General features: G+C 44.7%; 51 protein-coding genes, 1 tRNA gene, 1 other RNA gene and 2 riboswitches (1 of these 55 running past the window's edge). Of the genes, 31 read left to right on the plus strand and 22 right to left on the minus strand.

The genetic code is table 11. From position 1 onward, the window contains the following. Window positions 1–55: 55 nt before the first annotated feature. The 7 genes from ACFSUO_RS10770 to ACFSUO_RS10800 form a co-directional block, all read right to left on the minus strand. Entirely contained in the window at window positions 56–949 is an 894-nt protein-coding gene (locus tag ACFSUO_RS10770; protein ID WP_382393923.1) for a histidine kinase dimerization/phospho-acceptor domain-containing protein, read from the minus strand. A gap of 51 nt (window positions 950–1000) precedes the next feature. Then, window positions 1001–1591 (minus strand): DUF6305 family protein, encoded by a 591-nt coding sequence (locus ACFSUO_RS10775; RefSeq protein ID WP_382393925.1) that lies wholly within the window; start codon window positions 1589–1591, stop codon window positions 1001–1003. A gap of 83 nt (window positions 1592–1674) precedes the next feature. Next, complete coding sequence (gene nikC, locus ACFSUO_RS10780) at window positions 1675–2610, minus strand: nickel transporter permease (protein WP_382393927.1); 936 nt, start codon at window positions 2608–2610, stop codon at window positions 1675–1677. 27 nt (window positions 2611–2637) lie between these two features. Next, entirely contained in the window at window positions 2638–3642 is a 1005-nt protein-coding gene (locus ACFSUO_RS10785) for an ABC transporter permease (RefSeq protein ID WP_382393929.1), read from the minus strand. A gap of 107 nt (window positions 3643–3749) precedes the next feature. Beyond that, window positions 3750–5396 carry an ABC transporter substrate-binding protein gene (locus tag ACFSUO_RS10790; protein WP_382393931.1) on the minus strand — a complete coding sequence of 549 codons (1647 nt, stop codon included), beginning with the start codon at window positions 5394–5396 and terminating at the stop codon, window positions 3750–3752. Window positions 5397–5486: 90 nt separating this feature from the next. Then, entirely contained in the window at window positions 5487–6467 is a 981-nt protein-coding gene (locus ACFSUO_RS10795; protein WP_382393933.1) for an ABC transporter ATP-binding protein, read from the minus strand. Continuing rightward, a complete protein-coding gene (locus tag ACFSUO_RS10800) occupies window positions 6464–7465 on the minus strand; it encodes an ABC transporter ATP-binding protein (RefSeq protein ID WP_382393935.1) in 1002 nt (333 codons plus the stop codon). Before ACFSUO_RS10800 ends, ACFSUO_RS10795 begins: the two co-directional genes overlap by 4 nt. 210 nt (window positions 7466–7675) lie before the next feature. Between ACFSUO_RS10800 and ACFSUO_RS10805 the strand changes: the two genes are divergently transcribed. Continuing rightward, window positions 7676–7749, plus strand: a tRNA-Arg gene (locus ACFSUO_RS10805). A gap of 65 nt (window positions 7750–7814) precedes the next feature. On the opposite strand, the gene ACFSUO_RS10810 is transcribed toward ACFSUO_RS10805, so the two are convergent. Then, window positions 7815–8720, minus strand: a complete 906-nt coding sequence (locus tag ACFSUO_RS10810) for a prenyltransferase (protein WP_382393937.1) — start codon at window positions 8718–8720, stop codon at window positions 7815–7817. Window positions 8721–8737: 17 nt separating this feature from the next. Further along, window positions 8738–9235, minus strand: a complete 498-nt coding sequence (locus ACFSUO_RS10815) for a hypothetical protein (protein WP_382393939.1) — start codon at window positions 9233–9235, stop codon at window positions 8738–8740. A 163-nt stretch (window positions 9236–9398) separates the two neighbouring features. On the opposite strand from ACFSUO_RS10815, the gene rpoN reads away from it, so the two are divergent. The 10 genes from rpoN (at window position 9399) to ACFSUO_RS10865 (ending at window position 19863) form a co-directional block, all read left to right on the plus strand. Then, window positions 9399–10670: an RNA polymerase factor sigma-54 gene (gene rpoN, locus ACFSUO_RS10820; protein ID WP_382393941.1), complete on the plus strand. Its 1272-nt coding sequence runs from the start codon at window positions 9399–9401 to the stop codon at window positions 10668–10670. A gap of 13 nt (window positions 10671–10683) precedes the next feature. After that, complete coding sequence (locus tag ACFSUO_RS10825) at window positions 10684–10932, plus strand: glutaredoxin family protein (RefSeq protein WP_382393943.1); 249 nt, start codon at window positions 10684–10686, stop codon at window positions 10930–10932. Between the two features lie 130 nt (window positions 10933–11062). Further along, window positions 11063–12097: a sugar-binding transcriptional regulator gene (locus ACFSUO_RS10830; RefSeq protein WP_382393945.1), complete on the plus strand. Its 1035-nt coding sequence runs from the start codon at window positions 11063–11065 to the stop codon at window positions 12095–12097. Window positions 12098–12134: 37 nt separating this feature from the next. Continuing rightward, on the plus strand, window positions 12135–13142 hold the full coding sequence (gap, locus tag ACFSUO_RS10835; protein WP_382393947.1) for a type I glyceraldehyde-3-phosphate dehydrogenase: 1008 nt from the start codon (window positions 12135–12137) through the stop codon (window positions 13140–13142). 173 nt (window positions 13143–13315) lie between these two features. Beyond that, window positions 13316–14497, plus strand: a complete 1182-nt coding sequence (locus tag ACFSUO_RS10840) for a phosphoglycerate kinase (RefSeq protein ID WP_382393949.1) — start codon at window positions 13316–13318, stop codon at window positions 14495–14497. Between the two features lie 19 nt (window positions 14498–14516). Continuing rightward, a complete protein-coding gene (gene tpiA / locus ACFSUO_RS10845; RefSeq protein WP_382393951.1) occupies window positions 14517–15275 on the plus strand; it encodes a triose-phosphate isomerase in 759 nt (252 codons plus the stop codon). Then, a complete protein-coding gene (gpmI, locus tag ACFSUO_RS10850; protein WP_382393953.1) occupies window positions 15272–16810 on the plus strand; it encodes a 2,3-bisphosphoglycerate-independent phosphoglycerate mutase in 1539 nt (512 codons plus the stop codon). The genes tpiA and gpmI overlap by 4 nt, the downstream gene beginning before the upstream one ends. 12 nt (window positions 16811–16822) lie before the next feature. Beyond that, complete coding sequence (gene eno, locus ACFSUO_RS10855; protein ID WP_382393955.1) at window positions 16823–18112, plus strand: phosphopyruvate hydratase; 1290 nt, start codon at window positions 16823–16825, stop codon at window positions 18110–18112. A 167-nt stretch (window positions 18113–18279) separates the two neighbouring features. Further along, a complete protein-coding gene (locus ACFSUO_RS10860; RefSeq protein WP_382393957.1) occupies window positions 18280–19248 on the plus strand; it encodes a nucleoside hydrolase in 969 nt (322 codons plus the stop codon). Window positions 19249–19275: 27 nt separating this feature from the next. Continuing rightward, window positions 19276–19863: a nitroreductase family protein gene (locus ACFSUO_RS10865; RefSeq protein ID WP_382393959.1), complete on the plus strand. Its 588-nt coding sequence runs from the start codon at window positions 19276–19278 to the stop codon at window positions 19861–19863. 125 nt (window positions 19864–19988) lie between these two features. Here ACFSUO_RS10865 and ptsP read toward each other — a convergent pair whose 3' ends face one another. Then, window positions 19989–21695, minus strand: a complete 1707-nt coding sequence (gene ptsP, locus ACFSUO_RS10870; protein ID WP_382393961.1) for a phosphoenolpyruvate--protein phosphotransferase — start codon at window positions 21693–21695, stop codon at window positions 19989–19991. An 86-nt stretch (window positions 21696–21781) separates the two neighbouring features. Then, window positions 21782–22696, minus strand: coding sequence for an alpha/beta hydrolase (locus ACFSUO_RS10875; RefSeq protein ID WP_382393963.1), 915 nt, complete (start codon window positions 22694–22696; stop codon window positions 21782–21784). A gap of 268 nt (window positions 22697–22964) precedes the next feature. On the opposite strand from ACFSUO_RS10875, the gene secG reads away from it, so the two are divergent. From secG to ACFSUO_RS10905, 6 genes are all read left to right on the plus strand, one after another. Next, window positions 22965–23198: a preprotein translocase subunit SecG gene (gene secG, locus ACFSUO_RS10880; RefSeq protein WP_382393965.1), complete on the plus strand. Its 234-nt coding sequence runs from the start codon at window positions 22965–22967 to the stop codon at window positions 23196–23198. A gap of 111 nt (window positions 23199–23309) precedes the next feature. Continuing rightward, window positions 23310–24056 carry an alpha/beta hydrolase gene (locus tag ACFSUO_RS10885; protein WP_382393967.1) on the plus strand — a complete coding sequence of 249 codons (747 nt, stop codon included), beginning with the start codon at window positions 23310–23312 and terminating at the stop codon, window positions 24054–24056. A 63-nt stretch (window positions 24057–24119) separates the two neighbouring features. Next, the gene (gene rnr / locus ACFSUO_RS10890) at window positions 24120–26309 is read left to right on the plus strand and encodes a ribonuclease R (protein ID WP_382393969.1); all 2190 of its coding nucleotides are present in this window, start codon (window positions 24120–24122) and stop codon (window positions 26307–26309) included. Window positions 26310–26467: 158 nt separating this feature from the next. Then, window positions 26468–26935: an SsrA-binding protein SmpB gene (smpB, locus tag ACFSUO_RS10895; protein ID WP_382393971.1), complete on the plus strand. Its 468-nt coding sequence runs from the start codon at window positions 26468–26470 to the stop codon at window positions 26933–26935. A gap of 125 nt (window positions 26936–27060) precedes the next feature. Then, window positions 27061–27403: a transfer-messenger RNA gene (gene ssrA, locus ACFSUO_RS10900) on the plus strand. A gap of 915 nt (window positions 27404–28318) precedes the next feature. Beyond that, entirely contained in the window at window positions 28319–28948 is a 630-nt protein-coding gene (locus ACFSUO_RS10905; RefSeq protein ID WP_382394055.1) for an NUDIX hydrolase, read from the plus strand. Between the two features lie 53 nt (window positions 28949–29001). Here ACFSUO_RS10905 and ACFSUO_RS10910 read toward each other — a convergent pair whose 3' ends face one another. From ACFSUO_RS10910 to guaC, 3 genes are all read right to left on the minus strand, one after another. Further along, window positions 29002–29817, minus strand: coding sequence for a ZIP family metal transporter (locus tag ACFSUO_RS10910; RefSeq protein ID WP_382393973.1), 816 nt, complete (start codon window positions 29815–29817; stop codon window positions 29002–29004). Window positions 29818–30216: 399 nt separating this feature from the next. Further along, window positions 30217–30903 (minus strand): thiaminase II, encoded by a 687-nt coding sequence (gene tenA, locus ACFSUO_RS10915; RefSeq protein WP_382393975.1) that lies wholly within the window; start codon window positions 30901–30903, stop codon window positions 30217–30219. Between the two features lie 83 nt (window positions 30904–30986). Next, window positions 30987–31087: riboswitch (TPP riboswitch) on the minus strand. A 104-nt stretch (window positions 31088–31191) separates the two neighbouring features. After that, on the minus strand, window positions 31192–32175 hold the full coding sequence (gene guaC / locus ACFSUO_RS10920; protein WP_382393977.1) for a GMP reductase: 984 nt from the start codon (window positions 32173–32175) through the stop codon (window positions 31192–31194). A 163-nt stretch (window positions 32176–32338) separates the two neighbouring features. Here guaC and ACFSUO_RS10925 point away from each other — a divergent pair, with 163 nt between their 5' ends. Beyond that, the gene (locus ACFSUO_RS10925) at window positions 32339–34657 is read left to right on the plus strand and encodes an Eco57I restriction-modification methylase domain-containing protein (RefSeq protein WP_382393979.1); all 2319 of its coding nucleotides are present in this window, start codon (window positions 32339–32341) and stop codon (window positions 34655–34657) included. Window positions 34658–34736: 79 nt separating this feature from the next. Here ACFSUO_RS10925 and trhA read toward each other — a convergent pair whose 3' ends face one another. Further along, on the minus strand, window positions 34737–35384 hold the full coding sequence (gene trhA, locus ACFSUO_RS10930) for a PAQR family membrane homeostasis protein TrhA (RefSeq protein ID WP_382393981.1): 648 nt from the start codon (window positions 35382–35384) through the stop codon (window positions 34737–34739). A 127-nt stretch (window positions 35385–35511) separates the two neighbouring features. On the opposite strand from trhA, the gene ACFSUO_RS10935 reads away from it, so the two are divergent. Beyond that, a complete protein-coding gene (locus ACFSUO_RS10935; RefSeq protein ID WP_382393983.1) occupies window positions 35512–36510 on the plus strand; it encodes an LLM class flavin-dependent oxidoreductase in 999 nt (332 codons plus the stop codon). A 51-nt stretch (window positions 36511–36561) separates the two neighbouring features. Here the strand turns inward: ACFSUO_RS10935 and ACFSUO_RS10940 are convergent, their stop codons facing one another. Beyond that, a complete protein-coding gene (locus ACFSUO_RS10940; protein ID WP_382393985.1) occupies window positions 36562–37584 on the minus strand; it encodes an aromatic acid exporter family protein in 1023 nt (340 codons plus the stop codon). A 969-nt stretch (window positions 37585–38553) separates the two neighbouring features. Between ACFSUO_RS10940 and ACFSUO_RS10945 the strand changes: the two genes are divergently transcribed. Beyond that, entirely contained in the window at window positions 38554–39735 is a 1182-nt protein-coding gene (locus tag ACFSUO_RS10945; RefSeq protein ID WP_382394057.1) for a C40 family peptidase, read from the plus strand. A 305-nt stretch (window positions 39736–40040) separates the two neighbouring features. Continuing rightward, complete coding sequence (locus ACFSUO_RS10950) at window positions 40041–41531, plus strand: BCCT family transporter (RefSeq protein ID WP_382393987.1); 1491 nt, start codon at window positions 40041–40043, stop codon at window positions 41529–41531. 67 nt (window positions 41532–41598) lie between these two features. Here ACFSUO_RS10950 and ACFSUO_RS10955 read toward each other — a convergent pair whose 3' ends face one another. Continuing rightward, window positions 41599–42168 carry a YitT family protein gene (locus ACFSUO_RS10955; protein ID WP_382393989.1) on the minus strand — a complete coding sequence of 190 codons (570 nt, stop codon included), beginning with the start codon at window positions 42166–42168 and terminating at the stop codon, window positions 41599–41601. A 201-nt stretch (window positions 42169–42369) separates the two neighbouring features. Here ACFSUO_RS10955 and ACFSUO_RS10960 point away from each other — a divergent pair, with 201 nt between their 5' ends. From ACFSUO_RS10960 to ACFSUO_RS10985, 6 genes are all read left to right on the plus strand, one after another. Further along, a complete protein-coding gene (locus ACFSUO_RS10960) occupies window positions 42370–43314 on the plus strand; it encodes an AAA family ATPase (RefSeq protein WP_382394059.1) in 945 nt (314 codons plus the stop codon). Then, on the plus strand, window positions 43311–44528 hold the full coding sequence (locus ACFSUO_RS10965; protein ID WP_382393991.1) for a DUF58 domain-containing protein: 1218 nt from the start codon (window positions 43311–43313) through the stop codon (window positions 44526–44528). The genes ACFSUO_RS10960 and ACFSUO_RS10965 overlap by 4 nt, the downstream gene beginning before the upstream one ends. Beyond that, entirely contained in the window at window positions 44518–45708 is a 1191-nt protein-coding gene (locus ACFSUO_RS10970) for a hypothetical protein (RefSeq protein ID WP_382393993.1), read from the plus strand. Before ACFSUO_RS10965 ends, ACFSUO_RS10970 begins: the two co-directional genes overlap by 11 nt. A gap of 33 nt (window positions 45709–45741) precedes the next feature. Further along, a riboswitch (guanidine-I (ykkC/yxkD leader) is annotated at window positions 45742–45835 on the plus strand. A 508-nt stretch (window positions 45836–46343) separates the two neighbouring features. Continuing rightward, a complete protein-coding gene (locus ACFSUO_RS10975; protein WP_382393995.1) occupies window positions 46344–46682 on the plus strand; it encodes a DMT family transporter in 339 nt (112 codons plus the stop codon). Further along, window positions 46679–46993 (plus strand): DMT family transporter, encoded by a 315-nt coding sequence (locus tag ACFSUO_RS10980; RefSeq protein WP_382393997.1) that lies wholly within the window; start codon window positions 46679–46681, stop codon window positions 46991–46993. Before ACFSUO_RS10975 ends, ACFSUO_RS10980 begins: the two co-directional genes overlap by 4 nt. Before the next feature lie 72 nt (window positions 46994–47065). Continuing rightward, complete coding sequence (locus ACFSUO_RS10985; protein WP_382393999.1) at window positions 47066–47869, plus strand: VLRF1 family aeRF1-type release factor; 804 nt, start codon at window positions 47066–47068, stop codon at window positions 47867–47869. A gap of 70 nt (window positions 47870–47939) precedes the next feature. Here ACFSUO_RS10985 and ACFSUO_RS10990 read toward each other — a convergent pair whose 3' ends face one another. Genes ACFSUO_RS10990 through ACFSUO_RS11005 form a run of 4 tightly spaced genes read right to left on the minus strand, consistent with a single transcriptional unit; the run spans window position 47940 to window position 50893 of the window. Beyond that, on the minus strand, window positions 47940–48347 hold the full coding sequence (locus ACFSUO_RS10990) for a Fur family transcriptional regulator (protein ID WP_382394001.1): 408 nt from the start codon (window positions 48345–48347) through the stop codon (window positions 47940–47942). Continuing rightward, complete coding sequence (locus tag ACFSUO_RS10995; RefSeq protein ID WP_382394003.1) at window positions 48334–49188, minus strand: metal ABC transporter permease; 855 nt, start codon at window positions 49186–49188, stop codon at window positions 48334–48336. The genes ACFSUO_RS10990 and ACFSUO_RS10995 overlap by 14 nt, the downstream gene beginning before the upstream one ends. A gap of 16 nt (window positions 49189–49204) precedes the next feature. After that, window positions 49205–49960, minus strand: a complete 756-nt coding sequence (locus ACFSUO_RS11000) for a metal ABC transporter ATP-binding protein (protein ID WP_382394005.1) — start codon at window positions 49958–49960, stop codon at window positions 49205–49207. 12 nt (window positions 49961–49972) lie between these two features. Further along, window positions 49973–50893 carry a metal ABC transporter solute-binding protein, Zn/Mn family gene (locus tag ACFSUO_RS11005; protein ID WP_382394007.1) on the minus strand — a complete coding sequence of 307 codons (921 nt, stop codon included), beginning with the start codon at window positions 50891–50893 and terminating at the stop codon, window positions 49973–49975. A gap of 194 nt (window positions 50894–51087) precedes the next feature. Between ACFSUO_RS11005 and ACFSUO_RS11010 the strand changes: the two genes are divergently transcribed. Then, window positions 51088–51285: a hypothetical protein gene (locus ACFSUO_RS11010; protein ID WP_382394009.1), complete on the plus strand. Its 198-nt coding sequence runs from the start codon at window positions 51088–51090 to the stop codon at window positions 51283–51285. Between the two features lie 129 nt (window positions 51286–51414). Here ACFSUO_RS11010 and ACFSUO_RS11015 read toward each other — a convergent pair whose 3' ends face one another. Then, a complete protein-coding gene (locus tag ACFSUO_RS11015) occupies window positions 51415–52269 on the minus strand; it encodes a YitT family protein (protein ID WP_382394061.1) in 855 nt (284 codons plus the stop codon). Window positions 52270–52537: 268 nt separating this feature from the next. Here ACFSUO_RS11015 and ACFSUO_RS11020 point away from each other — a divergent pair, with 268 nt between their 5' ends. The 3 genes from ACFSUO_RS11020 to ACFSUO_RS11030 form a co-directional block, all read left to right on the plus strand. Further along, window positions 52538–54937, plus strand: coding sequence for a 3-hydroxyacyl-CoA dehydrogenase/enoyl-CoA hydratase family protein (locus ACFSUO_RS11020; protein WP_382394011.1), 2400 nt, complete (start codon window positions 52538–52540; stop codon window positions 54935–54937). 21 nt (window positions 54938–54958) lie between these two features. After that, window positions 54959–56134, plus strand: a complete 1176-nt coding sequence (locus tag ACFSUO_RS11025) for an acetyl-CoA C-acetyltransferase (RefSeq protein WP_382394013.1) — start codon at window positions 54959–54961, stop codon at window positions 56132–56134. A 208-nt stretch (window positions 56135–56342) separates the two neighbouring features. Then, window positions 56343–57671, plus strand: partial view of an acyl-CoA dehydrogenase family protein gene (locus tag ACFSUO_RS11030; RefSeq protein WP_382394015.1) — the 5' portion only. 456 nt of this gene lie beyond the right edge of the window; the window shows 1329 of its 1785 coding nt (coding positions 1–1329); its start codon is at window positions 56343–56345; the stop codon falls past the right edge of the window.

Consider the following 57671-nt stretch of genomic DNA (forward strand, 5'->3'; position numbering starts at 1 on the left):
TAATTATACGTGGTTTCACGATGGCTTTCTATTTATTTAGCTGTTGCATTTCATTTTACAATGAACCTTTCGTATTTTCATAAAGTATTTCGGATATCATGTCTTTCATTTTATCGATAGAATTATTCATTTGTGTGCAATAGTCCTGCATGATTCCATTTTCTTTTTTTACCCGAAGATCAATCAACGAAATAAGCCCTTCGATTGTTACAAGTGGTGTTTTTAAATCGTGGACCAGCATGCCGATTTCTTGGTAGACCTTTGATTCCATCAGTGCGCTCTGCGTTTCTTTTAGTTCTTCTTCCTGTATGTAATATTTTTTCATGGTTTCTGCCTGTTTGTTTACCAGATAAATTAAAAGTGTAAAGATAACAGCGATGGTAAGGAAGACGCTAAAGAAGATGGCGGCAATGGTGTTTAATAGACTGCTACCTGTAAGGAATTGATCCGCCCTTTTAATGCTGGCAGCAAAATCGTTCTTTCCAAGTCCGAATGGTGTAAGTGCTGGGATCAGGTGCAGCCAGAGAATGGCAATGAGCACAAGAACCGAAATAATGGAGAAAATAACATAATAATGTTTCTGTTTTGGGATATACAGCTGAAGCAAGGTGACAATTCCAGCTGTCAGCAGATGTCCGGTGTATGAAAAATGCTCATAATGGATTAGGTTGAATGCTGCAGCCGCCAGCACTATACAACCGATAAATGATACTGAAAAAATCATGGAATCCGGAAATCTGGCGATTGCATGGCTGATAAGCATGGCACCAAAATATTGGAAGAAAAAGATAATGATGTACCTAGCAATAAATACAAACGTCGTTATCAGCAACAGCCCGCTGTCACCCTTAACAATGCTGTCATGCAGATGGTCAATAATAAAACCAGACCAGTTCTCATACAGGGAGGGGAGGGCAGTTCCATACCCTACCAGTACCAGACCTATCATACCGGTTATTAATCTTTTTCTGGCATGAGCCATGTGAGCACCAGTCCTTTGTCAGCGAAATATGGCGTTAAAAGGTGTATGAATGTCATCCAGCCGAGTAATAAGGGTGACGGGGACCGAATGATTGCGCAGGGTCTGGATATAAAATTCTGCGTTCCTTATTGATCGCAGTCCAATAAAATAGTCGGTTGACGGCGCAATTTGTTCAAACAGTTCCCTTGTCTGCACATGATGACGGAGAGGGGCGGATACATTTATAAGGATTACTGGCAAATCGGCTGCATCTGCTTCCTGAATCAGTGATGATACCCGGCTAAGTTCTTCTTGAAAAGACCGCCCTGTATGTGACAGGCCATTGGCACTCGAACCGAGCATGATAACAACACTGTTATAATCGTACAGATCGGTGCCAAGTGCTCTTGGTCTGTAATCTGCCTCAAGGTTAAGCTTTTCGGCAACGCTTAATAGAATGATGTTCTCAGCTGCTTGTCCGGCTGAAGTAATCAGGATTTTTTCCTCAGCGATAGGAGCAGGAAGATTTGGGTACGTGTTAAAGTGTTCGGATTGGGCTGTGCTGTACGATACAAAGGAAAATACCAGAGCAAGACAGAAACAGATGAGTGTGGGTACATGTTTTTGCATTATGTATCCTTCCCCCTAAAGTTGAAAAAAGGCAAAGCAATTGCTTTACCTTTATCATACACTACAATTTTGCAATATGGCAATTATTCTTTTAATTTTGGATCTAATGCATCACGCAGCCCGTCGCCAAAAAGGTTGAATCCGATCACAACGAAAAATATTGCCAGTCCCGGAAATGTGATAACCCATGGCGCGTTCTGCAAAGCGGCACGTCCATCACTCAGCATTGCTCCCCATTCCGGCTTGGGAGGCTGTGCACCAAGACCCAGAAAACTGAGACCGGCAGCATCCAGAATAGCTGTTCCGATGCTGAGCGTTGCCTGTACGATAATTGGGGCCGTACAGTTAGGTAGCACATGCTGAATAAGCGTTCTACCATGCTTAGCACCTATTGCCCTAGCCGCTTCAATATATTCCGTCTCTTTAACAGACAGTACAGCAGAGCGGACAATTCTTGCAAATTGTGGTATGCCTATAATGCCGATTGCTATCATGGCATTTTTTAAACTTGGCCCCAGTACGGCTACGAGAGCAATTGCCAGCAGAATACTGGGAAAAGCCAATAAAATATCAATAAAACGCATAATGACCTGGTCAATCCATTTTCCGAAGTAACCAGCCACAGCACCTAAAAGCACTCCGATAATCATCGAGATACCGACTGCTATAACCCCTATTTGTATAGATATACGCGTCCCATAAACAATTCTGCTGAAAATATCCCGCCCAAGTGCGTCAGTGCCAAGTAAGTGTTCAGATGATGGTTCCTGATATTGATTAATAATTGATTGTTCAGTTGGACTATGGGTTGCGATAAATGGAGCAAATAATGCTGTAATGATTAAAATAAGTATTATACAAAATCCTATCAGCGATGTTTTACTTTTCATGATACGGAGGATAGATTCCGTCCAAATTTTTCTTCTTGCCTTTGCATGTTTGGTATCTTCGTTTTCAGGATAGTCCGGTTCTGGTATAGGGTTCGGCTGAAGTGACAATAGTTCACACCCTCTCCTCATAATTGGAATATAGCAAAGTGTATTTGCTTATTCATAACGAATTCTGGGATCGAAGTATTTGTAAAGAAGGTCTGTTATCAAGTTAACAAAAACAAAAATAGTAGCTATTATTAATATAGTGCTTTGAACTACTGGGTAGTCACGGCCTAAAACGGACAAATAAACGTATCGACCTACTCCTGGCCATGAGAATATGGACTCAGTAAGCACAGCACCACCAAGCAAGAAGCCGAATTGCAGGCCTATGACAGTTAAGACGGGCAGAAATGCATTCTTCAGCGCATGCCGGAATACGATGAGTTGTTTCCTCAATCCTTTAGCATGTGCAGTTCGTATATAATCCTGCCGCATGATTTCGAGCATGCTTGAACGTGTCATACGGGCTATGATTGCCATTGGTATAGTTCCAAGCGCCAAGCCGGGCATTAGTAAATGAAAGAAAGCATCTTTAAAAGCGATCCAATTCCATGTCAATATACTGTCCAATAAATAAAAATTGGTTACTGTTTCAAGTTCAACGCTTGATGATAATCTTCCTGATGGAGGCAGCAGCTGGAGCTGAACGGAAAAGACTAAAATCATCATTAATCCAAGCCAAAATATGGGCATGGAGACTCCGAATAGTGCACCTGTCATACTAATATTATCAAACCATGAATATTGTTTGACAGCCGCAATAACACCGGCAACAACACCAATAACAATGGCTAAAATCATTGCAAAAACAGTCAGTTCAATTGTTGCGGGAAGTTTTTGCAGAAGTTCATAAGCGATAGACTCATTGGACTGGATAGATTCACCCAGATCACCTTGTAGTATTTTTCCTAAAAAATTTCCATACTGAACGACATAAGGGTCATTCAAACCTAATTCCTCTCGTAATAGTTCAAGCTGTGTTTCCGTAGCTTTTGTCCCCAGCATACTTTTTGCTGGGTCTCCAGGAATTAAATGAATCAGGGAAAAAGTCAGTATGGAGACGCCAATGAGCACAGGGATTATCATTATTAACCTTTTAAAAATGTATTTTAGCATTTTGGATATCCTCCATTAATCCGGAGAATAACCTCAGGAGACAGGTGAGCAAAAGGGTTTTGCTGATGCTGACTCCTGAAATGTTATTTCCGGCTTGGAATAGTTTTTTATTTGTTAATGTCAAGCAAGTTAAATGGTTCAGTACCTGTTGGATGTGGTACATAGTTTTCTACATTTTTATTAGCACCAATTGGCGGGGTAGTGTGTGCGATCGGGAACCATGGTGCATCTTCATGGATAATCTCCTGTGCTTCCATATAATATTCTATACGTTTGTCCTGGTCCATTTCCGTTTGTGCTGCTTTTAATAGATCATGCACCTCATCGCTCTTATAAAGAGCGACATTTCCTGCAGAAGCATTGGCGTTATCTTTATCCAGCAGGACATACAGAAAGTTATCAGGATCACCATTATCCCCGGTCCAGCCTAAAAATTTCATGTCGTAACTTGTGTCCTCTCCTGACGTATGTGTGTCCCAGTCATTAACAATTACATCTACATTGATATTTACGTCTTTTAGCATTTCCTGAATTGCCTGCGCTGTGACTTTAGGCTGCGGCATATATGGCCTTGGGTTAGCAAATGTGTGCAATGTTACCTCAAAACCATCTGCGTACCCAGCTTCGGCGAGTAATTTTTTTGCTTGTTCTACGTCATATCCATAATCTTCAATATTATCATTATACCCCCATAATGAAGGTGGAAGAGGGTTCTTAGCAGGCTTTCCAATTCCTTCATACAAGGTCATCAATTCTTCTTTATCAATGGCTAGATTTATAGCCTGACGGACAAGTTTTTCGGACATTGGACCTTCCTTACTTGTATTGAAAGCCATATAGCTAACATTCATGGAAGGTCTGCGAATAACCTGGAGGCTGTCATCATCTTCGGCAGTTTGGATATCTTGTGGGTTAAGACCTTTCATCATATCAATTGACCCAGCCTGCAACTCCAGAAATCTTGCCCCATTATCAGGAATCGTACGGAAGATTACTTTGTCCACCTTGGCTGTTTCTCCAAAATAATCATCGTTTCTGGTAAGTGTGATTCTGTCATCTGCAACCCATTCTTCAAAGATAAACGGTCCGGTACCAACCGGGTTCTTAAAAAAGTCTTCTCCATATTCTTCAATTGCTTCAGGACTTGCAATGCCGAATGGCGGCATGGCTAATGTTTGAAGAAAGGGGGCATTTGGTTCTGATAGTGTGAATTGAACTTCATAATCATCCGTTGCCTCTACCTTTTCAATAATCCCCCCCATATCCTCTTCGGTAGAACCAAACATGTAGGCATAGTAGGAAAAGTCTCCGGAAGTCGTCCATCGCTCGAAGTTATATACAACATCTTCGGCAGTAAAATCCGTACCATCATGAAAAGTTACATCATCCCTTAATTGGAAAGTCCAAACCAATCCGTCATCACTGGTATCCCATTCGGTTGCTAATGCAGGCTTGACTTCTGTGCTTTCTTCTTTGTATCTGACTAAGGGGTCAAAAATCTGATTAGTAACATAAATGGATTCACCGTCTGTAACTTTGGATGGGTCCAGCTGAAGTGAATCATTTCCACGTCCGAATACAAGTGTCTTTTCACCGTCGTCACTTCTGGCACCTTCTTCAGTACCCTCTTCATTCGACGTGTCATCAGAAGCTCCGTCGCTTGATCCGCTGCCGGCATCTTCTGTGCAGGCAGCCAGGAAAAATACTACAGTAAAAAGCAGTGAAAACAGCAGCATGTAATGACGTTTCTTCAAAATAAGTCCCCCTTTGAAAAATGAAAAATCAGTTATGGCAGTTATGGTTCCTATTCTTTATGGTCATCTTCTCTAAATGGAATGTTCAGCTTATCCAACCACCTCCTTGGCAAAGTGACAGGCCGCCATTTGTCCGTCTGGGGAAACTTGTTTCATCACTGGTTTTTCAGTGTGGCAAATTTCTTCAGCAAACGGGCAGCGTGTATGAAATTTGCATCCTTGCGGGGGGGTGGCAGGTGAAGGCAAATCCCCCTTTAGTATGACCCGCTGTTTTTCATGGTAGGGGTCTGCTTCGGGAACAGCGGATAACAGTGCCTGTGTATATGGGTGCTTTGGATCCTGGTAAACATCACGGACATTGCCAATTTCCACCAATTCACCGAGGTACATGACGGCGACACGGTCACTGATGTGGTGGACAACGCTCAGGTCATGGGCGATAAAAATGTAAGTAAGATTGAACTCCTGCTGCAAATCTTCCATTAAATTAATCACTTGGGCCTGTATAGACACATCCAATGCTGAAACAGGCTCATCGCATATGACCAGCTCTGGATCAAGAGCAAGTGCTCTGGCGATACCGATTCGCTGACGCTGACCACCACTAAATTCATGCGGATAGCGGTACTTATGGTAGGACTGCAGACCGACCACATCCAGCAGACGCTCCAATCGCTGATTCTGTTCATCTTTAGGCACTTGAAAAATTTTCATCGGCTCCATTATGGTTTGCGCAATGGTTTTCCGCGGGTTGAGAGAAGCGTATGGGTCCTGAAAGATAACCTGCATTTCTTTGCGGAGTTTGCGCATTTGTTCACCTTTGAATTGAGTAATATTTTCGCCTTTAAAATAAATGTTACCGCTGGAAGCTTCCAACAGTTTCAGAATGACTCGGCCTGCAGTTGATTTGCCACACCCGCTTTCACCAACAAGGCCAAGAGTTTCTCCTTTTTGGACGGAGAAGGAAATGCCGTCGACCGCTTTTAAAACTGGTTTTTCGCTGGAAAACAGCTGCTTATTTTTCAGCGGGAAATGTTTTTTAATGTTGCTGACTTCTAATAATGTATTCATGTTTCCACCGCCTTTTTGGATTGTTCATAAAGCAGGCAGCGGACGTAATGCTGATCCCCTATTTTATTCAGTTCAGGGTCGGTTGTCATACATTCTTCCATGACATGTTTGCACCTTGGTGCGAAACTGCATCCTGCCGGTAATGAATGCAAATCAGGTGGGACACCTTCGATTGCCTCCAGCTTCTGTTTGTCTGGTGTTATTTTGGGTATGGAATTCATGAGTCCGTGTGTGTATGGGTGTTTACCATTATCGAACAGATTGGTTGTTTCCGAGAATTCTGCTGGTTTCCCCCCGTACATAACCATGACACGGTCACAGACTTCAGCAACAACACCAAGGTCATGTGTGATCATGATGATAGCCATGTTCATTTCTTTTTGCATACGTTTGAATAACTCCAGAATTTGAGCCTGAATGGTTACATCGAGTGCTGTTGTCGGTTCGTCAGCAATTAACAGTGACGGATTGCAAGAAAGAGCCATGGCGATCATCACTCGCTGCCGCATGCCGCCGCTGAATTCATGCGGATAGCTTTTTAGGCGTTTCTTTGGCTCAGGGATACCGACTAAATCAAGCAATTCTAGAATGCGCTCCTTTGCCTGCTTTTTGGATATCTTCTCATGTGCCAGAATGGTTTCCATCATTTGTTTTTCTACGGTAAAGACAGGGTTTAGCGAGGTCATGGGGTCCTGAAATATCATACCTATCTCATTGCCGCGGATATTGCGCATTTGTTTGGCCGACTTTTCAAGCAAATTCTCTCCTTTAAAATCTATTTCTCCACCCACGATTTTACCTGGTGGAGAGGGGATGAGCCCGAGTATCGACATCGCCATCATACTTTTGCCTGATCCGGATTCACCGACAATACCCAATGTCTCCCCGGGTTTGATGCTGAAATTGACCCCGTCAACCGCTTTGACAGTACCCGCTTTTGTGAAAAAGTGAGTGCGCAAGTCTAGGACTTTAAGAAGAGGGGATGCTGAATCAGTCATGAATAGCCTCCTCTGTAGGAATTATTTGATTGTTTTGAATTGACTTATATTATACAACCGCCTCTGGCGTAATTGGTGTTTTTCCCTTTTTTCTCAAAAATTTTAATTTAACAAATAACAATTTTGTAGCGTAAATAATAAAAAAACACTTGTTAAAAATCGCAAGTGGCGTTATAATATCAATTGTGTCTGAATCAATTCGTTGTTCATGCGCTCGTAGCTCAGCTGGATAGAGCACTGGTTTCCGGTACCAGGGGTCGGGGGTTCAAGTCCTCCCGGGCGCGCTATAAATCAAAAGGAGCCTGTATCATATACGACATGATACAGGCTCCTTTTTTTGTTGATCCGGCTAAATCCATATTCCCAGTGCCATTAGCAGCCCGAAAGCCCAGTGATGCCATGCAGCCAGCTTCATAGCGGCTAATTCATCAGACCTGGCAGCGTTTTTCCGTAAGGACCATCTTAGACGGACAGCTAGTGGTATCGCCAGTAGAATAATCATGGATGAAACAGGCAGGGCACCGGTGGCAATGAAACAGATTGCAGTAACATATACGAGTGTGAGAAGAGCCGTAAGTAAATGAACTGCTTTTGTACGTCCAAGCATAGTAGCTAGTGTTCGGCGGAATGTGCTGTCTTTTTCAATATCCCGGATATTATTTGTCAGAATCATCGATGCAATTAGCCAGGCAAATGTCAAAGACACCGCTGTGATACTTACATTCAGTCCATAACCCTGAACAACATAGCTTATTATGGTAACGACAGGTCCAAGAAAGACAAATGCTACAGTTTCCCCCAGCCCAATGGAGCAGAGGGGACGGGGCCCTGCTGAATAAAGGTACCCGAACAGAATGCCGGCAGCACCGGCCGAAATGATCCACCAGGTACTTTGGGCGGCGAGCCAGAAACCAATGAGGATGGACGCGCTCAGCATGAAGACGGCGGCAAATAAAACAGCTGTATGTGTTGGCCCTTTTGCATTCGAGTGATCTGCCGTCCATTTCATTTTGTCTTGTCCATGCAGAAAGTCGTAATAATCATTGAGTAGATTTGTGGCAGATTGTACGAATAGCGCTGCGACCAGCATTGCCAGAAATACACCCGGCTGAACAGGTCCTTTTACGGCAGCAATACCGGTTCCGGATAGAATCGGCGTGAGTGTCCCGGTCAATGTCAAGGGCCGGAACAGCTGAAGCCATGACGCACGGTAATAAAATACTTCTTGTTTATGATTTGCAGCAGAGTACAACATGTTGGGAACTCCCTTCATTATAGTGAAACCATCAGCACAATAAGCGTAATAAACCCCACCACCTCAACAGATTCAAATATAGCGGTTCTGGTAAGAGCCTGGAACAGTGGTTTTTTGTCGCCAGTGTCTGCCCGCTTCCATAGTGTCTCATCCGAACATACGCTGATCGCCTGTCTAAACCCAACAAATATCCCCCAGAGCAGTGTAAGGCTGCCGATAATGAACGCTGTAATCCAGATATTTCCGTATTGTGTAAGCCAAATATAGTTCCAGCTACTGACTGGGCCAAAAGCAGTGCCAAGCAGTAAGCCGGTTGCAATGACACCACTACCGGCAGCTGCCAGCAATTTGTGTGACCATTGCATAAGTGCTAGCAATAATTCTCTTTGCCGGGTAAAAGTCATGTTTCTGACAGCAGGAAAAACACCCCAGCCAACAAAAAATACACCGCCGACCCAGGTAATTGCCAGAAGGATATGAATGAACAGTGTCAGCTGCCTCAGCTCCCAGACCATAATAGATCACCAACTTTGGTTTATTTACTTTCATTGTATTTCGCATTGGATTGACGTGGTGTGATACATATCACGAAATTTAACTGATCAGGGTACAGGAAACGTGCGTTTTTGTCTGTTTTGTGGCAAACTGAAATTAATCAGGATGGATGGGGGACTTTTCATGCGGCCGAAAATAGTTCAGGAACAGAAACTGCAGCTTAAGATGAATCAGTCGCTAATCCAGTCTATCCAGCTGCTTCAATTTACAGGAATGGAAGTGGTTGAATACATTCAGGAAATCGCAAAAGAAAATCCGTTAATCGAGGATGTCAGCTACGATTATGAGCTCGAGAGCTTCAAACAAGCTGGAGGAACACAGCCAGCAATTGGGGAAATTAATCAAGCAGAAGAAACGATGTATGATCAGCTAAAAAATCAGCTGTATACGATTGATGTACCGGAAAAGCTTCGGCCTGCTGTCCTGTTTGGCATTGATTCCCTTAACGAGGATGGTTACTTGGAACTTGATTTAGAAACCTGGGCAGAACAGTGTTCGATAAGCCGCTCACAGGTGGAAAAAGCCCTCGGACTGATCCAGTCGCTAGAACCAGCCGGTATCGGGGCGAGGTCACTTAAGGAATGCATTCTTCTGCAATTAGTAGGGACAAAATTTGTTGCCGAAGAGTTGCTGGAAGACCATCTGGAATGGCTCGCGGACGAAGATATAACGGCCATAAGTGACCATTTTCAAATAACGGAAACAGAGGCAAATGAGATTGTGCAGCAGATCAAGGCCTGTCACCCAAAGCCGGGGCAGCTTTTATCAGCGAAGAAGACTGAATATATCATCCCGGAAGCATATATTTATGAAGATAATGGCAAATGGAAAATTCAGTTTTATAAGTGGCACTCGCCTGCAATTGAAATAAATGATTCGTATAAGAGTTTCCGGCCGGATGATAAGGAGGCTGCAGATTATTTGAAAGATAAATATCAGCAGCTGAACTGGCTGAAGCAAGCTATTCACTTTCGGGGGAACACATTGGAACTTGTGATTGAAACAATCGTTAAGAAACAGCAGCTGTATTTCGCCCATGGAGCTTTTATGCTGCAGCCACTTACGTTAAAGGACCTTGCGGCGGAAATGGATATGCATATTTCCACGGTCAGCCGGGCAATAGCCAATAAATATGTCCAAACGAAACACGGGGTTATACCGCTGAAGTTTTTTCTGCAGTCAAGCGTGAGGCAAAAGGATGGACAGCAGACTGCGTCGTTTGTTATCAAACAATTAATTGCTGAACTCATAAAAAATGAAGATAAACGGAAGCCATTGTCCGACCAGGCAATTAAAGACCGTCTGCAGGAGGAATTCAGGATAACTGCTGCACGGAGGACTATCGTGAAATATCGGGAACAGTTGGGTCTGCCAGCATCAACGAAAAGGAAATAAAGGGGAGTCAAGATTGCAGCATCTTCTATTTTATACGAAAGAAAATTGTCCGTTATGTGACCAGGTTCAGGCTATGCTTGATATATTGCAGCATGAATATACATTTGAGATTGAAGTTCGGGATATTTACTCCAGGGATGAATGGCTGGAAGAATATCAGCTTCTCATCCCGGCAGTTGAAATAGGGGGCAAAGCATTACATTGTGAGGAAATCAGCTATGAGGTACTGGAGCAGGCATTAAAGAAAACGACGAAAGCCTGATTCAAAATGTTTGTATAAGCCGGTATCTGTGGTAAAATAATAGTGGAACAGAAGTTTTCCCCTTTTTTTGGTTGTTGCGGGACGCTGAATAAAAGTCCGGGACTTAATTTGACCAGCGGAGGAGTCTTTTATGCAAGGAATATTGGATCTGCAGAAAAAATTATACCCCGATTTGCTGGAAGTCATGCAGCAGCGATATGTCATTCTGCAGAACATTGAACTCCTTGAGCCGATTGGGAGACGGGCTCTGGCTGACAACACGAATCTTACAGAGCGGCATATTCGCGGTGAGGTAAACCTTCTGTCCAAACAAGGCCTGATCGGAATGACATCGAAAGGAATGCAATTGACAAAAGAGGGAAAATTAGTGATTGACCAGTTAGCGTCTTTCATGCATGAAGCAATGGGGCTGAGTGTTTTAGAAAAACAACTCAAGGAAACATTACAAGTAGCTAATGTTGCCATTGTTCCCGGTAATAGCGACGATCAAGAATGGGTAAAACAAGAAATGGGTAAAATCTGCGTTTCATTTTTACAGGAAAATATGTCATCACACGAAACGATTGCTGTTACAGGTGGAACCACAATGGCCGCCGTTGCGGATATGATGGCCCCCCTTAGTGAGGAAAAAGATTGTTTATTCGTTCCTGCAAGAGGTGGTATTGGTGAAAAGGAAGAAAGCCAGGCAAATACAATTGCCGCCAAGATGGCCAGACAGGCACACGGAAACTATCGTTTGCTGTACGTTCCGGATCCATTAAGTGAAAGTTCGTACCGGACGATGATCAAGGAGCCTGCTGTCACGGAAGTTTTGAATCTTATCAAAGATGCAAATGCTGTTTTGCACGGAATTGGCGATGCTATCACGATGGCTAAACGCCGCAAGACATCCGAGGATATACTTCGGAAACTGGAAGAAGAAAAGGCTGTCAGCGAAGCGTTTGGCTATTACTTCAACGCTTCTGGTGCTATTGTTCATAAGGTCCGGACAATCGGCATTCACTTGCATGATTTATCTGAACGCAATCAGTGCGTGATTACGGTGGCCGGTGGTCAATCAAAGGCTCAAGCGATCACTTCCTATTTTAAACAGGGGAGAAGTGATTTGCTGATAACTGATGAGGCTGCTGCTGAAGCGATTTTAAGGGAAAATGCTGCCCTTTAAAATAAATTTAAGTAATGTAAATTAGGAGGAATTATAGATGGCACTGAAAATGGGTATTAACGGATTTGGACGCATTGGTCGTAATGTGTTCCGTCAGGCGTTGAAAAATGATGAGGTAGAAGTTGTTGCTGTTAACGACTTAACGGACGCCAATATGCTTGCACACTTGCTGCAATATGATTCTGTACACGGCACCCTGGAAGAAGAAGTGACGGTAAATGGGTCGAATATTGTTGTTGGCGGTAAAGAAATCCAGGTACTTTCCGAACGTGATCCTGCTGATCTTGGCTGGGGGGACCTCGGTGTCGATGTGGTGATTGAATCTACCGGCCGTTTCACCCAGCGTGATGACGCGAAAAAACACCTTGATGCTGGAGCCAAAAAAGTGATTATTTCAGCACCGGCTAAACAAGAAGACCTGACAATGGTGATGGGTGTCAACGAAGAAGATTACGATCCGGCTAAGCACCACGTTGTTTCCAATGCATCGTGCACGACAAACTGCCTGGCACCGCTGGCAAAAGTATTGCATGAACAATTTGGCCTGAAACGCGGCTTAATGACAACAGTCCACTCCTATACGAATGACCAGCAAATTCTTGACTTGCCGCATAAAGACTACCGGAGGGCTCGTGCAGCTGCACAAAACGTAATTCCGACAACAACAGGTGCAGCTAAAGTGGTCGGCAAAGTCCTGCCCGATCTGGATGGCAAGCTGGATGGCATGGCCGTGCGTGTGCCAACACCAGATGGTTCCTTAACAGACTTGGTCGCAGAACTTGATAAAAATGTAACAGAAGAAGAAGTGAACAATGCCTTTAAAGCAGCTGCAGAGGGTGAGCTGAAAGGAATCGTAGGTTATACAGAAGCACCGCTTGTTTCCAGTGACATTGTTGGTAACACCCATTCATCACTATTTGATGCGCAGTCTACAATGACACTTGAAGACAACATGGTAAAAGTCGTATCATGGTATGATAATGAGATGGGCTATTCCGCACGCTGTGTTGATCTTGCTGTCTATATCGCTAAACAAGGACTATAAGGCAAAATTGGGGGAGGGGCATCCTCCTCCTTTTTTCGAGGATCAGGGGTGGAACAATCACAGCAGGTGTAAACATTGTGAAACCGGTCGTCTCCGGTTTCTCAAACCTGTTTTTTCACCAGGAAATACGCACTAATGGTTACATATTTCGTACTATGTGGGAGGTTTTTTGCATGAATAAAAAAACGCTTCATGATCTTGATGTAGAAGGGAAAAAAGTCTTTTGCCGCGTTGACTTTAACGTGCCGATGAAGAATGGCGAGGTTACGGATGATACACGCATCAGAGCCGCACTGCCGACAATTGAGCATTTGGCAGAAAACGGAGCAATTGTGATTCTCGCCAGTCATCTTGGCCGCCCTAAAGGTGAAGTAACAGAAGAGTTACGGCTTGATCCAGTTGCCGAACGCTTGAGTGACTTGGCTGGAAAAGATATAGTTAAAACGGATGCAGTATATGGAAAAGAAATCAACGAAGCGCTTTCGCAAGTCAGCAATGGTGATATTATCCTTATTGAGAATGTTCGCTTTGAACCGGGAGAAGAAAAAAACGACCCGGAATTAGTTGAGGCCTTTGCCAACATGGCTGATTTGTATGTGAACGATGCGTTTGGTGCAGCCCATCGAGCCCATGCATCAACAACAGGTGTTGCAGAAAAGCTGCCTGCCGCGGCTGGGTTTTTGATGGAAAAAGAAATAGAAGTACTGGGGAAAGCACTGGAAAATCCTGAGCGACCATTTACAGCAATTATTGGCGGTGCCAAGGTGAAGGATAAAATCAATGTTATCGACCATTTGCTCGATAAAGTGGACAACCTGATTATTGGTGGTGGTCTGGCCTATACATTTGTAAAAGCGCAAGGCTATGAAATCGGGAAGTCATTGCTTGAAGAAGACAAACTTGATATGGCTAAGGAATTCATGCAAAAAGCCGAAGCGAAAGGTGTCCGATTTGTGATGCCGGAAGATGCCATTGTAGCAGATGATTTTTCAGAAACGGCAAATACAAAAGTTGTAGATATAACAAACATCCCTGAAGACTGGGAAGCACTTGATATTGGTCCGGAAACACGCAAGAAATATGACAGCATTATTAGCGAATCGAAATTGGTTGTTTGGAACGGACCAATGGGTGTGTTTGAATATAGTCTATTTGCAGGAGGAACGAAAGCTGTTGCAGAAAGTCTCGCTAACACGGAAGGCTATACCGTAATTGGCGGCGGTGACTCAGCCGCAGCAGTAGAAAAATTCGGCTTTGCCACTGATATGGATCACGTTTCGACCGGTGGCGGAGCATCACTCGAATTTATGGAAGGAAAAGTTCTTCCAGGTGTACAAGCGTTAGATGATAAATAAATACTGCGAGGTGAGCATGATGCGAAAGAAAATAATAGCCGGAAATTGGAAAATGAATAAACTAGCGGCTGAAGCGGATCGGTTTGCCGGTGATGTAACAGGTAAACTTCCTGACGATGACAATGTGGAAGCCATTGTGTGCGCGCCATTCCCATTTTTGCCGTCACTGGTGGAAAAGGCGAAAGGTAGTAACCTGCAAATCGGTGCACAAACGATGCATTTTGAAGAAAACGGGGCTTTTACCGGTGAAGTGAGCCCGGCCATGCTGCAGGACCTTGGTGTCACGCATGTCGTGATTGGCCACTCTGAACGCCGGGAACTGTTTGGCGAAACGGATGAATCTGTTAATAAAAAGGTGCATGCAGCGTTTTCACATGGGCTGACTCCGATTATTTGTGTCGGTGAAACGCTGGAACAACGGGAAGCGAATGACACTATGACGCATATCGAATCACAAGTCCGTAAAGCGTTGGAAGGGCTGACTAATGAACAAATTGCTGCTTCTATCATCGCTTATGAGCCAATCTGGGCGATTGGAACAGGCAAAACAGCTTCCAGTGAAGATGCCAATGAAGTCTGCACACAAATCCGTACTGTTGTGAAAGGCTTTGCCGATGAAGGGACTGCGGAACAATTGGTGATTCAGTATGGCGGCAGTGTGAAGCCAGCCAACATTGACGAACTGCTGGCACAATCGGATATTGATGGTGCCCTGGTTGGCGGTGCCAGTCTTGAACCGGATTCATTCCTGAAACTTGTGGAGGCAGGTACAAAATGACGGACCAAAATCTTGCCGCATTAATCATACTTGATGGCTTTGGGCTGCGTGAGGAAGAAAAAGGCAATGCCGTCAAGCAGGCACATACACCAAATTTTGACCGCCTTTGGGAGCAATACCCGCACTCCCAGTTGCAGGCAAGCGGGGAAGCAGTCGGCCTGCCGGAGGGGCAAATGGGCAATTCGGAAGTTGGTCACCTCAATATCGGTGCCGGAAGAATTGTATACCAAAGTCTGACCAGGGTTAATCTATCCATTAAAGAAGGCGAGTTCTTTGAAAAAGGTGCTTTCGTGAAATCTATGGATCATGCGAAAGCAAATGATAAAGCGCTGCATATTTTTGGATTGCTGTCGGATGGCGGCATTCACAGTCATATCAGCCACCTGTTTGCATTGTTGAAGCTTGCGAAGGAAAAAGAACTGCAAAACGTGTATGTACACGCCTTTCTGGACGGCCGTGATGTCGGACCGCAGACAGCGAAAGAGTTTGTGAAGCAGACAGAGGAAAAAATGCGCGAGTACGGCGTTGGCCAGTTTGCTACGATTTCCGGCCGTTATTACTCCATGGACCGGGATAAGCGCTGGGACCGCGTGAAAAAAGCATATGACGCGATGGTTTACGGAGAAGGCCCCGTTTATCAGGATCCATATGAGGCAATTGATGACTCCTACGCTAATGGAATTTACGATGAGTTTGTGATTCCATCAGTGATGACAGATGAAGCTGGAAACCCTGTTGCGAAAGTACAGGACGAAGATGCCATTATTTTTTACAACTTCCGTCCTGACCGCGCGATTCAAATATCCAGGACATTTGCCAATGATGACTTCCATGACTTTGACCGCGGCAGCCATCCGCCTAAAAATCTGGACTTTGTCATGCTGACCGAATTCAGTGAATCCATTGATGGCTATGTGGCCTACAAACCGGCCAACCTTGATAATACAGTTGGTGAAGTGTTGGCACAGAATGGGATGAAGCAGCTCCGTATTGCGGAAACGGAGAAATATCCGCACGTAACATTTTTTATGAGTGGCGGGCGCGAAAATGAATTTCCAGGTGAAAACCGTGTGCTGATTAACTCACCAAAAGTTGCCACCTATGATTTACAACCGGAGATGAGTGTGTATAAAGTAACGGACTCCCTGCTGGATGAGCTTGATGCCAAAGAGCACAATGCGATTATTTTAAATTTCGCCAATCCAGATATGGTGGGGCATTCCGGCATGCTTGAACCGACTATCAAAGCAATTGAAGCAGTGGATGAGTGCCTCGGGAAAGTGGTTGACAAGATCCTTGAGCTCGGTGGCAATGCCATTATCACTGCCGACCATGGCAATTCGGATGAAGTCATTACGCTTGAAGGCGATCCAATGACAGCACACACGAAAAACCCTGTTCCGGTCATTGTGACGAGAGAGGGAGAAACATTGCGCGACGAGGGGATATTAGCGGATTTATCCCCGACATTGCTTGATTTACTGCATGTCGAAAAACCCGAAGAAATGACCGGCAGTACTTTGATTAAAAAATAAAGGAGTGGTTGGATGCCATATATAACAGATGTTTATGCCCGCGAAGTTCTTGATTCCCGCGGCAACCCAACAGTTGAAGTGGAGGTATTCACGGAGTCAGGTGCATTTGGTGCAGCACTAGTGCCAAGCGGTGCTTCAACCGGTGAATATGAAGCAGTCGAATTACGTGATGATGACAAAAACCGTTACTTAGGCAAAGGCGTACAAAAAGCAGTCGAAAACGTCAATGATGTCATTGCACCTGAACTTCTGGGTGTTGATGTAACCCGGCAGAACATCATTGATCAGATTATGCTTGAACTCGATGGTACAGAAAACAAAGGCAAGCTCGGGGCTAACGCAATTCTTGGTGTGTCCATTGCTGCGGCACACGCGGCGTCAAGCTATCTTGAACAGCCGTTGTACAATTATTTGGGCGGCTTCAATGCGAAGACACTGCCAACACCGATGATGAACATTTTGAATGGCGGCGAGCATGCGGACAATAATGTGGATATTCAGGAATTCATGATTATGCCTGCAGCTGCACCAACATTCAAAGAAGCGCTTCGTACTGGTGCAGAAATTTTTCATGCACTGAAAAAAGTGCTGAAATCTAAAGGCTATAGTACGGGTGTCGGTGATGAGGGTGGTTTTGCACCAAACCTCAGCTCCAACGAAGAGGCGCTTGGAACCATTGTTGAGGCAATTGAGGCTGCCGGCTACAAACCAGGCGAAGAAGTTAAACTGGCCATGGACGTTGCTTCTTCCGAAATTTATGAAGATGGCAAGTACAATCTGAAAGGTGAAGGCGTTGTCCGTACGGCAGCAGAAATGGTTGACTGGTATGAGGACCTGATCAATAAATATCCAATTATCTCCATTGAAGACGGGTTGGATGAAAATGACTGGGAAGGCCATAAAATGCTGACAGACCGGATTGGCGATCGGGTGCAGCTCGTCGGCGACGATTTGTTTGTGACGAATACAAGCAAGCTTTCTTATGGCATTGAACAGGGAGCAGGCAATTCAATCTTGGTGAAAGTCAACCAGATTGGAACACTGACGGAAACGTTTGAGGCAATTGAAATGGCTAAACGTGCCGGATACACGGCTGTTATCTCCCACCGTTCAGGGGAAACAGAAGATGCGACAATTGCTGATATCGCTGTTGCTGCTAATGCAGGTCAGATTAAAACTGGTGCTCCATCCCGGACAGACCGTGTAGCCAAGTATAATCAGCTATTACGGATTGAAGATGAATTGGCCGGAATGGGCGCATACGCTGGTTTAGATGCTTTTTATAACTTGAAAAGTAACTAATATATTTTAGGGAGGCGGATATTTCCGTCTCTTTTTTATTCTTTTAGGAATTCTTCCCATCTGCACTTCTACCCCAACCGTAACTATTATACAGAAATGGATGTATAAGACATTCCGCCCCTGGAATAAAGTTAAGTATGGATGCGGTGATTGGAGGAGGGGATGGTTTGTCGCAAAAAATGCTTGTTTTCGGTGATATTGGCATTGATGACACAGCAGCACTTATTTACGGGCATTTTGATGATGCAATTGACATCGTGGGGATTGTTGCTAATTACGGGAATATACCGAGGGAAAAAGCACTTGCGAATATCCACTATATCAGAGATTTATTTGATATCAGTCCATCTGTTAAAGTCATTGCCGGTGCAGAGATTCCGATGACTGGGGAGAATCCGCAATTTTTTCCAGAAATACACGGCGAATATGGTTTGGGGCCGATTATACCACCGCATGCCGAAGATGGTTCTGTGAAGGAAAATTTCCTGGAGGTTGCAGAAATAATCAAGCAATACGGGGATGAGCTGATCATTGTTAATATTGGAAGGCTCACCTCACTTGCGACTATGTTTATTTTGTACCAGACAGAAATGAGTAATGTGAAGGGGTATTACATTATGGGGGGCGCGTTTTGGACGCCCGGGAATGTAACTGCTGTTGCGGAAGCTAATTTTTATGGGGACCCGTTGGCGGCGCACATCGTTTTAAAGTATGCACATAATACAACGATTGTCCCATTAAATGTGACCAGAAAGGCTATTGCGACACCACAGATGGTAAACTATATTAATCAGGCGGGAAAAGCGAAAATTTTAAAACCACTACTAGACTATTATTATGCGTTTTATAAACAGCGTAATCCGGCCATATCCGGAAGCCCGCTGCATGATGTTGTTACATTGATGGCTGTCGTCTATGAGAATATGTTCGTGTTTGAACGGTTTCCGATTCAAATTGATCAGAAGTTGGATAGTTTGGCACGGGGGCAAAGTATTATCGATATCCGCCAGTCGAATAACCGGATCCGGTCTAATCAGGAAAACCACCATCGCATAGCTTTCGATCTCGATTACCAGCAGTTTTATACTCGGTTTATGTCGATTATGACTGGGCAGCAGACCGGCTGGATGGCATAATAGTGATAGAAGTGAATACGAGCTGAGGTGATTTCAATCGACATATTAACAGCAATCAAAGCACGCCGGTCCATCCACCAGTTCAAAACGGAGGAAGTGGAAACCGATATCCTTCAGGAGATTTTTACTTATGGATCATATGCTCCCACTCACTATATGAAAGAGCCATGGAATATTAAGCTGTACCAGCAGGAAGGGAAACGGTCATTCGTCGATGCGATTATAGCAAGCTATCAGCGGATTGGTATGCTAGGTTCTGCTGATGATGCGAAAGCTGCGAAAACGATTGAATCAATGAGACGGTTCCTGACGGCCATTCCGCATCATGCCTTGATTTATTTTGAAAAAGAAACCAGCGACGTGCGCTATGAGGAAGAATATGCTGCTGTCTGTGCTTTTATACAAAATGCGCAATTGGCAGCGTGGGAATACGGTGTTGGCATGCTTTGGACGATTACACCTTACATGCATGATAAGACGTTTGCCGCGGATATCGGCCTTGACGCTGAGGCGGTAAAAATCGCAGCGGTTATGCAAATCGGTTATCCGGAAAAAGTTCCGCGTCATAAAGGGAGAACACCGATTACAGAAAAAATGGAGATCATTTCTGAGTAAGTGGTATAATATCCACTTCCGACGAACTAATTCCTGCCGCACCCGCACTGCAAGGGATATCAACCAAAACCCTAAATCAAAAAATCCCGGGGCCCTGATGCGAGGGTTCCGGGATTTTTCAATGGTTATTCCGTTTTTTCTTTTATAAATTCGACCACTTCTTCCGTGGTGCTCATGGTCAGCAGTTTTTCTTTAAAGGATGCCATTTTTTCTTTGGACAATCCCCGAATCTGTGTGCGGGCCGGAAGGATGGATGTGGCGCTCATGCTGAATTCATCCAGTCCAAGTCCCAATAATGCTGGAATTGCAATAGTATCACCGGCCATTTCACCGCACATGCCAACCCATTTATTTTCACTGTGTGCAGCGTCAATGACATTGCTTACAAGGCTTAAAATGGCCGGGTGGTAAGGCTGGTATAAGTAGGATACTTGTTCATTCATCCGGTCGGCAGCCATTGTATATTGAATCAGGTCATTTGTGCCGATGCTGAAAAAGTCCACTTCTTTGGCAAATTGTTTTGCTGTGACGGCAGTCGAAGGAATTTCTACCATGATGCCGACTTCAATGCCATCTGCAAAATCGGTCCCTTCGTCCTTCAGTTTTTGCTTCTCATCCGTCAGAATGGCCTTTGCCTGACGGAATTCATCGAGCGTTGCGATCATCGGGAACATGATTTTTAGGTTGCCATGCACGCTTGCACGTAATAATGCCCTTAGCTGCGTCCTGAAAATGTGTTCGTTTTCCAGGCAGAACCGAATCGCGCGGAAACCGAGGAACGGGTTAAGCTCATCCGGTAAATCAAGATAACTTAGCTCTTTATCCCCGCCAATATCAAGGGTACGGACCACGACTGGCTTGTCTCCCATTTTTTCAAGTACCGTTTTATATGCTTTATATTGCTCCTCTTCAGAAGGAAGCTGGTTTTTGCCCATATACAGGAATTCGGTGCGGTATAAGCCGATTCCCTCGCCACCATTGTCAAGGACACCATCGACGTCATCAGGTGTTCCAATATTAGCAGCCAGTTCAACCTGTTCTTCATCGGCAGTAATGGTTGGCTCATCTTTTAATTTAGCCCATTCTTCTTTTTGTTTTTCAAAGTTGGCTTGTTTCTCTTTATAGGCATTCAGTTCTTCCTTGGAAGGATTGACAATCACTTTTCCTTCGAGACCGTCAACGATGACCGTGTCATTTTGTTTTACTGAATCGGTTACTTCTTTCGTTCCGACGACTGCAGGAATCTCCAGTGACCTGGCCATGATGGCAGAGTGCGATGTCCGGCCGCCGACGTCGGTTGCAAATCCTTGTACAAATTCGCGGTTTAATTGTGCCGTGTCCGATGGTGTTAAGTCCCCGGCAATCACAACGACTTCCTCATCAATTAAAGCAGGATTCGGGAATGTTACCCCTAGTAAGTGTGCTAATACTCGTTTGGTCACATCCTGAATGTCTGCTGCACGTTCACGCATGTACGCGTTATCCATATTTTTGAACATGTCGATGAACATGTTGGTGGTTTCTTCCAGTGCTGCTTCTGCCATGACGTGATCATTGTTTATTTTGTCTTTAATCGGATTAATCAGTTCGGGATCGTCGAGGACAAGCAGGTGTGCTGAGAAAATCTCTGCATGCTCGTCGCCCATTTCTTTTTTGGTATGTTCTCTGATTTTTTCCAGTTCCTGTTTAGCTATGGCAAGCGCATCGTCCAGCCGTTTCACTTCACTGGCTGGGTCATCGATTGATTTCTTTTCATATGTTAATTCCGGCGTGACAAGCTGATACGCTTTTGCTATCGCTATCCCGCTGGATGCAGCAATTCCTTCAATCATGATCTTCAGACCAACCCTTCGATAAAAATTTACTCCTTCATCCATGTTATATTTTACACTTTTTTAGCGAATAGAATCAAGAAATGTCAACTGTTGAGCTGGTTTATCCAATCAAGGACATGCCTGTACACTTCCTGCCGGTTAATTTCGTTCAATATTTCGTGACGCCCGCCCTCCATGAACGTAGCGGTCATCCTGTTCAGACCAGCATTCTTGTAGAGGTGCGCTGTTTTCCAGACACCTCTCGTATAGCCGCCTACCGGATCTTCTGCTCCGCTTATAATAAGCATAGGTAACTCCGAGGGGATATGCTGGTTGCGTTTGTTATCGTGAATAACCGTTAATCCTGTCATTAAATCTTTGAAAAAGCCGGCTGTCGGTACAAAGCCGCAGTATGGGTCTTCGAGGTATTTCCTGACAATTGCGTCATCACGTGTTAGCCAGTCGACTGCTGTTTGTTGGTCTGGTATGCGCCTGTTATAGGAAGAAAAGGCGAGTCTGTTCAGCCATACCGCTTTTTCTTTCTGCGGAAGGGATGCGGCAATTCGTGCTGCGCCCCGGCTGAAACTAGGTTCATAATAGCCGGTCCCGGATAAAATCACACCATCCAAAAGTCGGCTGTATTGCTGCATATACCGTCTCGCCAGAAAGGACCCCATGCTATGTCCCATCAGGAATAATGGTGTGTCGGGAAACTCCTCTTTGATGTGTTCGGTAACTGCCTGTATATCGTCCGTTGCTTTATCGAATCCATCTGTGTCAGCAAAATAGCCAAATAGCCCCTGATTGTCACCGGTTCGCCCGTGCCCGCGGTGATCGTTTCCATAAACGGTAATCCCGTGTTTGGTTAAGAACGAAGCGAATTCATGGTAGCGTCCAATATGTTCGAGCATCCCATGGGCAATTTGCACGACCGCTGTCGGCTTCTTAACTGCAGTTTCCCACTTTCGCATGAAAATGGCAGTATGGTCGGGCCGACAAAGCCAATCTGTTTCTTTCATTCAAAATCCCACCCATTTCGAGAAGTATTGGTCTTATTATGATAGAATGAATATAGAAAAACGTCCAAACATAAAGTATGTGTTCAAAAAGGAGGATAAAAAGGGAAGAGGCGGTCGGCTAAGTCCGCAACGTCCTGTGCGTCGAAATTTCGAAGCGTCATTTTTACCGGACTTTATAAACAACCTCTTTAAGGAAAAACTTGCGGTGTGCACGTTGACTATGCTAAAGTACAAATAGGTATTTGCCCGTTGAGGAGGTGCTCGATAGATGGAAGGTCTTGTCCATATTGTTTTACTGATTGATGCAATTATTATGATTGTTCTTATTTTATTGCAATCCGGGAAAAGCGCCGGTCTTTCCGGAGCGATTTCAGGTGGAGCGGAGCAATTGTTTGGCAAGCAGAAAGCCCGTGGAGCGGATTTGTTCCTGCACCGCGCAACTGTTGTGACCGGAGTGCTTTTTTTCGTTTTGGCGTTTCTTAGTGCGTATGTTCTGCAATAGTGATTGGCCCTTATCGCGGTAATGTGATAAGGGTTTATTTATTTCCAAAGTATACATATTAGGGTAAGGTATAGGATATGGAGATCTGATGCAGAAGGAGATGAAATAGTCATGAAAATTAAATTGCCGAAACCATTTACATTTGAAGCGGGTCCCCGGGCGGTCCTGCTGCTGCATGGGTTCACCGGACATTCAGCCGATGTGCGTATGCTTGGACGCTTTCTGGAAAAGAAAGGGTATACCAGTCATGCACCAATTTACCGTGGCCACGGGAAGGAACCGGAGGAACTTGTGAAAGCCGGTGCCGACGAATGGTGGGAGGATGCCGTCAATGCTTACAACCATCTGAAAGAGCTGGGATACTCAGAAATAGCAGTCGCTGGACTGTCACTCGGTGGAGTAATGAGCTTGAAATTGGCTTATTCGAAACAAGTGAAAGGGGTCATTCCAATGTGTGCCCCGATGTTTTTTGACAACAAGGAAGAGCTGACGAAAGGATATAAATTTAAAGCGAGGGAATTCAAGCAGCTGGAAGGGAAAGATAAAGATACCATTGAAAACGAAGTCCAGCAGCTTGTTGACCAATCCCAGAGTATGTTTGAAGATCTGGCTGACTTAATAACGGAAGTCCATAACCAGATTGATACCATCTACACACCAACATTAGTTGTCCAGGCACGGCAGGATGAAATGATCAACACGGACAGCGCTTCCTATATTTATGACAATGTGGAAACTGACGAAAAAGATATAAAATGGTATGAGCACTCCGGTCACGTCATTACTATGGACAAGGAAAAAGAGCAACTTCACGAGGATATTTATCAATTTTTGGAATCCCTTGATTGGCAGGTATAATTATTTGTTGATGATTATTATTTAGAAAATACGTGAATAATACTAACGAAAGAAGGTGAGATAATGAGTGAAATGATGATAGAGCGGATAAGGAATTATTTTAACGAACATAGCGAGAAGCCGCTCGCTGTCCAGGAACTGGAGGATGAACTGCAGCTGCAGGAAGCTGTGGAATTCAAAGAGCTGGTGCAAGCCCTCAATGAACTTGAGGAAAGCGGTGAATTGGTTCGAACACGCAAAAATCGCTTCGGACTTCCGGAGAAAATGAATCTTGTCCGCGGGAAAATTCAAATGCATGCAAAAGGGTTTGCGTTCCTGATCCCTGATGATGATAACCAGTCCGATATCTATATCCATCATTCGGATTTGGCCTCAGCAATGAATAATGACGTGGTACTGGTGCGTATTGAAAAAAGAAATGCAGATGGAAATAGGCCAGAGGGGACGGTTATTCGTATATTGGAGCGTGCGACCCATCAGGTGGTCGGGACGTTTGATGACAGTGGTTCATTCGGATTTGTGATTGCGGATGACAAGCGGATACCGAACGATATATTTATACCCAAAAACCAGACAGGTGGTGCGGTCAACGGTCATAAGGTGATAGCTCTCATTACTAAATATCCAGAAGCCCGAATGAGCGCAGAAGGGGAGATCGTTCATATTCTTGGTCATAAAAATGACCCTGGAATAGATATCATTTCAATCATCCATAAGCATGGCATTAAAATGGACTTTCCGGAAGAGGTCTTGGAGCAGGCTGCCAATACACCAGATGAAATTGATCCAGCTGAACTGGAGAACCGTCGTGACCTGCGTGATAAACAAATCGTCACCATTGACGGGGCGGACGCCAAAGATTTGGATGATGCTGTTTCGGTAGAGAAATTGGAGAATGGCCATTACAAGCTTGGTGTTTACATTGCCGATGTCAGTTATTACGTCGAAGAAAATACACCAATTGATAAGGAAGCGTTTGAGCGCGGAAACAGTGTCTATTTGGTTGACCGGGTCATTCCAATGATTCCACATCGGCTATCCAACGGTATTTGTTCCCTGAATCCCCAGGTGGACAGGCTAACACTTGGATGTGAAATGGAGATTGATAACAAAGGTGAAGTGGTTGGTCACGAAATTTTTCAGAGTGTCATCAAAACAGACGAGCGGATGACCTACACGGATGTCAATAAAATTCTTGTCGAAAAGGATGCATCTGTTCACGAGCAATACAAACCGCTTGTCCCTATGTTTGAGAATATGGAAAAACTTGCTGAAATTCTGCGCGGGAAGCGAATGGGCCGCGGCGCAATTGACTTTGACTTCAAGGAAGCCGAGGTTCTGGTTGATGACAGCGGCAAGCCAGAAGATGTTGTTCTAAGGGAACGGTCAGTTGCTGAACGCCTGATTGAGGAATTTATGCTGGCAGCGAATGAAACGATTGCTGAGCACTTCCATTGGATGGACGTACCTTTTATTCACCGGATTCACCAGGACCCGGATGAAAGTAAATTGCAACATTTCTTTGAATTTATAGCAGGGCTTGGCTATGTGGTCAAAGGAACTGCCAATGAAGTTCATCCGCAGGCATTGCAGAAAGTGATTGAAGAAGTAAAAGGCAAGCCGGAAGAAATGATTGTGTCTAAACTTATGCTGCGCTCCATGCAGCAGGCGAAATATGACCCGCAGAGTGTCGGGCACTTTGGCTTGGCGACGGATTTTTACACCCATTTCACTTCTCCAATCCGGCGTTATCCGGACTTAATTGTACACCGCTTGATCCGAACGTATCTGATTAACAAACAAATGGATCAGCAAACGACAAACCATTGGAAAGAAAGAATGCCGGAGATTGCCCGCCACTCATCGGAAACGGAGCGGGCAGCCGTTGACGCGGAACGAGAAACCGATGATCTGAAAAAAGCCGAATTCATGGAAGATAAAATTGGAGAAGAGTTTACCGGCGTGATCAGTTCCATTACAAATTTCGGGCTGTTTGTCGAGCTGGAAAACACGATTGAAGGGCTTGTCCATGTCAGCTATTTGACCGATGACTACTATCACTATGACGATCGCAGCCATGCTATGATAGGCGAGCGAACCGGCAACATGTACAAGATTGGGGAAGAAGTGGACGTTCGCGTGGTAAAAGTCAACCTGGATGAACGTGTTGTTGATTTTGAATTGGCGAACCCCGCCCCGACGCCTAAGAAAAAGGGAAGGAAAAAAATTAAGGCGAAAAAGGTTAAAAAATGACTGATGGGACTGCGGTGAAAGAATGAATCTGAAAAAGACTAATGTGCTGTGCGTGTGCACCATGTTAGTCTTTTTTGTAACGTCACTGTCCGGATAATTGGAAAAAAAGCTTTTATCTGTTAAAATAAAGGCCACGCATGTAGTGGGAGGATGTAGGTATGCCAAAAGGAACCGGGAAATTAATTGCACAGAATAAAAAAGCAAGACATGATTTTTTTATCGAAGAAACCATTGAAGCTGGCATTGTTCTGAGAGGAACAGAAATTAAATCCATCCGTGCTAGCCGTGTGAATTTAAAAGATTCCCATGCCAGAATTGATCGCCGCGGGGAACTGCAGCTTGTTAATATGCATATTGCTCCGTATGAACAGGGGAATCAGTTCAACCATGACCCGACTCGGTCACGCAAATTGCTTCTGCACCGGAAAGAAATCGATAAACTTGCCGGTCAGATTCATCAAAAAGGCTACTCCCTCGTGCCACTGAAGGTCTATATTAAAAATGGCGTGGCAAAAGTGCTTATTGGTATAGGAAAAGGAAAAAAGAAATACGACAAGCGGGAAGATCTGAAACGCAAGCAAATGAAACGAGACGCCGATCGTGCTGTCAAGGAAAGCATGCAGTGACGCTCAGCCGTGCTTGACTTCTGCCGCTGATGTGTTACAATAAGTATTGTCGTGATGACAAACAAATAAATGAATAATGCTCGCTCTATCCGAGCGTATTCTCCATCTTTATTATATGGGGACGTTACGGATTCGACAGGGATAGATCGAGCTCAGATCGCACGTCGAGGTTACGGCTCGTAAAACGTTATTGCCTAAATATAACTGGCGAAGAAAACAATTCACCAGCTCTAGCAGCTGCCTAAGCACTGCCTAGAGCGATCCTTCCTGCTCTCGCCCGTGGAGCAGATTGAAGGGTCTCAAATGAAGCGGGCTAATCCAGTGTCCACCGTCTGAGGATATTGGCTGAAACGAATCAGACTAGCTTCCTCAAAGCCTGTTGGTAGGCTGCGAGGTAAGCGAATGATAATATACCAACTAAGCGTGTAGTGATCTGAGTGGCGATATCTCTGGACGTGGGTTCGATTAGTAATTAGTCGCCTTTTGTGGTAACACAAAAGTGATAATCCGGCTTTATCGGTGAAACCTAAGTTGTATGGAGATAATCTTGGCAACAAATTAGAGGCAATAGGGCAACACCGAGCGGTATGTGGAGTAATCCAACAGCCGTGTATCGACTCATAGGCTGCCTGAGGGCAGGTAGTACTAGGATGCGGAATGCTGCCTTCAACTTCAATAGGCAAATAAACTATTTCGCATAAGACGCCGGAGAACCTGGGATAATCAGGTTCAAGATATAGTCAGTGCCATGTGAAAGCATGGAAGAGCACGTCCCACCGTCTCCACCAATACATATGTTGGTGGTTTTATTTATTGTTTTTTAATAAAATTAATGTATATACGGATATGACCAATGCAATTATAGAAATAAAAAGCGAAATCCAAAGCATATTATCACTTCTTCCTTGCGTATTTTTCGTAAATAGTTTACTCTTAGAGAAGAATATGGGAGGAGAGGTATTTAATCCTCTCCGTGGGTTCTTGGACTTTCTCTATTAATGAGGGAGTCCATTTTCTTTTTTCGTCTTGTTAAAATGACGGCTGTCAAGTTAATAACAGCAACTGTCAAATTAATAATAGACGTTAAAAGAATTAAGACGTCTCCATATCTACCACCCCCTTTCTAAAAGGGGGATATTCATTTTACCATACCTTATAAAAAAGAATAGTCTTTTTCTTTAAAAAATTATACTCCGCAGAAACGTTATCCTCTAAAAGAAAATACTACCTTTACCGGTTTGGCAAACTCCTATAAGTGCGAGTGTGGTGACTTCTGCACCCGTCGATGTGTCATTTTCACCGGGTTTTTTGAACAACCTCTATAAGTAAGTATGATTGTTGTTCTTGTACATAGACCTGTATAATGAAAAGTGTGTGACGGAGGTGTGTGAGTTGGATATAGGAGATATTACTACGAAGTTAAAGCATTATCGTCCATCTATTCTGGGACGGGAACAATACCGTGAATATGGCGTTCTCATTCCAATCGTTGAAAAGGATCACGGTGAACCCTATATTTTGTTTGAGGTTCGAGCCATGCATATGCGCAGTCAGCCGGGGGATGTTTGCTTTCCGGGCGGGAAGATTGACAGCTGTGATTCGGATGAGCGTCAATGTGCGATTAGGGAAACGTCGGAGGAATTGGGGATTGAACAGTCAGCGGTAAGCGATGTTTTCCCGTTTGATTATCTCGTTTCCGATACAAGAATTGTCTATCCGTTCGCCGGCAGAATTATAAATCCAGAACAGATTCAGCCAAATCAGTCCGAAGTGGAACGGGTGTTTAACGTACCACTGTCATTTTTTTTGGAAACTGAACCAGAAAAATATAAAGTGGCATACCAGCCCATGCCTGAAAAAGACTTTCCTTTTGAACTCATCCAGGGCGGGAAAAATTATAACTGGAATGAGCGCAGCAGGGATGAGCTTTTTTATCAGTATGATGGGAATGTCATTTGGGGTCTGACCGCCATGATTATGTATCATTTTGTCGGGCTGCTAAAGACGATGTAGGTTGTTTGGGCAAGAGGGGTGGGAGCGGGACAAGGGACAGTCCCCGCGTCCCGTTAACCTAATGCAACATCGAGAATCATCATGATGGCGAATCCGAACATGACGCTCATGGAGGCAAGGTCTTTATTGCCGTTTTCCTGTGAGCTTGGGATGACTTCTTCAGCCACGACGAAAATCATTGCTCCTGCCGCAAAACTGAGTGCATACGGCAAAAGGGGCTGCATAATAGTAACCGCCAATGCTCCAATGACACCGGCTATCGGTTCGACCATGCCAGACATCTGTCCATAAAAGAAACTTTTCCTTCGTGCCATTCCTTCACGACGAAGCGGCATCGAAACGGCCAATCCCTCTGGAAAGTTCTGAATTCCAATGCCGAGAGCTAGTGCAATGGCACCGCCGAGTGAAGCCATTGGCAGATCGGCGGCAATTGCTCCGAAAGCAACACCAACAGCAAGCCCCTCCGGAATGTTATGCAATGTAACTGCCAAAACAAGCAGCGTACTCCGTCTTTTTCTTTCCGGGTTGATTCCTTCAGCCTGATCCATCTTTAAACCCGGATGAAGGTGCGGGAGTAATTTGTCTGCTCCCCATAAGAAAAAGCCACCAAGCAAAAAGCCAATTGCGGCGGGAACCCATGCTGGCACAGGACCTCCCTCCGCCTTCTCTAATGCTGGCGCAAGTAACGACCAGAAACTTGCGGCAATCATGACACCGCCGGCAAAACCAAGCATACTGTCCATAAAACGCTGATTGAACCCTTTTGTTGTGAAAACCAGTGCTGCACCTAATGCAGTCATGCCCCATGTGAAAAGAGTAGCAATCGTTGCCTGTGCGATTGGATTCAATTCCAGAAAAAAATCAAACATAATTAATGCTCCTCTCCTATATTTTGATCCGTTAATGGTCAGAATATGTTTCAATGATTAAAAATTGATTAATTATGGCATTTTTGTTTTGTGCACACCTAAATGTTTACCTAAGGAAACTTTTATTGACTATGGAAAGTATACACCTGCTCCAGTTGGATGTCAATTGCTTAAGGGCTGTCCCGCAGGTACTTAGAAAGACTCAGCCATTCCATCTGTCGCATGGCGTGTGCCGAAGTATTCTTGTGAGGTCGTCCACACTTTCTCTTTTTGACGTTATAAAAAAACGCAAAGACCGAAAATTCGTCTTTGCGCCTGTGCTGAGACTGTTATTTTAAAACTAGGTATTGTATGAAAAAACTTCCCCCTAAATTAAAAGAAGGAAGTTTACGAGTTATGTTATACAGTTGGTTCGACTGGCCAGAATGATTTATTTTCGGCCATATTCCAAAACATATATTCAAAATAACTTGTCTTTACAATAATTTCTTCTAGTTCTTTCTGTTCATGCTCAGGTTTTCCTTCCGCGATATTATTAATAAGGTTGATGCAGTCTTCCGCGATTTTTGTGAATTCTTCCGACGAATACAATTTAACCCAATTTCCATAAAGCTCATGTTCGGTTGCACCTGGCCATGTGGCAAGTTCTTTTCCGATAAAATTATAACTCCATGCGCAGGCCAAAACCGATGCGATCGCATTTTCAACGCCGCCGTTTTGCGCTTTATTTAACATATAGCTTGTATAGGCTGTAACTGTAGCGGACGGTTCGGTTGCTTCCAATTCCTCATTTGAAATGCCGAATCTCGCTGCGTACTCCCGGTGTAAATCCATTTCATAATTCATTGTACCGGAAAGTAAATTTGCAAACATCGTCATTGTCTTTAAGTTATGCGCTTTTGCAGCTCCAATTGCAAATACGCGAGAGTATTCAATTAAGTAAATATAGTCCTGTTTCATATAGTGCTTAAACTTTTCTTCATCTACATTCCCTTCGCCGATACCTTTGACAAAGGGATGCTCCAAATAAGAATTCCACAAAGGTTTTACCCGCTCAAAAACGCGATCACTGAATTTTTGTTCCATAGTAAATAGCTCCTCTCCTATTTCACTAGGGGGAGCATAAAAAATCATTTACCGCTAAAGCAAAACTGACTACATCCATAAATCCTTCATCATTTCCACTTCCCTACGCTAGTATGAACTAGATCAGGTTCAAAGGGTCAAGACTTACCTTTCTCAGCAATGCAATGCTCCCCTAGTGTTTTTTTAATTATTCAGTTAGCTATTATGGTATACGCAAATAATACGTCTGTCAATTCCTGTTCCTTTGTAAAATGAAATATGGTGCAGGTGTTTGCGTTGGTTCCATGACTAATATACTTTATCCCCATTAAATATGGAGTTTTTCACGACGACATAATCCACATGACGGATCGCTTCTAAACTAGACCCACCGGCATAGGATATGGAGGATTGCAGATCCTGTTCCATTTCCTGCAATGTATCTTTTAACGAACCTTTATGCTCCACGTACATTTTCTTTCCTTCTACATTTTTCTTTTCACCCTTTTGGAATTCCGAAGCTGAACCAAAGTATTCTTTATACCGTTTCCCATCTTTTTCAACTGTTTCACCAGGGGATTCATCGTGACCGGCAAACAGGGAGCCAATCATGACCATCGTCGCACCAAAACGGACGGATTTTGCAATATCGCCATGTGTCCGGATACCGCCATCAGCAATGATTGGTTTAGTCGCTGCCTTGGCGCACCATCTTAGTGCCGCTAATTGCCAGCCCCCGGTTCCGAAACCCGTTTTTAATTTTGTTGTGCATACTTTTCCAGGGCCTATACCAACTTTGGTTGCATCTGCACCAGCATGTTCCAGTTCTCTTACAGCTTCCGGTGTGCCAACATTACCAGCAATCACAAAACTGTTTGGCAAATGTTCTTTAATGTGGCGGATCATGTTGATGACCGCATTTGCATGGCCGTGCGCAATATCGATGGTAATGAAATCCGGTATAAGCTGTTCATTCGCAAGTTGTTCAATAAACGGATATTCTGTTTGTTTAACACCGACGCTGATAGAAGTGAACAATTCGCGTTTGTTCATATCCTGAATAAAAGCCTGACGTTTATCTGGTTCAAACCGGTGCATGACATAAAAATATCCGCCGGCAGCCAGCTCAGCCGCTATGTCCTCGTCCATAATCGTTTGCATGTTGGCCGGTACAACCGGAAGTTTAAACGTATGTCCAGCTAAAGTAATGGATGTGTCACATTCAGATCGGCTGTTCACGACACATTTGGCCGGAATCAGCTGTACATCTTCATAATCGAATACGTTTTCCATGAATATCTCTCCTAATAAACGAATGTTATATTAAAAATCAAATTAAATGTTCGTACATTTCGTACTATACACGAATCGTTTTGGTATGTCAAAACTGGACGATCACTTATACTATTTGTGCTATAATGTGGGTGATTTGCACCATTTATAAGCGGGTGAAACAATGCGGTATACTACACTGAGCAGGAATGAAACAGATAACCGGTATCACAATAGGGGTACAGAACACGATATTTTCAAAGCTTTTTATCAGGACTATCAGGAGATCCGGGAAGAATTGTTCGGGCATTTACGGAAACATAATAGAGAATGCAGCAATTTAGTTATTTTTAAAAAGGCACAAAAAATTCTAGATCGTGTTATATTCATTTGTTTTTGCGAGGACACTGGCCTGGTGTCAGCTCATCTATTCCGGGATATCGTTCAAGCCAACGAACAATCGTCTGACAGAAATGGAACAACTCTATGGGCTCAGCTGAAAGAATGGTTCGATTCGATTGATAAAGGAAATCCAGAGATGGGTATCAACGGGATCAATAGCGGCCTATTTAAGAAAGATACCGAATTAGACAAACTAGTTATTCAAGATGATATTTTTTCGTCGTTTGAAAAGATAATCAATTATGATTTTTCGACAGAGCTTCATGTGAATATACTAGGGCATGTTTTTGAACAGTCGATCAATGACATGGAAGCCATAAAAGCGGAAAACCTGAACGAAACATTGAATCCGGTGGGAGGGAAACGGAAGAAGGATGGAGTATTTTATACATCTTCAGGTGTTACCAGACTATTACTGGAGGAAACATTGAACAGCTGGATAGAAGATAGAAAAGGAGAATTGCCGGCAGAGGAGGACAAAACTTTTTACCATGAATTGCAGGAACGGCTGGAATCGGTTAAAATTCTTGATCCCGCCGCAGGAAGTGGCGCATTCCTGAATACGGCGTTTGATATGCTGGTTTTGGAAATGGACAAAATCAATAAAGAATTAGGTGCAACGACCAGCTATCGCTCTGTCCTGAATAATAATTTGTTCGGTGTCGATTTGAATGTAGAGAGCATTGAAATATGCAAGCTAACGCTGTGGCTTAAAACCGCCGGCAAAACGAAGCAGTCGGCATCATTGGCTGACAACTTCAAATCAGGAAATTCAATTATTACTGATCCGGCGGTTTCCAACCAGGCATTTGACTGGCATAAGGAATTTCCGGAGATTATGAAGGCGGGCGGGTTTGATATTGTTATCGGCAATCCGCCATATGTTTTCGAAAGGGATAAGGCATTCACGGATGCGGAAAAAGCGTATTTTCGTACCTATTATCACTTGGCTGACTACCAGCTTAATTCCTATCTGTTATTTATCGAACGCTCGTACCATTTGCTGAACGACGGCGGCTGGTTTGCATTTATTGTCCCTAATACATGCCTGACGATTGATTCCTTTAAAAAGATGCGCCGATTTTTACTGGAGCATACAGGCAACCTGAAGATTATCAACATATACGAACCCATGTTTGAACAGGCAGATGTGGATACGTGTTTTATCATTTTCCAGAAAACAGCACCGACAACGGTGAAGTTAGGTGAATATGGTAATGGCAAGACGGATATTGTCGCCGAAGTACAGCCGGATGCATTGCTCGATGACGAAAGCATCATTAATATTTCACTGATGAAAAACCGCCGCGCTCTGGACATCATGAAAAAGATAGAAGGAGGCAGCCGTGAATTAGGATTAATTGCCACAGTGAAATCGGGACTGGTGGCATACGAAGTTGGCAAAGGTGAACCACCCCAGACAAAAGCAATGAAAGAAAACAGGGTATACCACAGTGACCATCAAATAGACAATACATATTGGATGTATTTGGAAGGGCGGGATGTGTGCCGCTATTCTATGGACTGGGGAGGCAGCTGGCTTCAATATGGCCCGAACCTCGCCGCCAGACGGAAGGAGGAACTCTTCACGTCACCAAGGATTTTAGTAAGGCAGATTCCTTCCAAATCAACATATGCAATCCATGCTGTCTACACGGAAAAAGAAATAGTAAACGACCGTAACTCCAATAATATTATCGACTTTCAAAGAGACCCTATGTTTCTTTTAGGTGTAATCAATTCCAGGATCATGACGTTCTGGTTCATCTATAAATTTGACAAGTTCCAGCGCAGAACATTTCCGCAATTGAAAGTGAAAGATTTGGAAAAGTTTCCGGTCCCGGAAGTTTCGGAACAGAAAATGAAACAGATATCGGAAGCAGTTATACAAATGCTGCAAGTCCAGCGGGAAAAAAGCAATCTTTTGCATACCGCGAGACAGGATATGTATTCTAAAGACAAAGGAAAAGCGATGGGTGCACTGAATGTACAGGAAGAAAAGCTGAATGAACGAATCGATCAGCTCACAGCAGATGCGTTTGGACTGGATGAAGAAGACCTGAAGCTGATTGACGCCAATTTAGAAGAATGCTTGAAGTGATCTGTTCATTCGATAGACAAACCCCCCTGCGCATTGCCACAGGGGGGTAACATTATCGCAAGTCTCTGCCACTGCAGTATTAAAGCACGTAGCCGTACACACAGATGAAATGAAAGAGACTGCCAATCAGTATAAAAACGTGAAAGATTTCATGGAATCCCATGTGTTTAAATGACAAAAACCGTGGCTTGAGCCAGTAAATGAATCCGCCAATCGTATAAAACACACCACCGAAGAGAAGCATTAGCATGCCTGCAGTTCCGATAATCGGAGCAAGCAGCGGGCTGAAGAAAATGACAATCCAGCCCATGGCGATATATAATACAGTTGATAACCATCTGGGCGCATGAAACCAGACTAGCTTGAAAGTGACCCCAGCACAGGCGATGCCCGCTATTACCGCAAAGAGCACCCAGCCGGTATTGCCACGCAGGCTGATCAGACATAATGGTGCATAGGTTCCGGCAATCAGCACAAAAATCATGGAGTGGTCAACCCGGCGCAGAAAGGCGATTATATGATCCCGTGCAACCACCATATGATAGGTTGCCGAAGCGCTGTATAAAAGAATCATGCTTGTACCGAAGATAGTGACAGCGGCTACAGCAAGGATCGATCCGGATGTCTCCAGTGCTTTAACAATTAAGGCAGCCAAGCCAATGACCGACATGATTGCGCCAAATAAGTGGGTGAGCCCATTGACTGGCTCACGAATAGAAAAACTCAACAATATCAGCACCTTTTCACACGTTAGCAATTTTCCAAAGTATATACCAACAATAGATGTATAGCAATAGGATTTCAAATGAAAAGAAAGCTGCTGAGTTAATTTCACAGGAAAGAAGGTATCATGAATGAAATGGAGTATATTAGACCAGTCGCCTATTGCTTCAGGCAGTACTGCACAGGAGGCGTTGCACGCTTCTGTTGATTTGGCGGTTAAAGCAGACGGATTAGGGTATACACGTTATTGGATTGCAGAGCATCATGATATGGGTGGTCTGGCGTGTCCGAATCCCGATGTGATGCTTGGAATTATCGGTTCAAGAACAGAACGCATTCGAATCGGTGCAGGTGCTGTCCTCCTTCCGCATTATAAGCCGTTCCGCGTGGCGGAGACGTATAATTTGCTGGCGACACTGTATCCAGACCGCGTAGATTTGGGCATTGGGCGAGCGCCGGGCGGATCTGCGGAAGCATCAATGGCTCTTTCTGGAAACTTTTTGGAAAATGTGCGGCATATGCCGGAATCACTTGATGAATTGCGCAAATTTTTACAGCAAGATTTTTCCAAAGATGATATGTACGCTAAAATAAAGCCGTCACCTGTACCGGAAGCACCACCGGAGGCGTGGCTGTTGGGTACAAGTGAAAAGAGTGCAATTTTGGCGGCAGAATACGGACTGCCGTATGTGTTCGGCCATTTCATGAGTAATCAGGATGGTCCGAGCATTATGCAGCGGTATGCGAAAACAATGACGGAAAAGCACCCGGACAAAGAAGCAAAAAAGATTGTAGCAGTATCCGTCATTTGTGCTGAAACAACAGCTGAAGCGGAAGAACTCGCCATGAGCAGTCAGTTGTGGAGCGTTCAGCAGGCGAAAGGGGAGGGAGATGGCAAATTGCCTTCCGTGGAAGAGGCGAAAAATTACACGTACTCCGATGAGGACATGGCTATGGTCCGCAAGATGCGTAACCAGACCATTGTTGGCAATCCTGCTGAGGTGAAACAGGAGCTTGCCCATTTGAAAACACAATATAACACGGATGAATGGATGATCCTGACCAATACGCACTGCTATGAAGCAAGGAAAAACTCTTATGAACTGCTGGTAAATGAAATCCCGGGCTGAGCTCTACTGCCTGTGCAGAGAGTATTAGCCCAGGGTTCACGGCTCAATCTGTTATTGTGGCTCTAACTTGTAATATCGCTCAACCAGATGGTAGATAGAGACAAGCTCATACAGCAAAATTAATTCCGGCCGAAAACTGGTTGGGTGCTGTTTCTTCTTGATTGTGATTTCCTCATTATGATCCCAGAACAGGCCGGTTAGTTGGTGCAGCCACTCCGTATGCTCCTTCTTATAATATAAATTGGGGTCTTTCAGTGACGCCGCAAGTTCTTCAGCTGCATTACGGATGGCGAGCCGCTTCTCAGCAGGGAGTTCCATCGTGCTGAACGATGTATGAATCAGATTATCGGTATGATAATGAATCAGCCGCAGCCGGACAAGCTGCTCCTGTTCAGCTTGAAATCGCGTCCATTCACTTCCGGCAAGCGGGTGATATTTTGCCTCTTCTTTTTGAAACTGAATAAGCTCCTCCGTCTGGTGGATAGCTTTGTCAATCTGATCCGTCAAGTCCTGTTCCACGACAACCACCTCGTGTTCATCGTCCAGAATATCACAAAAAACCTTCTCAACTGCAATACCCGTTTTATATGCAATCGAGTACACCCGTTTGGTGATTTCCTGTGTGTAATCAGGAGGCAGCACAAACATATTGACAATAGTGGATACAGCAAGTCCAGTCGTTGTTGTGCCGAGCCGAATGAAGAAGGACATTAAAAAATTGCTGTGAATAACTTCGACCATGGCTACGGAAGTCAGTGTAGCGACAAGCAGTCCTGCGTGCAGCTTAAGCCGGAAACAGGTCACAATTGTAAATACAGCTGCCAATGTGTACGTCAATGGTGAATTGCCGAAAAAAGAAATAAAAAGTACTGCATATGCCGATCCTATTGCCGATGCCGGAAACCGAACAATTCCTTTCTTAATGGAATCCGATACAGTCGGTTCTATTGAGACAATCGCTGTAATGACTGCAAAAACAGGCGGCCAGTCCAGCAACAGGCAAATCCAGGCTGTAATAAAGATGGCGACACCGGTTTTGATGACCCGACTGCCCGGCAATTTAACATGTTTCATCTATTTCATCTCCAAATATAACTCCGTCAATCTCCTATTTTTACAATTTTATCGCCCGTTTGCAACCATTTTCAAAAACGTAAGGTCATTAGATAAGGCTGTTTTCTAAAAGATTATTGCTTTTCGCGTCATTCCAGAGAATGAAACCTGCTTAACAATTTCTATATAATGCGACATAATTACTGAAGTGTTTTCTATAAGTACGACGATTTCTCGCCCACAGTCCGGGATCGATGCGGGTGGATGCTTTCCGCGGGCACGGCTTCAGCCTCCTCGCGGAAAACCGCCGCTGCGGGGTCTTCAGACTCGTGCTGTTCCCGCAGGAGTCACCACCCTCCACTCACCCGGACTAGGAAGTGGGATCATTCGTTTTTCTATCATAATTCCTACTCCAATCAATAAAACCAGCGAAGGAAATACACGGAGACTCCTGTGGGAGCAGAGGCCTAGATGAGACCCCGCAATGCGCAAGCACAAAGCAAGACTTCACTGAGTAATCTGCGACCTGCGAGAAGCGTATGCTTCGCCGGGTAAGCTTGCAACGTGACGAGCATGAGGAGGCTCATCAGCCGCCCACGGAAAGCGACGAGCAAAACATCCACCGAGTTAGCTGCGAGTTGCGAGGAGCGTACGCTTCGCCGAATCAGCTTGCAACGCGACGAGCACCCCAGTGTATTTCCGCAGCGGCGATTTAACACTCATACAAAGTTATGTCGCAGTTTATATCAATTGCACTGGAAAACCAACAAAGTTTACGAAAAGAGACTTCGATAAAAATACATTTGAAATACAATTGTAATATTTCTATTACATGCATGTCATTTTTAAATGCTATAATTCAAATTACCCAAATCTATTAAACAATTAATAGTCGACATAGATTATTTAGTTGCGTTCATTAGGTATATATAGCCAGTACATAAAAAGACGAAATTTTATGAGGAAGCGGAGGGATGAACGTTGAAACGTATGATTAGTTTTACAGCCGGTGTGGTTCTGGCAGGAAGTCTGTTTTTCACTGCTCCGGCCGGGGCGGAAAAGCTGCAGGATGTTCAGGATGAGCGTTCAGCGGTTAAAACAAATTTATCTGAAGCAGAAGAGCAGATTGCTGATGTCATGGCAGAACTGGAAGAATTAAATGAAAAAATTGACAGTGTGAATGAAGCACTGAACAAAAACCAAGAGAAAATGAAGAAGACAAAAGAGCAGATTGCCGTGGCTAAAGAAGAAATACCGGCAATAGATGCAGAAGTCGAGGAACTGGAGAAAAAGATTGAAAAACGGAAAGAAATCATGAAAGACCGCATCGTCTCCCTGCAAAAAAGCGGTGGAGATGTCAGTTTTCTGGATGTCATTTTCGGAGCTGAAAGTTTCAGTGACCTTGTTACCCGTGTATCTGCTGTGTCAAAAATCGCCGAATCTGATGAAAAGCTTGTAACGCAGCAGGAAGCCAATAAAAATGAATTAGAGCAGAAGAAAAAGGAGAAAAAGGAAAAACTGGAAGAACTAAAAGCAATGAAAGTAGAGCTCGACGGAATGAAGGAAACCATTCTGGCACAGAAGGAACAGAATGAAGTGGATAAGCAAAAGCTGAAAGAGAATCAAGAAAACCTGCAAAATATGAAGGCGGAGCTGAAGAATAAGGACCAAAGCCTTGCGTCCATTGAACAGGAACTCAAGAGCCGGGAGTCTTCCCAAACCAGTGCTGCTCCATCGGCACCGTCAGTGTCCTCTTCCTCTTCTGATGACGAAAACCTAAAACAGCTTGGCAAAGGTACAGGTGGAGGAGATGTATCCGCTGCAATTAATGCTGGGTATACACAAACGGGTACCCCATATGTTGTAGCCGGAAAGGGACCTGGTGGTTTCGACTGTTCCGGGTTTGTATCCTGGGCATTTGGACAAGCCGGTATTTCGATTCCGTCCAGCACTGCAGCACTGCAGTCAACCGGTAAAAAGGTTTCTTACAGTGATGCGAAGCCGGGGGATCTTGTGTTTTTCAATACATATAAAACCAATGGCCATGTTGGAATTTACCTTGGTAACGGCAAATTTCTCGGTGCGCAAAACAAAAGCGGGGTTGCGGTGGCCGATATGAATAGTTCATACTGGAGTTCGCACTTTGCTGGACATGTACGGCGAGTTCGCTAAATCAAATGAGCAGAAAGACCTGTCTTCGGACGGGTCTTTTTATTTTAGAGGTTATTCAAAAAGTCCGGTAAAAATGACACCTCTTCATCCTCCTTTTTGAATACACACTTTTAGAATATTTGCTGATATCCGACAGAAACTGTATAATGAACCCCGTAACTTTATGGTGGCGGGAAAGATGCTTCGTATAAAGCAGTCATGGATCTGTATTCTTGCAGTAATGGTATGTGTCATGTTTAACATTCAGCTGCTTCGGATACATTACATTTGATAATTGCTTGAAAACGAGCAGAAAGGAACTGTTGATGGAAAAACATACATATCATAATCCAGTTTTTTACGTATCTGCCGCAGTAGTGGCTCTATTAGTCCTTGCCGGGGCCATTTTTACAGATGCCTTTAAGGAAACGGCAAACACACTTTTTAGTTTTACGACCATTAATTTTGGTTGGTTTTACTTATTGGCGGTATTTATTTTTATTATCTTTCTAGTAGCGCTTTCCGCTACCAAATATGGGAAGCTTCGGCTTGGTCCCAAAGACTCCCGCCCGGAATATCCATTTTTTACTTGGATTGGGATGCTTTTTTCGGCGGGGTTTGGTGCCGGACTTGTTTTCTGGGGCGTAGCAGAACCGATGAGTCACTTTTTTGAAACGCCATTTGCAGGACTGGAGGCACAAACGGAGGAAGCAGCCCGGGTTGCGATGGGGTACGCTTTTTTCCATTGGGGAATAAGCCAGTGGTCCGTGTTTGCGGTCGTCGGGCTGATTATTGCTTTTCTCCAGTTTAAGAAAGATAAAAAAGGGTTGATTTCAACAGCAATTAAACCTGTTGTCGGCAATAACCGGGCCTTGAGCGGCACTATCGATTCGCTTGCAGTAATTGCAACCGTAATGGGAGTTGCGACTTCACTGGGTCTTGGTATTTTGCAATTGAATGGCGGACTGAAGTCTGTTTTTCATGTACCTACATCCGTCTGGGTTCAGGTAGGCATTGCTACCGTCATGTTAGTTACTTATTTGCTTTCATCGAGCACCGGATTGAACAAAGGGATTAAATGGCTAAGCAATCTGAACCTGGGTTTGTGCCTGGTGCTGCTTGTTTTTGTGTTTATTGCAGGACCGACTGTATTTATACTGAACACGTTTGTGCTGGGGCTGGGTGACTATTTCACCAACTTTGTGCAGTACAGTCTGCGTTTGACGCCATACTCAGGGGAAACATGGGTGCGTGAGTGGACCGTCTTCTACTGGGCGTGGTCAACTGCCTGGTCACCATTCGTGGGCGCATTTGTCGCCCGTGTGTCAAGGGGAAGAACGATTCGTGAATTCGTGTTTGGTGTGTTGGTAGTCCCGCCTCTGATTGCTTGTCTATGGATTGCGGCCTTTGGTGGAACAGCGATGTACAGTGATTTATTTAATGGGACGCAAATTGCCGAGGCTGTCAATGCCGATATGGCTGTGGCCTTGTTTGAAACATTTGGCGATCTGCCAATGGAGATGATTCTGTCCCTTATGTCCATCTTTCTTATTTTCACGTTTCTCGTTACGTCCGCTGATTCGGCAACATATATTCTAGGCAGTATGACATCGAGAGGGAGTCTTAACCCGGCACTTACTGTAAAAATTGTCTGGGGCATCCTGATTACGGCAATTGCTGTTGTCTTGCTTGTTGCCGGTGGGCTGAATGCACTGCAGACAGCATCGCTTACTTCCGCACTGCCATTTACTGTCATCTTACTTTTGATTGTCTTCGCTTTTGTAAAGATGATTAAAAAGGAACAGGTACCAAAATAAGGTGAATACCTCAATATTGAGTTACAAAAAAAGCAGCTGCAGGGTTATGCTCCCGCAGCTGCTTTTTTCATGAAGAAAATGTGCTCGTAATAAAGGATGTTGTCAGTCCGATCATGCCAACCATCAGGCCGGAATAGATCAAGGTTGTTTCGTGAATGACAATCCAGCCAAATGTAATGACGATACTGTCTATCATGAAGATGAAAACCCCTACGTTTATCGGAGTCCCCCTAGAGAGCATGAGTGCGAGGAGATCACTTCCGCCTGAACTTGTCTTGGTCAGCAGCATGAGACCGACTCCAGTACCTAGTAACAGCCCCCCGCTAATTGAACTGATAAGCAAAGGGGGTGTCTGCAGCTCCATCAATGGATGGAATAAGTCAATGAAAAATGCTGATGTCAGCATACCATGTACTCCGTTGTAGAAAAAGGAGCGGAAGCGGAACCATGCATACAGATAAAGCGGGATACTCAAGATGATAATCGTCAACCCCGGTTTCAGTCCGAGCGTGTATTTGGCAATCAGACCAAGCCCAGTTACTCCGCCATCTACTAAATGATTGGGAATAATGAAGTAATTGATGCCAATTCCTACTAACATACTCCCGAACAGGATGGAGGCTATTTTTTTAAACATGCTGTATCACTCTCACCATTGACTTGTCCTGAATTTCATTTACAAAAGATATGTATGCGGACAAGAATATATTTATCCATACAGCTTCATGTACTCCGTTCCCATCTGTGTGCAATCGGCGTCTTTTATTTTGCTGCAAATTATGTGATAATAGTATCAATTATCGAAAAATATGCTGTGGTAGGAAAGGCTGGTTCAGGCATGGAAAAGATTGCGGAGGCAAAAGAAGCGTTAAATGATGTTATTTTTGGAAGCGAAGAAGTTGTTGATTTACTGTTTATCGCGCTGCTCGCACAAGGGCATGTACTTCTGGAAAGTGTCCCAGGTACAGGTAAAACGAAACTGGCCAAGTCATTTGCAAAAGTCGTGGATGGTGATTTTGGCAGGGTGCAATTCACGCCAGATGTGCTGCCGAGTGATGTAACAGGGATTCGTTTTTTTAATCCGAAGCGGCAGGAGTTTGAATTACGCCCAGGGCCTGCTGTGACAAATGTTCTCCTCGCTGACGAAATCAATCGGGCAACCCCGAAGACCCAGTCGAGTCTTCTGGAGATAATGGAGGAGCAGCAGGCAACGATTGATGGGGAAACGGTTCCTGCACCGGCACCTTTCATCGTATTGGCAACCCAAAATCCGGTGGAAACGAATCATGGTACTTTTCCACTGCCAGAAGCACAGCTTGACAGGTTTCTGTTCCAAATTGACCTTGGATACCCCAGCCGTGCGGAAGAAAAGCAGCTGCTGCAAACGTACCGCAAAGATGATCCGTCCGAACAAATGAAACCTATGCTGACACTGGAAGAGATACGCACCTTCCAGGATCGACTGAAATTCATCACAGTTTCGGATCCAGTGGCAGATTATTTACTTGACCTTATCCGGCATACGAGAGAACATACGGATGTCGAGCTTGGCATTAGTCCAAGGGGTGCATTGGCACTCATGCGTTCGGCACAGGCCCGGGCATTTATAGACAACCGCAGCTATGTTTCACCGAACGATATAAAAACACTTGCACCGTATGTGTTTATACATCGGCTCACCCTGACGATGGAAGCTTCCATCAAAAAGACAGCGGGGCAAGTTGCAGAGGAGATATTGCAGGTTGTTTCCGTGCCGGTTGAGAAGGGAGCCGCCAGCAAATGAACTGGCGGAAGGAATTTGGCACGGACAATCTGAAAAACATGGAATACGTGCTGGTAGTGATGGTTGTCTTTTCGGTCATCGGTATCTTTTTTGACCGATCGGCCGCCTTTCTCGTCACAGGCTTGTTTGCTGCTTATTACATAGTCAGCCAGATTTATGATAAAAAAATAGGGGAGCGGCTGGAACTGGAAAACCCCCGAGCCACGGTACGTCTATTCCCGGGTGATGAAGCAGTACTGCCATTTGTCCTGCAAAACAAATCGATCTTTCCAATGGTCAATGGAGAATTTCAGTTTTATACCGGTCCTGCCATCAAACCGGCCGATTTTGTCAAAGCGGCTGATTGGTACCGGAATCAATATAGTCTGCCGCTGACAGTGATGGGGAAACGGAAGACAGCCATTGACTTGCCGATTACTGCGGAGCACCGCGGAACAGCACGAATGAAAGGTATAAGTTATACTTTTCCACACTTGTTCAATTTTTGGAAAGTAACCTTGACCTATTCAGCCCAATTTTATACAGAATTCGTTGTTTTTCCGAGCCTGTTGCCGGTCCGTGGGTTTGAAGAAGTTGTGCACATGATGCAGGGAAAGCAGTGGAGCTTGTTTTCTCCTTTTGAAGATGTGCAGCTGCCGGTGGGGACGAGGGAATATCATTACAGTGACCCTTTTCACCGGATTAATTGGAAAGCATCGGCCAAAACACAGACACTGCAGACAAATGTATATGAAAAGAATGTCGATATGGGCCTCGTGTTTATCGTCAATATTAGTGTTGCCGATAACTCGCATCTGACAAAGCTCAGCAAACACTTGGAAAGGTCACTGTCCTTTTGTGCTTATTTGTGCAAGATTGCCACCGAAAAAGGGATACCATACCAGTTATTCATCAATGCGCGCAAACCAGGCAATGTCCCATATGTGCATTTGCCGGAAGGGGAAGGGAAAACACACTATATGCAAGCATTGGAAACGATGGCCAGAATCCATCGCCAGTCCATGGTTGTGCCGTACCATAAAATGATCCACCACATTGGCCGGCACCTGAGAAAGCCAACAGCCATCGTGTTTATCGGTGGCATTCCGGATGGAACGATGGAGCTTACAAAGCAGTGGAAACACCAGCAGAAGGCGATGTTCCGTGTTGCTCCGGACGATGATGGTGCCGTGATGAAACGACTGGCAAAGGATGTGGTGCACCATGCAGAATAAGCATCCCATCATTACGAATGCATACCATTTCATTAGTGAAGCAATCATTATTTTTCTACTTGCTTTTCCTGTTATGCATTACCATTATGCCTGGGTACCACATGTCAGTTATTTGGTTGTTGTAACTTTCGTTTGTGCATTGTTTTCAATTTATTTCAGATTCGGCAGGATTTATGGCTGGTACATGCTGACGGCACCACTAATTGGCCTTGTTTTTTACCTTCTTGATTATCCTGTTCCACTGGCTGCCGGCTTTTCCATTGTATGGACATGGCGCTACATTGCAATTGCAGCGGATTCCATGCCAGCAAAGGAAAACACATATATGTTCGCCACACTGTTCCTGGGTGGTGCACTGTTTCTTCTTGTGAATGAGGCAGTAATCATTGCCTATGTTTGCCTGCAGTTTGTTGTGCTAGTTTTCGGTTACCTTGCCAGTCATTTGCTGGTCATCGCAAGAAAGGATCGGAAGCGGTTCAGCCGGAAACTGTGGCTGTACGTAACAGGTTTGTTAACAGCAGGCTCCGTCAGCTTTTATTGGTTGTCTGATTGGGGACGTTATGCATTCGTGAAACTGGCGGAAGGAATCAGTTACGTTCTATCAGTCGTTTTTAGCCAGGCTGCTTTATTGTTACAATTTATCAAAGTTGACAAACTAGAAGAGACGGATAAAGGGTCCTTGAAGATGGGGCCTGGACAGCAGGAATACAGTGACGACAAGTTTGGGCCATCCCTTATGGAAATCCTGGCGCCATACATTTACTGGGGAATGGCAAGCCTGATTATTGGTGTTGCACTGTTTTTTGCGGTTCGATTTTTTACCAGAAAGGCGAAACGGCCAGATCCTGCTGATGTCAATCCGGCGGTATCCTATGCAGAACTGGCCGGCGGGCCCCACCAAAACACCCGTGCTTGGAAGGACAAGTGGGAACGGCTGTTCAAGAGACCGGCCCATCCAGTACGCAAGCTTGTTTTTGATTTCGAATATACTGCCGCAGAACAAGGATACGGGCGAAAATCATCTGAAACGGTTGAAGAATGGCTCGGCCGGATAGACGTAGCGATAGATCTGGGCACCTATCAAAAGGTGCGATACGGGGAAATGGATGTAAGCAGTGAGGATTTGAAGAAATTGAAAGCGGCACTAAGGGCAGCAGCAGCGCGTTTTCATGACGCATAGTTGACCGGTTGGAAATGATACAGTATAATAATGTCAGAAGTTTTCTAGGGTTCCGCAGCACTTGCTGGACAGGTCCAAGAGAAAACGCACAGAGATGTGTACACGGAGGGAAAAAAGCCCGGGAGGATATCTAAGGATAGATATCTTCCCGGGCTTTTTTTGTAAGTAGACTGTATTCTAGAGTCTCGCATTCTTCCGCGCTTAGAATAATTTTCTGTTCAAGGAAATAAAAGTCCGTGTAACGTAAATTCGATGGCTTTCCCCTTTCGATAATCAGAACACCACTACCAGCGTAGGCAGAATACGTAGACTCCTGCGGGAACAGCACGTGTCTAGACCTGAGCAGCGGCGGTTTTCCGCCACGGAGGCTGAAGCCGTGCCCGCGGTAAAGAAGACACTACGAAAGCGAGCGTAGAGAGCTTGAGTAGATGTCGCGCTTATGCCCTGTGGGTGAAAGCGAAGTATTCTGCCGAAGCGAATTCAAGCACTAATCTATCATTAGAACGAGAGAAAGTGCTACGAAAGATAATTTTTCAGTGCGCAGTTTACATCAACTGTACAGGAAAAACAACAACCTAAGAGTTTAACTAAAAAGACTTGGTGAAAGTCAAGTTCTTCTAATGGAGGTGCGACGAATGAATAAGAGCTGGAACACCGTATTTCTTGCGGGATTGTTTGAAATAGGCTGGGTTGTCGGTCTGAAGCACGCTAACAGTATTTTTACATGGATTCTAACTGCAGTTGCGATTTATGCGAGTATGCATCTGTTGATTATTGCTTCCAGAAAGCTCCCAGTAGGCACGGCGTATGCAGTATTTGCGGGGATGGGCGCGACAGGAACAGTCATATTGGAAATTGTCGTCTTTGGTGAACCCTTCCGTTTTATTAAAATTTTCCTCATCCTGATACTGTTAAGCGGTGTAATCGGATTAAAATTAGTAACAGATGAACAGGAAAGGGGGCGGGAATCATGAATTGGGTCTATTTAATCATCGCTGGATTTGGCGAAGTTATCGGTGTTATGGGGATTAGTAAAGTAAATCAGGAAAAATCTTTTATATCCTTTGTATGGCTTATTGGCGGCTTTTTGATGAGTTTTATTCTTTTGACGCTGGCGATGGAAGGGCTGCCAATGGGTACCGCCTATGCCATTTGGACTGGAATCGGTACGGCAGGAAGTGCAGTTATGGGCATGATTTTTTACGGAGAGTCGGCAGATTGGCGACGACTATTGTGCATCAGTATGGTCATTACAGGAGCGGTCGGCCTGAAGCTTATCACGTAAACGTTTAAAACCGGCGTAATTCGGCAACAGACTAGTAAGAACGAACTTTGAATAAAGGAGTGCCGATGCCGAATGAATCTCGCCAAGCAGATAAAGCAGCTTGAACATGTAAGAAGAGATGGGCCTGGCAAAGTCTTTACGATGTATTTGAATACGGATCCGTCTGACCCAGAAAATCAGTCAGGTGGCTGGAAAATTCATTTTAAAAATGGACTGCGGAACTTTGAAACTTATCTGCAGGAGGCAAATAACCGTGATGAGCTGGAAAGTTTCAAACGTGTGAAAGAAAAAGTGAAACAATATGTTGAAGATAACGAACTGGAATTTCGAAAAGGCGTCATCGTGTTCGCTACAGCCGATGAAGAGGTGTGGTTTGCTGAGCATGTTCAGATGCAGGTGCAGACGGAATTTTATTGGGAGGATACACCACAGCTGGAGCAGCTGACAGAATTACGGAACGCCTATCCGAGAACGGGCATCATTCTCGTTCAGAAAAATCGGGTGAACGTTATTGAAACATACCTGAATGAAGTGATTCTCACGTATCATTATGAACTCGATCTTGATACGGATGAATGGCGTCAGCATACAGGCCCCCATAAAGCAGATGTGTCCATGGGATCCGGCGGCCGAAACGTACAGCAGAAGCAATTCAAGGCTCGCTACGAAGCAAACAAGCAGCGCTGGTATAAAAGTATTGCATCGAAATTGGACAAGCTTGCCAAGGACAATGGCTGGGAGCGGCTTTATGTAACCGGTGAACCAGATGATGCGAATGAACTGAAGCAGCAATTAAACAAACCAGTTGACGGCGTTATTCAGAAAAACATGCTTCATCGCGAAGAATCAAAAGTAGTCGAAGAAGTAGTTGGTTAAAGTGCAATGCTTTTTAGCTGAACAATGAAACGAGGCCGCACCAAAATAGGTGCGGCCTCGTTACTTCTTCTTATTGACAGACAGGGCACAATCCATATATTTCAAATTTATGCCCTTCAATTTCATAGCCCCCGAGAGAATGCCTGACATCATCCATCGGGCAGACGGCAATTTCTTTTGTTTTTCCACAGTCTTTGCAGATGAAATGATGATGGTGGTGGTGGGAACAGCTGAAGCGAAAATGTTTTTCCCCATTTAGTTCGGTTGTTTCCAGCACGCCGACTTCGTTAAACAAGTGCAGGTTGCGGTAGACAGTATCAAAACTGATACCCTCATACATTGGTTCGAGATAGCCGATTAAATCTTTCGCTGTCCGGTAACCATCCGCCACAGCAAAAAATGTCAGCATATCTTTTCGCTTGGCTGTTGTTTTATACCCGTGGGCTTTCAATTGTTTTATAGCATCATTCAGCTCCATGTGGAATCCCCCCTGAATTGTAAGACAATCGTTTTTTTCCAATGGCCGCAAGCAGGATGGCAATGGATGCAAGTACAATCGTTCCACCCGGCGGGATACTGAAATAGTAGCCTGTAATTAGACCAATTATAACAGCCGACTCACCAAAAAGAACAGAGAACAGCATCATTTGCCGGAACCCTTTTGCCAGCCGCATGGCGGAAGCGACAGGCAGCGTCATGAGTGCAGATACAAGCAGAACCCCGACAACTCGGATAGACGCTGCAATCACAAGTGCTGTCAGGACGATGAACAGAAAATGGATCCGTTTGGCATGAATACCGGAAACAACAGCATGTTCTTCATCAAAGGATAAGGTGACCAGTTCTTTATAGAAAAGCCAGATGACAGCAATGATGAGAATGGAAATGCCAAGTATGACGTAGAAGTCTTTTTTGCTCACCGCAGATACGGATCCGAATAAATAGTTGAACAGATCAGTATTAAAGCCGTCTGCAAGTGCAATAAAAATAACACTTAGCCCGACGCCACCAGACAAAATGATCGGGATGGCCAGCTCCTGATAAGCGTTGTATACAGCGCGCAGTTTTTCGATGAAAATCGAACCAAGCACCGAAAATCCCATCCCGCTGTACAGTGGTGCAACACCGATTGCAAATTTTTTGTCCACAAACAGGCCGAATGCTATCCCTGCTAATGTTACATGGGATAAGGCGTCTGCGATTAGGGAAAGCCGCCGGACAACGATGAATGTTCCTAAGAGCGGTGCAATGATTCCGATTAACAGCCCGGTATAAAAGGTATGCCGTAAAAAGTCATATTCGAGAAAGTCTGTAAACATTGTGTTTCCCCCTGTTTCAGTGTTCGTGTGTCAGGCTGTTGATGGGATGGCCGTATAATTCGGAAAGATCCTGCCTGGTCAGTTTTTCATATTCTTCCGGGTCCCCGTGAAAATGCAGCGTTTCATTCAAGCAGACAACATCGGTAGCATGTCTCGTCATGGCCCCGGTATCGTGCGTCACAAGCATTAGGGTGATACCATGCTTACGGTTCAGTTCATGAAGCAGCTGGTAAAAGCGCTGGACATTTTCCTGATCAACACCGACCGTTGGCTCATCCAAAATGAGCAATTCCGGATCGCTGACAAGGGCTCGTGCTATAAAAATCCGCTGTTGCTGGCCGCCGGATAAATGGCCGATATTTTGATATGCGTAGTCGCGCATACCGACCTGATCAATGGCTTTGAGCACCTGTTGTCTGTGTTTACCGGTGAAAAATTTTAAGTAGCCGATTTTCGCTGTGAGCCCCATAGAAACCACTTCAAATACAGTCGCCGGGAATCCTTTATTGAATGTGTTTGCCTTTTGGGAAACGAATCCAATTTTGCTCCAGTCTTTAAACTGTTGGATAGGCTGTCCAAACAGGCGAATTGTTCCGCTGTCAGGCCGCAGGAGTCCGAGAATCATTTTAATCAATGTCGTCTTGCCGCCGCCATTTGGTCCGACCAATCCCATAAGAGCACCTTTCTTCAGCTCAAAATTGATAGCTGTCAAAATGTTTTTGCTTTCATAGGCGTATGTGATGCTGGTTGTGGATATAATTGGTTCCGTCATTCTGAATGCCTCCTACTCGGTTGCCTGGTTAAGCACGTCCAGGTTGTGTTTCATTAAAGACATATAATCTTCGCCTTCGTTTATATCAGCTTCCGTCAATACGGACAGGTTATGAATGTATAGCGCTTTTGCACCGATCTGCTCCTGAATGATGTCAGAAACACGGTCCGAACTGTTTTGCTCAAATAGCACGTAGTCCATGTCGTATTTTTTTGCTTTATCGATGATACTGGTCAGCTCTTTTTGCGATGGCTCATCATTCGATGCTAAGCCGCTAATAGCAATCTGTTCAATGCCGTATTGTTCCTCCCAATACCCATAGGCGGCATGGGAGACGAGTATCTTTTTATTGCTTTTAGACTGCAGTGTGTTTTGGAACGCTTGGTCCAATGCCAGCAGATCCTCCTTCAGAGTGTTGAAGTTTTTTATATATATTGCTTTATTGTCCGGGTACAGTTCGATTAGTTTATCCTTAATAAGGTCAGCCATGTCCATCATGCGAATTGGATCCAGCCAGATATGCGGGTTATGGTCACCATGGTTATGTCCCTCGTGGTTTGGAACATCTCCATGAAAAAGTTCTTCATTCGTTCCTATTTCCACTAGCTTTATATCCTGTGATGCCAGTGCATCTGCCGCTGTCTCAGCAAAACCCTCCAATCCGGCACCAAGATAAATGAACGCGTCACCATCGGCAATGGCAGTCATTTCTCTGGCTGCTGGCTCGTATGTGTGCGCATCAACTCCCGGGGGATAGACGGATTCGGCATAAACCGTTTCACCCCCAATCCGCTCTACCACATATTGAATGGGGTAGATCGATGTATATACCGTTAAGTCGGCATTATTATCTAAGTCAGATTCAGAAGACGTACATCCTGCTGTGATAAGTACTATAATGAAAAAAAGAACAATTGTTATTTTCAGTTTCATGATTAAAATCCCCTTATTCATAGGATTAGTTTATATTACCGTAATGATTACGATTTGTAAATAGGAATGATTACGATTTATTGCCGACAGACATTAGTCACAAAATTCAGTCGAATAATAATTCTCTGTGATGAAACTTTTTCACGAGCTGGAACGTAAGATACATAAAGGGATTGTAAAGGGAGGAATCAGTTGTGCCTGTCTGGGCATTTATCCTAATTTTGTGTGGCGGGGTTCTCGGGGTTGGTGTGATTGTTGATTTGACAGCAAAATTAAGAGGGAAAAAGGTAACGATTGATGAAGACGGCCGTCAAGTAAGTGAATCGGAAAGAATCTATTCGGAAAGTTTCAAACATCAGATTAAGCAGGATATGGGGGACGGTCCGTTTTAAAGAAAACTTGAATAGCGTTAAAGGTATTATCAGAAGACTTTCACTGCATCGAGTAATCACCTTAGCTAAAATTTTATACTTCCCTAACGTGTAAAAAAAATCGGCTTGATAGCCGATTTCTTTACATTTCTAGAATTTCTGCCCGTAGTACTTATCCAGTGAGAATCCGCGTCCTAATACTTCCGAGGCGCTGATAAACACGACAAATGTAGTTGGTTCTTCATCCTGGAGTGATTTTTTCAGTTTCACTGCTTCCTGCTGTTCGGCAACACAGAGGATCATCGTTTTGTCCTGATTGGAATAGCCGCCAATCGTCCGCACTTTCGTTAGGCCGCGGTCAATTTGATTACTGATAAGGTTTTGGATTTTTTTCTCTTCTTCTGTAATGATCATAATCAGTTTGGATGCGGACGTGCGCAATTGTACGACATCAATCGTTTTGCTTGTGATATAAATACACATGAGCGCAAACAATGTCAGTTCCAGATTGAAAACAATAATCGATGAAAAAACGACGAACCCATCAACAATGAGCTGGGAATACCCGCTTGACAGTCCGGTGAATTTTTTAACGACTTGGGCGATAGCTGCTGTTCCACCGGTGGATCCTCCTCCTTTATAGACGGTACCGAGCCCGACACCTAAAATAATACCACCATAAATGGTACCTAAAAGGGGGTTGGAAACGGTATAAGGGAACTCAGCTGTCAGGTAAATGATGAACGGGACCCAAAATGTACCAACCAACGTTTTCCAGCTAAAGTCTGATCCAAGTGCAATCCAGCCGATAATGAAAATGGGAAGGTTGATTAAAAACTGTGTCAGCGCAGGACTTAATGCATATAATTCGAACAAAATCGTACTGACACCGGAAATTCCCCCAGCGGCAAGTTTAGCGGGCAAGAGAAACAGGTTGTATGATAGCGCCACAAGTGAAGCACCAATAATTATTTGAGCATATTCTGTTATCCATTTTTTATTCATCGTTTTCGACCCTTTCCATGGACGAAACTGCATAGATGAAACGTCCATTTCGTTTGTGTGATTCAAACGTAATGCCCCCAACTCAAGCCGTTCTTATTTTAACGCACTTTACGCCCCTATGAAAGTTTTCCTTAAAAAGATTGCTTATTTTTATTGCGAAATATCAGAATATAACTTATACTGGGTAATAGATGGATAGGCGACTATCTCTTATTTTTTAGCCTAAAATGAATGAGTATTCATTCAAACAAGGATAGGGGGAGGAAACATGAAGCGAACGATTACGCGAGCCGCGGTGCTTGGGTCCGGTGTTATGGGATCCGGTATTGCGGCACACTTGGCAAACGCCGGCATACCGACCATCATGCTTGATATTGTGCCGCGCGAACGGACAGAAGCGGAAAAAAAGAAAGGCTTAACATTGGAGGATCGTGCTGTCCGGAACCGGATGGCTGCTGACAGTAAAAAAGCACTATTGAAGCAAAAACCATCACCAATCACATCAAAAAAGAGCATGGATCTGATTGAAGTCGGCAATATGGACGATGACATGGACAAACTGGCCGAAGTTGACTGGATTATAGAGGTAGTTGTTGAAAACCTGGAAGTGAAGCAGAAAGTATTTGCAAACGTCGACAATTACCGAAAAGAAGGAACCATTGTCAGTTCCAATACGTCCGGTATTTCCGTTGAGGATATGGCAGAAGGGCGTTCGGAGGATTTCCGCAAGCATTTTCTCGGAACACACTTTTTCAATCCGCCCCGCTATTTGAAATTGCTGGAGGTTATTCCGACGAAAGCGACAGACCTGGATGTGCTGGAATTCATGAAAACGTTCAGCGAAGACGTTCTCGGTAAAGGGGTTGTGGAGGCGAAAGATACACCAAACTTTATCGCCAACCGGATCGGAACCTATGGATTGATGGTTACCGTACAGGAAATGCTGAACGGTGGCTACAGCATCGGTGAGGTTGATTCAGTAACCGGTCCAATGATTGGACGGCCGAAAAGCGCTACATTCCGGACATTGGATGTTGTCGGGCTGGATACCTTCGCTCACGTTGCCAACAATGTGCGTGAACAGGTGGACGGTGAGGAGAAAGACATATTTGAAATCCCTGATTTCATGCAGCAAATGCTGGATAAAGGCTGGCTTGGGGCCAAAAGCGGCCAGGGATTTTTCCTCAAGAAAAAAGGAAAAGACGGAAGCACGATTTATGAGCTGAACCCGGAAACACTAGAATATGAAGATCGGAAAAAACTGAAAACCAACGCCACGGAAATGGCCCAGCAGGAAAAAGGATTAAGTCGGAAATTGAAAGCGCTTGTAACGGCGAAAGATGATAGAGCCGGCGATTTGGTTTGGAACATTTTGAAACCGGTGCTCCTGTATTCCGCGGAACTTACCGGTGAAATTGCTGACGACATCGTTGCTATTGACCAAGCGATGAAATGGGGATTCGGCTGGGAAATTGGACCATTTGAAACATGGGATGCCATCGGTGTACGTCAATCAGTTGACCGAATGCAGGAAGAGGGGGAGACCGTTCCGGATTGGGTATTGAAGATGCTGGACGAAGGAAAGGAATCCTTCTATCAAACAGAAAAGGGCAATGTTTATTATTACGAGGAAAGCGAATACAAACAGCAGCAGTTCAACCCAAAAGAGATTAACCTGAAGCGTTTAAAAGATAACAAAGGAGTCATCAAAAAGAATGCCGGTGCAAGTTTAATAGATTTGGGAGACGGTGTTGCTGGACTGGAATTTCATTCACAGGGAAATGCAATTGGCCTTGACATTATTAAAATGGCCAACGATGCATTGGAAGAAGTGGATAAGAACTACGAAGGCCTAGTGATCGGTAACCAGGGGAAAAATTTCTGTGTTGGTGCCCACCTTGGCATGATGCTGATGGCTGCGCAGGATGAAGATTTCTTTGAATTGGATATGGTTGTGCGCCAATTCCAGAACATGGCTATGAATATCAAATACGCAAATAAGCCGGTTGTTGCCGCACCATTCAATATGACGGTCGGCGGCGGTGCGGAAGTGTCCCTGCCGGCAGCATCCATACAAGCGTCAGCGGAAACGTATATGGGTCTTGTGGAATTTGGCGTCGGGCTCATCCCCGGCGGTGGCGGAACCAAAGAACTTTACCTGAAAGAACTCCGCAATCTGCCGGATGGTGTCAACTTTGATTTGACCAAGGTTGCGAACGATGTGTTTGAAAAAGTGGCGATGGCCAAAGTGTCCACGTCAGCGGAAGAAGCACGCGAAAATGGCTATTTGAACAGCAATGATGCGATTAGTGTCAACCCGGATCACTTGCTTCATGATGCGAAACAAAAGGTATTGGCACTTGCGAAAGCAGGTTACCAGCCACCTAAGCGGGAAAAAATCCCTGTTGTCGGCGATGCGGGATATGCTGCCATGCTGCTAGGGGCAAAGTCCTTGAAATTCGGCGGATATGCATCAGAACATGATTTGAAAATAGCAGAAAAGCTGGCGTACGTTTTATCGGGCGGGCGCATCAAGGAAGGAACACGTATCGACGAGCAGGTAATGCTTGATCTGGAGCGTGAAGCATTCTTAAGTCTGATTGGCGAACCGCTGACACAGCAGCGGATGCAGCACATGCTTATGAAAGGAAAGCCATTGCGTAACTAAATTCAAGGAGGGGGAGAAATCGTGAAGGAAGCAGTCATTGTTGCAGGAGCAAGGACCCCTGTAGGAAAAGCAAATAAAGGATCATTGGCAAACACAAGACCGGATGACCTGGCCGCATTAACGATAAAAGAAACCCTGAAACGGGCAGGAAATTATGATGGTAACATTGATGACGTGATTATTGGCTGTGCGATGCCGGAAGCGGAGCAGGGCATGAACATGGCTCGCAACATCGCCGGGCTTGCCGGATTAAATAAAGACGTGCCTGGTATTACGATTAACCGTTACTGTTCGTCAGGGCTGCAAAGTATTGCTTACGCAGCAGAACGCATCATGCTTGGTGCAAGCGATACGATGATCGCCGGCGGGGCTGAATCTATGAGTCTGATTCCAATGGGCGGTCATGTCATCAAACCAAATACAAAACTTGTCCAGGATGCACCAGGCTATTACATGCAGATGGGGCATACAGCAGAAGAAGTAGCTAATCGTTTCGGCATTTCCCGAAAGGAGCAGGACGAATTTGCTGCCAGAAGCCATCAGCGTGCTGCAAATGCACTGAAAGAAGGAAAGTTCAATGACGAAATTGTGCCTGTAGAAGTGACGCAACGGTTAATCGATGACAAAAATAAAGTGGAAGAGAAAAAATCGGCATTTGAGATGGATGAAGGGGTTCGTCCGGAAACAACAAAAGAGATTCTTGGCAAACTGAAGCCTGCATTCGCGGCAACTGGAACAGTTACAGCGGGCAATTCTTCGCAAATGAGTGATGGAGCTGGAACTGTTCTCGTCATGGACCGAGAAAAAGCGGACGCAGAAGGACTGAAGCCGCTCGCTAAATTTCATTCATTCGCTGTTGCCGGTGTTGAACCGGAAATCATGGGTGTAGGGCCGGTAGAAGCAGTGCCGAAAGCGCTGAAAATCGCCGGGCTGGAACTATCTGATATCGGGCTGATTGAATTGAATGAAGCATTTGCATCACAGTCACTCCGCGTGATCCAGGCATTAGACTTGGATCCGGAAATCGTCAATGTCAACGGCGGCGCGATTGCCCTCGGCCACCCGCTTGGCATGACCGGGACAAAACTGACGTTAAGCCTTATCCATGAAATGAAGCGGCGCCATGTGCAGTATGGGGTTGTCACGATGTGTATTGGCGGCGGCATGGGAGCAGCCGGCGTGTTTGAATTATTGTAAACGGTGAAATTGTTAAAACGGTTTTCAGCGTGATGTGGCGTAAATGCTGAAGTTCACTGTAGATTCGCTAAAGTTAACATCAAATATATGCTAAAGTTCACGCACCAAGTGCCAAAGTTCACATTTCAAATGATAAAGTTCACAAATTCGCAGGCTTAAAGAAGTGCAACCTCTTTTAAAAATTCCATTACGGAAAGGAACGATTCATATGAGCGAAACGAAAGAAAAGTTGTTTAAAGGCGGGGGATTCCTGGTTGATGACGTGCAAGCAAATGATATAACCACACCGGAGGATTTCACTGAAGAGCATAAAATGATCGGCAAAACCACCGATGACTTTATTGACGGCGAGGTGATGCCAAAAATCGATAATCTTGAAAACCACGAATTCGAGCATTCGGTTGATTTGCTAAAAAAAGCCGGTGACCTCGGTTTGCTCGGTGCTGATGTTCCGGAAGAGTACGGCGGTCTTGGCCTGGATAAGATCAGTTCGTCTGTCATAACGGAAAAATTTGCACGGGCCGGCGGTTTTTCCATTACACATGGCGGCCATGTCGGCATCGGCTCTTTGCCCATCGTATTCTTTGGCAATGATGACCAGAAGCAGCGCTACTTGCCAAAACTGGCAACTGGTGAGCTGCTGGCGGCCTATGCACTCACAGAGCCAAGTTCTGGTTCTGATGCACTGAGTGCCAAAACAACGGCTACATTGAATGAAGCCGGGACACATTATATTTTGAACGGGGAAAAACAGTGGATTACGAACTCTGCCTTTGCTGATGTGTTCGTTGTGTACGCCAAAATCGATGGGGAACATTTCTCCGCATTTATTGTGGAACGGGATTTTCCCGGTGTATCGACCGGCCCCGAGGAAAAGAAAATGGGAATCAAGAGCTCGTCCACCCGCACACTGATTCTGGAAGATGCTGAAGTTCCAGTTGAGAATTTACTGGGTGAAAAAGGAAAAGGGCATAAGATTGCTTTCAACATTTTGAATGTCGGCCGCTATAAACTGGCTATCGGCGGTGTAGGCGGATCCAAACGCGGAATCGAAGTCGCAACTAAGTATGTGAATGAACGGAAACAATTCAATACACCTATATCTTCCTTTGCACTGACAAAAGAAAAACTGGCCACGATGGCAGCACGAACCTATGCGAACGAAAGCGCCGTATACCGCACTGTCGGACTGTTTGAACAGCGGCTGGGTTCACTGACGGAAGAACAGCTCCAGGATGGCCGGGAAGTGGCAAAAGCGATCGCCGAATATCAGATTGAATGTTCCATGAATAAATTCGCTGCAACGGAATGCCTCGACTATGTTGCGGATGAAGCTGTTCAGTTGCATGGTGGCTATGGGTTCATGGAGGAGTATGAAGTAGCTAGAATGTACCGTGACTCACGGATTAACCGGATATTTGAGGGGACTAATGAAATCAATCGGCTGCTCGTGCCTGGAACGCTGATGAAAAAAGCGTTGAAAGGGGAATTGCCGCTTCTTGACAAAGCCCAGCAGCTGCAGGAAGAGCTCATGATG

The sequence above is a fragment of the Lentibacillus juripiscarius genome, assembly GCF_042685205.1.
Lineage (GTDB): Bacteria > Bacillota > Bacilli > Bacillales > Amphibacillaceae > Lentibacillus > Lentibacillus juripiscarius.

Bases quoted from the DNA above. Each gene is read 5' to 3' on its own strand.
- ACFSUO_RS10770 (WP_382393923.1), bottom strand. From the start codon at position 949: ATGATAGGTCTGGTACTGGTAGGGTATGGAACTGCCCTCCCCTCCCTG.
- ACFSUO_RS10775 (WP_382393925.1), bottom strand. From the start codon at position 1,591: ATGCAAAAACATGTACCCACACTCATCTGTTTCTGTCTTGCTCTGGTA.
- nikC (WP_382393927.1), bottom strand. From the start codon at position 2,610: ATGAGGAGAGGGTGTGAACTATTGTCACTTCAGCCGAACCCTATACCA.
- ACFSUO_RS10785 (WP_382393929.1), bottom strand. From the start codon at position 3,642: ATGCTAAAATACATTTTTAAAAGGTTAATAATGATAATCCCTGTGCTC.
- ACFSUO_RS10795 (WP_382393933.1), bottom strand. From the start codon at position 6,467: ATGAATACATTATTAGAAGTCAGCAACATTAAAAAACATTTCCCGCTG.
- ACFSUO_RS10800 (WP_382393935.1), bottom strand. From the start codon at position 7,465: ATGACTGATTCAGCATCCCCTCTTCTTAAAGTCCTAGACTTGCGCACT.
- ACFSUO_RS10810 (WP_382393937.1), bottom strand. From the start codon at position 8,720: ATGTTGTACTCTGCTGCAAATCATAAACAAGAAGTATTTTATTACCGT.
- ACFSUO_RS10815 (WP_382393939.1), bottom strand. From the start codon at position 9,235: ATGGTCTGGGAGCTGAGGCAGCTGACACTGTTCATTCATATCCTTCTG.
- rpoN (WP_382393941.1), top strand. From the start codon at position 9,399: ATGCGGCCGAAAATAGTTCAGGAACAGAAACTGCAGCTTAAGATGAAT.
- ACFSUO_RS10830 (WP_382393945.1), top strand. From the start codon at position 11,063: ATGCAAGGAATATTGGATCTGCAGAAAAAATTATACCCCGATTTGCTG.
- gap (WP_382393947.1), top strand. From the start codon at position 12,135: ATGGCACTGAAAATGGGTATTAACGGATTTGGACGCATTGGTCGTAAT.
- ACFSUO_RS10840 (WP_382393949.1), top strand. From the start codon at position 13,316: ATGAATAAAAAAACGCTTCATGATCTTGATGTAGAAGGGAAAAAAGTC.
- tpiA (WP_382393951.1), top strand. From the start codon at position 14,517: ATGCGAAAGAAAATAATAGCCGGAAATTGGAAAATGAATAAACTAGCG.
- gpmI (WP_382393953.1), top strand. From the start codon at position 15,272: ATGACGGACCAAAATCTTGCCGCATTAATCATACTTGATGGCTTTGGG.
- eno (WP_382393955.1), top strand. From the start codon at position 16,823: ATGCCATATATAACAGATGTTTATGCCCGCGAAGTTCTTGATTCCCGC.
- ptsP (WP_382393961.1), bottom strand. From the start codon at position 21,695: ATGATTGAAGGAATTGCTGCATCCAGCGGGATAGCGATAGCAAAAGCG.
- ACFSUO_RS10875 (WP_382393963.1), bottom strand. From the start codon at position 22,696: ATGAAAGAAACAGATTGGCTTTGTCGGCCCGACCATACTGCCATTTTC.
- secG (WP_382393965.1), top strand. From the start codon at position 22,965: ATGGAAGGTCTTGTCCATATTGTTTTACTGATTGATGCAATTATTATG.
- ACFSUO_RS10885 (WP_382393967.1), top strand. From the start codon at position 23,310: ATGAAAATTAAATTGCCGAAACCATTTACATTTGAAGCGGGTCCCCGG.
- rnr (WP_382393969.1), top strand. From the start codon at position 24,120: ATGAGTGAAATGATGATAGAGCGGATAAGGAATTATTTTAACGAACAT.
- smpB (WP_382393971.1), top strand. From the start codon at position 26,468: ATGCCAAAAGGAACCGGGAAATTAATTGCACAGAATAAAAAAGCAAGA.
- ACFSUO_RS10910 (WP_382393973.1), bottom strand. From the start codon at position 29,817: ATGTTTGATTTTTTTCTGGAATTGAATCCAATCGCACAGGCAACGATT.
- tenA (WP_382393975.1), bottom strand. From the start codon at position 30,903: ATGGAACAAAAATTCAGTGATCGCGTTTTTGAGCGGGTAAAACCTTTG.
- guaC (WP_382393977.1), bottom strand. From the start codon at position 32,175: ATGGAAAACGTATTCGATTATGAAGATGTACAGCTGATTCCGGCCAAA.
- ACFSUO_RS10925 (WP_382393979.1), top strand. From the start codon at position 32,339: ATGCGGTATACTACACTGAGCAGGAATGAAACAGATAACCGGTATCAC.
- ACFSUO_RS10935 (WP_382393983.1), top strand. From the start codon at position 35,512: ATGAAATGGAGTATATTAGACCAGTCGCCTATTGCTTCAGGCAGTACT.
- ACFSUO_RS10940 (WP_382393985.1), bottom strand. From the start codon at position 37,584: ATGAAACATGTTAAATTGCCGGGCAGTCGGGTCATCAAAACCGGTGTC.
- ACFSUO_RS10945 (WP_382394057.1), top strand. From the start codon at position 38,554: ATGATTAGTTTTACAGCCGGTGTGGTTCTGGCAGGAAGTCTGTTTTTC.
- ACFSUO_RS10950 (WP_382393987.1), top strand. From the start codon at position 40,041: ATGGAAAAACATACATATCATAATCCAGTTTTTTACGTATCTGCCGCA.
- ACFSUO_RS10955 (WP_382393989.1), bottom strand. From the start codon at position 42,168: ATGTTTAAAAAAATAGCCTCCATCCTGTTCGGGAGTATGTTAGTAGGA.
- ACFSUO_RS10960 (WP_382394059.1), top strand. From the start codon at position 42,370: ATGGAAAAGATTGCGGAGGCAAAAGAAGCGTTAAATGATGTTATTTTT.
- ACFSUO_RS10965 (WP_382393991.1), top strand. From the start codon at position 43,311: ATGAACTGGCGGAAGGAATTTGGCACGGACAATCTGAAAAACATGGAA.
- ACFSUO_RS10970 (WP_382393993.1), top strand. From the start codon at position 44,518: ATGCAGAATAAGCATCCCATCATTACGAATGCATACCATTTCATTAGT.
- ACFSUO_RS10975 (WP_382393995.1), top strand. From the start codon at position 46,344: ATGAATAAGAGCTGGAACACCGTATTTCTTGCGGGATTGTTTGAAATA.
- ACFSUO_RS10980 (WP_382393997.1), top strand. From the start codon at position 46,679: ATGAATTGGGTCTATTTAATCATCGCTGGATTTGGCGAAGTTATCGGT.
- ACFSUO_RS10985 (WP_382393999.1), top strand. From the start codon at position 47,066: ATGAATCTCGCCAAGCAGATAAAGCAGCTTGAACATGTAAGAAGAGAT.
- ACFSUO_RS10990 (WP_382394001.1), bottom strand. From the start codon at position 48,347: ATGGAGCTGAATGATGCTATAAAACAATTGAAAGCCCACGGGTATAAA.
- ACFSUO_RS10995 (WP_382394003.1), bottom strand. From the start codon at position 49,188: ATGTTTACAGACTTTCTCGAATATGACTTTTTACGGCATACCTTTTAT.
- ACFSUO_RS11000 (WP_382394005.1), bottom strand. From the start codon at position 49,960: ATGACGGAACCAATTATATCCACAACCAGCATCACATACGCCTATGAA.
- ACFSUO_RS11005 (WP_382394007.1), bottom strand. From the start codon at position 50,893: ATGAAACTGAAAATAACAATTGTTCTTTTTTTCATTATAGTACTTATC.
- ACFSUO_RS11015 (WP_382394061.1), bottom strand. From the start codon at position 52,269: ATGAATAAAAAATGGATAACAGAATATGCTCAAATAATTATTGGTGCT.
- ACFSUO_RS11020 (WP_382394011.1), top strand. From the start codon at position 52,538: ATGAAGCGAACGATTACGCGAGCCGCGGTGCTTGGGTCCGGTGTTATG.